General features: G+C 55.7%; 58 protein-coding genes (2 of these 58 only partly in view). 34 read left to right on the top strand and 24 right to left on the bottom strand.

The window, feature by feature from the left end:
* The 3 genes from thrC to D467_RS0114795 form a co-directional block, all read left to right on the top strand.
* Positions 1 to 1,116, top strand: the 3' portion of a protein-coding gene (gene thrC / locus D467_RS0114805) for a threonine synthase (RefSeq protein WP_018918313.1). 273 nt of this gene lie to the left of the window's left edge; only the last 1,116 of its 1,389 coding nucleotides appear in the window; its start codon lies beyond the left edge, outside the window; the stop codon is at positions 1,114 to 1,116.
* Positions 1,117 to 1,179: 63 nt separating this feature from the next.
* Entirely contained in the window at positions 1,180 to 2,934 is a 1,755-nt protein-coding gene (locus D467_RS0114800) for a single-stranded-DNA-specific exonuclease RecJ (RefSeq protein WP_155826514.1), read from the top strand.
* A gap of 53 nt (positions 2,935 to 2,987) precedes the next feature.
* The gene (locus D467_RS0114795) at positions 2,988 to 3,605 is read left to right on the top strand and encodes a YitT family protein (RefSeq protein WP_018918311.1); all 618 of its coding nucleotides are present in this window, start codon (positions 2,988 to 2,990) and stop codon (positions 3,603 to 3,605) included.
* Between the two features lie 72 nt (positions 3,606 to 3,677).
* On the opposite strand, the gene D467_RS0114790 is transcribed toward D467_RS0114795, so the two are convergent.
* Together D467_RS0114790 and D467_RS0114785 are read right to left on the bottom strand one after the other, a co-directional pair.
* Positions 3,678 to 6,206 (bottom strand): heavy metal translocating P-type ATPase, encoded by a 2,529-nt coding sequence (locus D467_RS0114790; RefSeq protein ID WP_018918310.1) that lies wholly within the window; start codon positions 6,204 to 6,206, stop codon positions 3,678 to 3,680.
* Positions 6,203 to 6,631 (bottom strand): MerR family transcriptional regulator, encoded by a 429-nt coding sequence (locus tag D467_RS0114785; RefSeq protein ID WP_018918309.1) that lies wholly within the window; start codon positions 6,629 to 6,631, stop codon positions 6,203 to 6,205. The genes D467_RS0114790 and D467_RS0114785 overlap by 4 nt, the downstream gene beginning before the upstream one ends.
* Before the next feature lie 366 nt (positions 6,632 to 6,997).
* On the opposite strand from D467_RS0114785, the gene D467_RS0114780 reads away from it, so the two are divergent.
* From D467_RS0114780 to D467_RS0114745, 8 genes are all read left to right on the top strand, one after another.
* Positions 6,998 to 8,356 carry an OmpP1/FadL family transporter gene (locus D467_RS0114780; protein WP_018918308.1) on the top strand — a complete coding sequence of 453 codons (1,359 nt, stop codon included), beginning with the start codon at positions 6,998 to 7,000 and terminating at the stop codon, positions 8,354 to 8,356.
* 238 nt (positions 8,357 to 8,594) lie between these two features.
* Positions 8,595 to 9,693 (top strand): peptide chain release factor 2 gene (gene prfB / locus D467_RS0114775; protein WP_155826505.1). Its coding sequence is split into 2 segments (ribosomal slippage): positions 8,595 to 8,669 and positions 8,671 to 9,693, totalling 1,098 coding nucleotides; the frame shifts between segments, so codons are not numbered across the junction.
* Between the two features lie 34 nt (positions 9,694 to 9,727).
* Entirely contained in the window at positions 9,728 to 11,239 is a 1,512-nt protein-coding gene (gene lysS, locus D467_RS0114770) for a lysine--tRNA ligase (protein WP_018918306.1), read from the top strand.
* Positions 11,240 to 11,302: 63 nt separating this feature from the next.
* A complete protein-coding gene (locus D467_RS0114765) occupies positions 11,303 to 11,689 on the top strand; it encodes a hypothetical protein (protein WP_018918305.1) in 387 nt (128 codons plus the stop codon).
* Positions 11,690 to 11,804: 115 nt separating this feature from the next.
* Entirely contained in the window at positions 11,805 to 13,208 is a 1,404-nt protein-coding gene (locus D467_RS0114760; RefSeq protein ID WP_018918304.1) for an MFS transporter, read from the top strand.
* A 40-nt stretch (positions 13,209 to 13,248) separates the two neighbouring features.
* Positions 13,249 to 13,557: a BolA family protein gene (locus D467_RS0114755; protein WP_018918303.1), complete on the top strand. Its 309-nt coding sequence runs from the start codon at positions 13,249 to 13,251 to the stop codon at positions 13,555 to 13,557.
* A complete protein-coding gene (locus tag D467_RS0114750; RefSeq protein ID WP_018918302.1) occupies positions 13,554 to 14,387 on the top strand; it encodes a hypothetical protein in 834 nt (277 codons plus the stop codon). The genes D467_RS0114755 and D467_RS0114750 overlap by 4 nt, the downstream gene beginning before the upstream one ends.
* Entirely contained in the window at positions 14,380 to 14,838 is a 459-nt protein-coding gene (locus tag D467_RS0114745) for a GNAT family N-acetyltransferase (protein ID WP_018918301.1), read from the top strand. Before D467_RS0114750 ends, D467_RS0114745 begins: the two co-directional genes overlap by 8 nt.
* Here D467_RS0114745 and D467_RS0114740 read toward each other — a convergent pair.
* Together D467_RS0114740 and rsmD are read right to left on the bottom strand one after the other, a co-directional pair.
* Positions 14,831 to 15,028 (bottom strand): cell division protein ZapB, encoded by a 198-nt coding sequence (locus tag D467_RS0114740; RefSeq protein ID WP_018918300.1) that lies wholly within the window; start codon positions 15,026 to 15,028, stop codon positions 14,831 to 14,833. The genes D467_RS0114745 and D467_RS0114740 overlap by 8 nt on opposite strands.
* 107 nt (positions 15,029 to 15,135) lie before the next feature.
* Positions 15,136 to 15,780 (bottom strand): 16S rRNA (guanine(966)-N(2))-methyltransferase RsmD, encoded by a 645-nt coding sequence (rsmD, locus tag D467_RS0114735; RefSeq protein ID WP_040460568.1) that lies wholly within the window; start codon positions 15,778 to 15,780, stop codon positions 15,136 to 15,138.
* A gap of 90 nt (positions 15,781 to 15,870) precedes the next feature.
* Here rsmD and ftsY point away from each other — a divergent pair, with 90 nt between their 5' ends.
* The 4 genes from ftsY to rpoH all read left to right on the top strand — a co-directional run bounded on the left by ftsY (position 15,871) and on the right by rpoH (position 20,100).
* Positions 15,871 to 17,331, top strand: a complete 1,461-nt coding sequence (gene ftsY, locus D467_RS0114730) for a signal recognition particle-docking protein FtsY (protein WP_018918298.1) — start codon at positions 15,871 to 15,873, stop codon at positions 17,329 to 17,331.
* Positions 17,328 to 17,996, top strand: coding sequence for a cell division ATP-binding protein FtsE (gene ftsE, locus D467_RS0114725; RefSeq protein WP_018918297.1), 669 nt, complete (start codon positions 17,328 to 17,330; stop codon positions 17,994 to 17,996). Before ftsY ends, ftsE begins: the two co-directional genes overlap by 4 nt.
* Positions 17,993 to 19,033, top strand: a complete 1,041-nt coding sequence (gene ftsX / locus D467_RS0114720; RefSeq protein ID WP_018918296.1) for a permease-like cell division protein FtsX — start codon at positions 17,993 to 17,995, stop codon at positions 19,031 to 19,033. The genes ftsE and ftsX overlap by 4 nt, the downstream gene beginning before the upstream one ends.
* Before the next feature lie 200 nt (positions 19,034 to 19,233).
* Positions 19,234 to 20,100 carry an RNA polymerase sigma factor RpoH gene (gene rpoH / locus D467_RS0114715; RefSeq protein WP_018918295.1) on the top strand — a complete coding sequence of 289 codons (867 nt, stop codon included), beginning with the start codon at positions 19,234 to 19,236 and terminating at the stop codon, positions 20,098 to 20,100.
* Positions 20,101 to 20,204: 104 nt separating this feature from the next.
* Here the strand turns inward: rpoH and D467_RS19310 are convergent, their stop codons facing one another.
* From D467_RS19310 to coaBC, 6 genes are all read right to left on the bottom strand, one after another.
* Positions 20,205 to 20,510, bottom strand: a complete 306-nt coding sequence (locus tag D467_RS19310) for a hypothetical protein (protein ID WP_018918294.1) — start codon at positions 20,508 to 20,510, stop codon at positions 20,205 to 20,207.
* Between the two features lie 127 nt (positions 20,511 to 20,637).
* Positions 20,638 to 21,246 carry a nucleoid occlusion factor SlmA gene (gene slmA / locus D467_RS0114705; protein ID WP_018918293.1) on the bottom strand — a complete coding sequence of 203 codons (609 nt, stop codon included), beginning with the start codon at positions 21,244 to 21,246 and terminating at the stop codon, positions 20,638 to 20,640.
* A gap of 21 nt (positions 21,247 to 21,267) precedes the next feature.
* On the bottom strand, positions 21,268 to 22,167 hold the full coding sequence (argB, locus tag D467_RS0114700; RefSeq protein ID WP_018918292.1) for an acetylglutamate kinase: 900 nt from the start codon (positions 22,165 to 22,167) through the stop codon (positions 21,268 to 21,270).
* Between the two features lie 88 nt (positions 22,168 to 22,255).
* Positions 22,256 to 23,641 carry a phosphomannomutase/phosphoglucomutase gene (locus D467_RS0114695; protein WP_018918291.1) on the bottom strand — a complete coding sequence of 462 codons (1,386 nt, stop codon included), beginning with the start codon at positions 23,639 to 23,641 and terminating at the stop codon, positions 22,256 to 22,258.
* Positions 23,642 to 23,723: 82 nt separating this feature from the next.
* Complete coding sequence (dut, locus tag D467_RS0114690; RefSeq protein ID WP_018918290.1) at positions 23,724 to 24,182, bottom strand: dUTP diphosphatase; 459 nt, start codon at positions 24,180 to 24,182, stop codon at positions 23,724 to 23,726.
* A 64-nt stretch (positions 24,183 to 24,246) separates the two neighbouring features.
* Positions 24,247 to 25,521, bottom strand: a complete 1,275-nt coding sequence (gene coaBC / locus D467_RS0114685; protein ID WP_018918289.1) for a bifunctional phosphopantothenoylcysteine decarboxylase/phosphopantothenate--cysteine ligase CoaBC — start codon at positions 25,519 to 25,521, stop codon at positions 24,247 to 24,249.
* A gap of 149 nt (positions 25,522 to 25,670) precedes the next feature.
* Here coaBC and radC point away from each other — a divergent pair, with 149 nt between their 5' ends.
* The 7 genes from radC (at position 25,671) to ald (ending at position 31,022) form a co-directional block, all read left to right on the top strand.
* A complete protein-coding gene (radC, locus tag D467_RS0114680) occupies positions 25,671 to 26,345 on the top strand; it encodes a RadC family protein (protein WP_018918288.1) in 675 nt (224 codons plus the stop codon).
* A 256-nt stretch (positions 26,346 to 26,601) separates the two neighbouring features.
* Complete coding sequence (rpmB, locus tag D467_RS0114675; protein WP_009724126.1) at positions 26,602 to 26,838, top strand: 50S ribosomal protein L28; 237 nt, start codon at positions 26,602 to 26,604, stop codon at positions 26,836 to 26,838.
* Between the two features lie 26 nt (positions 26,839 to 26,864).
* Positions 26,865 to 27,020 carry a 50S ribosomal protein L33 gene (gene rpmG, locus D467_RS0114670; RefSeq protein ID WP_009098622.1) on the top strand — a complete coding sequence of 52 codons (156 nt, stop codon included), beginning with the start codon at positions 26,865 to 26,867 and terminating at the stop codon, positions 27,018 to 27,020.
* A gap of 152 nt (positions 27,021 to 27,172) precedes the next feature.
* The gene (mutM, locus tag D467_RS0114665; RefSeq protein WP_018918287.1) at positions 27,173 to 28,000 is read left to right on the top strand and encodes a bifunctional DNA-formamidopyrimidine glycosylase/DNA-(apurinic or apyrimidinic site) lyase; all 828 of its coding nucleotides are present in this window, start codon (positions 27,173 to 27,175) and stop codon (positions 27,998 to 28,000) included.
* Between the two features lie 50 nt (positions 28,001 to 28,050).
* On the top strand, positions 28,051 to 29,241 hold the full coding sequence (locus tag D467_RS0114660) for a class I SAM-dependent rRNA methyltransferase (RefSeq protein ID WP_018918286.1): 1,191 nt from the start codon (positions 28,051 to 28,053) through the stop codon (positions 29,239 to 29,241).
* A 65-nt stretch (positions 29,242 to 29,306) separates the two neighbouring features.
* Positions 29,307 to 29,741 carry an acyl-CoA thioesterase gene (locus D467_RS0114655; protein ID WP_018918285.1) on the top strand — a complete coding sequence of 145 codons (435 nt, stop codon included), beginning with the start codon at positions 29,307 to 29,309 and terminating at the stop codon, positions 29,739 to 29,741.
* Between the two features lie 162 nt (positions 29,742 to 29,903).
* Complete coding sequence (ald, locus tag D467_RS0114650; RefSeq protein WP_018918284.1) at positions 29,904 to 31,022, top strand: alanine dehydrogenase; 1,119 nt, start codon at positions 29,904 to 29,906, stop codon at positions 31,020 to 31,022.
* A 95-nt stretch (positions 31,023 to 31,117) separates the two neighbouring features.
* On the opposite strand, the gene D467_RS0114645 is transcribed toward ald, so the two are convergent.
* Entirely contained in the window at positions 31,118 to 31,366 is a 249-nt protein-coding gene (locus D467_RS0114645; RefSeq protein ID WP_018918283.1) for a SlyX family protein, read from the bottom strand.
* Between the two features lie 110 nt (positions 31,367 to 31,476).
* Between D467_RS0114645 and D467_RS20155 the strand changes: the two genes are divergently transcribed.
* Complete coding sequence (locus D467_RS20155) at positions 31,477 to 32,031, top strand: cold-shock protein (RefSeq protein WP_018918282.1); 555 nt, start codon at positions 31,477 to 31,479, stop codon at positions 32,029 to 32,031.
* A gap of 69 nt (positions 32,032 to 32,100) precedes the next feature.
* On the opposite strand, the gene D467_RS0114635 is transcribed toward D467_RS20155, so the two are convergent.
* From D467_RS0114635 to D467_RS20150, 10 genes are all read right to left on the bottom strand, one after another.
* Positions 32,101 to 32,490: a hypothetical protein gene (locus D467_RS0114635; RefSeq protein WP_018918281.1), complete on the bottom strand. Its 390-nt coding sequence runs from the start codon at positions 32,488 to 32,490 to the stop codon at positions 32,101 to 32,103.
* On the bottom strand, positions 32,490 to 33,662 hold the full coding sequence (gene dapE, locus D467_RS0114630) for a succinyl-diaminopimelate desuccinylase (protein WP_018918280.1): 1,173 nt from the start codon (positions 33,660 to 33,662) through the stop codon (positions 32,490 to 32,492). The genes D467_RS0114635 and dapE overlap by 1 nt, the downstream gene beginning before the upstream one ends.
* Positions 33,649 to 34,674 (bottom strand): 2,3,4,5-tetrahydropyridine-2,6-dicarboxylate N-succinyltransferase, encoded by a 1,026-nt coding sequence (dapD, locus tag D467_RS0114625; RefSeq protein ID WP_018918279.1) that lies wholly within the window; start codon positions 34,672 to 34,674, stop codon positions 33,649 to 33,651. The genes dapE and dapD overlap by 14 nt, the downstream gene beginning before the upstream one ends.
* Positions 34,675 to 34,840: 166 nt before the next feature.
* Entirely contained in the window at positions 34,841 to 35,188 is a 348-nt protein-coding gene (locus D467_RS0114620; RefSeq protein ID WP_018918278.1) for a Spx/MgsR family RNA polymerase-binding regulatory protein, read from the bottom strand.
* Between the two features lie 40 nt (positions 35,189 to 35,228).
* On the bottom strand, positions 35,229 to 36,425 hold the full coding sequence (gene dapC / locus D467_RS0114615) for a succinyldiaminopimelate transaminase (protein ID WP_018918277.1): 1,197 nt from the start codon (positions 36,423 to 36,425) through the stop codon (positions 35,229 to 35,231).
* A gap of 135 nt (positions 36,426 to 36,560) precedes the next feature.
* Complete coding sequence (locus tag D467_RS0114610) at positions 36,561 to 37,610, bottom strand: peptidoglycan-binding domain-containing protein (RefSeq protein WP_081621244.1); 1,050 nt, start codon at positions 37,608 to 37,610, stop codon at positions 36,561 to 36,563.
* Between the two features lie 106 nt (positions 37,611 to 37,716).
* On the bottom strand, positions 37,717 to 38,232 hold the full coding sequence (locus tag D467_RS0114605; RefSeq protein WP_018918275.1) for a TadE/TadG family type IV pilus assembly protein: 516 nt from the start codon (positions 38,230 to 38,232) through the stop codon (positions 37,717 to 37,719).
* The gene (locus D467_RS0114600; RefSeq protein ID WP_018918274.1) at positions 38,222 to 40,402 is read right to left on the bottom strand and encodes a pilus assembly protein TadG-related protein; all 2,181 of its coding nucleotides are present in this window, start codon (positions 40,400 to 40,402) and stop codon (positions 38,222 to 38,224) included. The genes D467_RS0114605 and D467_RS0114600 overlap by 11 nt, the downstream gene beginning before the upstream one ends.
* Before the next feature lie 50 nt (positions 40,403 to 40,452).
* Positions 40,453 to 40,896, bottom strand: a complete 444-nt coding sequence (locus D467_RS0114595; protein WP_018918273.1) for a TadE/TadG family type IV pilus assembly protein — start codon at positions 40,894 to 40,896, stop codon at positions 40,453 to 40,455.
* Between the two features lie 138 nt (positions 40,897 to 41,034).
* A complete protein-coding gene (locus D467_RS20150; RefSeq protein ID WP_018918272.1) occupies positions 41,035 to 41,229 on the bottom strand; it encodes a Flp family type IVb pilin in 195 nt (64 codons plus the stop codon).
* Between the two features lie 437 nt (positions 41,230 to 41,666).
* Here D467_RS20150 and cpaB point away from each other — a divergent pair, with 437 nt between their 5' ends.
* Genes cpaB through D467_RS0114550 form a run of 8 tightly spaced genes read left to right on the top strand, consistent with a single transcriptional unit; the run spans position 41,667 to position 49,259 of the window.
* Positions 41,667 to 42,737, top strand: coding sequence for a Flp pilus assembly protein CpaB (gene cpaB, locus D467_RS19300; protein WP_155826504.1), 1,071 nt, complete (start codon positions 41,667 to 41,669; stop codon positions 42,735 to 42,737).
* Between the two features lie 46 nt (positions 42,738 to 42,783).
* Complete coding sequence (locus D467_RS0114580; protein ID WP_040460537.1) at positions 42,784 to 44,028, top strand: type II and III secretion system protein family protein; 1,245 nt, start codon at positions 42,784 to 42,786, stop codon at positions 44,026 to 44,028.
* Positions 44,029 to 44,046: 18 nt separating this feature from the next.
* Positions 44,047 to 45,213, top strand: a complete 1,167-nt coding sequence (locus D467_RS0114575; protein WP_018918269.1) for a CpaE/TadZ family protein — start codon at positions 44,047 to 44,049, stop codon at positions 45,211 to 45,213.
* Between the two features lie 9 nt (positions 45,214 to 45,222).
* Entirely contained in the window at positions 45,223 to 46,470 is a 1,248-nt protein-coding gene (locus D467_RS0114570; protein WP_018918268.1) for a TadA family conjugal transfer-associated ATPase, read from the top strand.
* Complete coding sequence (locus tag D467_RS0114565; RefSeq protein ID WP_018918267.1) at positions 46,467 to 47,351, top strand: type II secretion system F family protein; 885 nt, start codon at positions 46,467 to 46,469, stop codon at positions 47,349 to 47,351. Before D467_RS0114570 ends, D467_RS0114565 begins: the two co-directional genes overlap by 4 nt.
* Before the next feature lies 1 nt (position 47,352).
* On the top strand, positions 47,353 to 48,240 hold the full coding sequence (locus D467_RS0114560; protein ID WP_018918266.1) for a type II secretion system F family protein: 888 nt from the start codon (positions 47,353 to 47,355) through the stop codon (positions 48,238 to 48,240).
* Positions 48,240 to 48,905: a tetratricopeptide repeat protein gene (locus D467_RS0114555; protein WP_018918265.1), complete on the top strand. Its 666-nt coding sequence runs from the start codon at positions 48,240 to 48,242 to the stop codon at positions 48,903 to 48,905. Before D467_RS0114560 ends, D467_RS0114555 begins: the two co-directional genes overlap by 1 nt.
* Before the next feature lie 39 nt (positions 48,906 to 48,944).
* Positions 48,945 to 49,259: a DUF3613 domain-containing protein gene (locus D467_RS0114550; RefSeq protein ID WP_018918264.1), complete on the top strand. Its 315-nt coding sequence runs from the start codon at positions 48,945 to 48,947 to the stop codon at positions 49,257 to 49,259.
* A gap of 29 nt (positions 49,260 to 49,288) precedes the next feature.
* Here D467_RS0114550 and D467_RS19590 read toward each other — a convergent pair whose 3' ends face one another.
* Genes D467_RS19590 through map form a run of 3 tightly spaced genes read right to left on the bottom strand, consistent with a single transcriptional unit; the run spans position 49,289 to position 53,251 of the window.
* A complete protein-coding gene (locus D467_RS19590; RefSeq protein WP_018918263.1) occupies positions 49,289 to 49,762 on the bottom strand; it encodes a prepilin peptidase in 474 nt (157 codons plus the stop codon).
* A gap of 22 nt (positions 49,763 to 49,784) precedes the next feature.
* Positions 49,785 to 52,460, bottom strand: a complete 2,676-nt coding sequence (locus D467_RS0114540) for a [protein-PII] uridylyltransferase (RefSeq protein ID WP_018918262.1) — start codon at positions 52,458 to 52,460, stop codon at positions 49,785 to 49,787.
* Complete coding sequence (gene map / locus D467_RS0114535; RefSeq protein ID WP_018918261.1) at positions 52,460 to 53,251, bottom strand: type I methionyl aminopeptidase; 792 nt, start codon at positions 53,249 to 53,251, stop codon at positions 52,460 to 52,462. The genes D467_RS0114540 and map overlap by 1 nt, the downstream gene beginning before the upstream one ends.
* Positions 53,252 to 53,674: 423 nt before the next feature.
* Here map and rpsB point away from each other — a divergent pair, with 423 nt between their 5' ends.
* The 3 genes from rpsB to pyrH form a co-directional block, all read left to right on the top strand.
* Positions 53,675 to 54,424: a 30S ribosomal protein S2 gene (rpsB, locus tag D467_RS0114530; protein ID WP_018918260.1), complete on the top strand. Its 750-nt coding sequence runs from the start codon at positions 53,675 to 53,677 to the stop codon at positions 54,422 to 54,424.
* Positions 54,425 to 54,643: 219 nt separating this feature from the next.
* Entirely contained in the window at positions 54,644 to 55,513 is an 870-nt protein-coding gene (gene tsf, locus D467_RS0114525) for a translation elongation factor Ts (protein WP_018918259.1), read from the top strand.
* A 120-nt stretch (positions 55,514 to 55,633) separates the two neighbouring features.
* Positions 55,634 to 55,733: the 5' portion of a UMP kinase gene (gene pyrH, locus D467_RS0114520; RefSeq protein ID WP_018918258.1), read on the top strand. It continues 674 nt past the right edge of the window; 100 of the gene's 774 nt are visible here — the first part of the coding sequence; its start codon is at positions 55,634 to 55,636; its stop codon lies beyond the right edge, outside the window.

Here is a 55,733-nt window from a genome sequence, read left to right as displayed (position 1 = left end):
AAGCAGCTCGACGCCAATCACTTCCTGCTTGAGCAGTTCCATGGCCCGACGCTGGCGTTTAAAGACGTCGCGCTACAGCTTTTGGGCCGCCTGCTTGATCACTTTTTGAAAAAGCGTGGCGAGCGCGCGGTAATCATGGGTGCCACCTCGGGCGATACCGGGTCAGCCGCGATTGAAGGCTGTCGCCACTGCGACAATCTGGATATCTTCATTCTGCATCCGCACAAGCGGGTGTCTGAAGTGCAGCGCCGTCAGATGACCTCTGTACTGGCCAACAACGTGTTCAACGTGGCCATTGAAGGCAATTTTGACGATGCTCAGGCCATGGTCAAGGCAAGCTTTGCCAATCAGGACTTTTTGAACGGCACGCGCCTGGTGGCGGTCAACTCGATCAACTGGGCGCGCATCATGGCGCAAATCGTTTACTACGTTGCATCAGGTGTCGCGCTGGGTGCTCCGCATCGCGAAGTCAGCTTCTGCGTGCCGTCGGCCAACTTCGGCAACGTGTTTGCGGGCTACATGGCGTACAAGATGGGGCTGCCGGTCAAGCAGTTCATCATCGCCACCAACTCCAACGATATTCTGCACCGCACGCTTGCCGCCAACGACTTCTCCAAGAAGGAGCTTGAGGCAACGCTCGCGCCTTCCATGGATATCGTGGTGTCGTCGAACTTCGAGCGTCTTCTGTTTGATGCCTATGACCGTGATGGCGCGGCCGTAGCGGCACTGCTGGAGCGCTTTCAGCAAGAGCCTACCGCGCTTGCCGATGCGCCGCTTGCCAAGCTGCGTGAGAAGTTCTCAAGTTTTAGTGTGGACGATGACACCATTCTGGAAGTCATTCGCGAAGCGCATCACCGTACTGGTGAAATGCTCGACCCGCACACCGCCACGGGCTACCGCGCTGCTGAGCGTGTCCGCGCTGATCAATCAACGCCGATGATAACGCTTGCCACCGCGCACCCGGCCAAGTTTGCTGAGGCCGTAGTGAAAGCAGGTTTCCAGGGCGTACCCCTGCCCACACACATGGATGATTTGCTGGAGCGGGAAGAGCGCTACACGGTACTGCCTGCTGAGCTGAGCGCCGTACAGCAGTTTGTGGCGGATAACCGCCGTTAACACATGATGACTGCTTTGCCAGATGCCAATCAGCCCGTTACGCCTCAGCACACTACGCAGCTAATGCTGGAGCCTCGTCCGCTGGACGAGGCTGTCTACGCCCGTGCCCAGGCACAAGGCTTGAGCGAGCTTCAGGCGCGCCTTCTGGCCTCACGGCTGCCCGGCTATCAGGGCGAGCTTGCCCCGCTGGTTACGCCCAGCCTGCGCTATCTGGCCCACCCGGAAAAGCTTGCCGATGGGCGCCGTGCCGCCGAACGTATTGCTCAGGCTGTTGCGGAGGGTGAATCCATCGGGATTCTGACCGATTACGATGTGGATGGGATTACCTCCCACGTCGTCATTCGCCGCACGTTGGTTGAGCTGTTTGGTGTGCCCGAGCACAAACTGCATAGCCTGATCGGCCACCGTATTCACGATGGCTACGGCATCAGCTTGCCGTTAGTTGAGCGCACGCTGGCGCTCAAGCCATTCCCAACACTGGTGATTACCGCTGACTGCGGAAGCAGTGACGAGCCGCGTATTGCGCGACTCAAAGCGGCAGGCATTGACGTAGTGGTCAGTGATCACCACGCGCTGCCGTTGGACGGCCCGCCCGCGTCGGCCTACGCCTGCGTGAACCCGACCCGCCCGGACTGCGCCTACCCGGATAAAACCATCGCCGGGTGCATGGTGGCGTGGCTTTTGATGTCGTTGGCGCGTGGCGTATTGGTGGAGTGGGGGGCATTGCCCAGCGCTACGCCCAAGCTTTCGCCCTGGCTCTCCTATGTGGCACTGGGCACCGTGGCGGACTGCGTATCGCTGGGTGGAAGCCCTGCAAACCGTGCCGTGGTGAGCTACGGGTTAACCCTGATCAACCGCATGGACGCCGCCTGCTGGCGCGCCATGGCTGCACGCCTGGGCGCGGATAGCGTGCCGTTCAATGCCGAAACCCTGGCCTTTCAGATGGGCCCGCGGATCAATGCCCGCTCGCGGCTGGATGACCCTTATGCCGCACTGCATTTCATGCTGGCCGAAAGCGACGCCGTCGCTAACCGCCAGCTCGAAGTGCTGGATCAGGACAACCAGTCACGTAAGGCGATTGAGGCTGATATGGCCGAAGAGGCACGGGCGCTGGCCGCCAGTGCGCTGATCGCCGATGAGCCTGCCGTGGTGGTGTTTCTGGAAGATGGTCATCCTGGTGTTCAGGGCATTGTGGCCTCCCGGCTGGTGCAGTCTTACGGGCGCCCTGCGCTGGTGCTGACACAGGCGGCGGCGCCCAATATGCTCACCGGCTCTGGGCGCTCAATCGATGGTTTGCACTTGCGCGATGCGCTGCAGCGTACCTTTGAACTGGCCCCAGAGGCGCTACCACGCTTTGGTGGGCACAGCGGTGCTGCCGGAGTGGGTGTCCCTCGCGAATACTTGGACGTGTTTAAACAAGCGTTTCTCAAGGCCGTGGCGGAACAGCTGGAGGGGCGTTCGCTCTATCCCAGGCTATGGACGGACGGCGAGCTTTCCACCGCGCAGCTTTCGCTGGCGACACTTGAGGAGATCGACGCGCTGGGCCCCTATGGACGTGAATTTGATGCACCGCTTTTTGAAGGGCGTTTTATCGTCGAAGCGCTGCGCCCGGTGGGTGCTGATGGCGCGCACTTGATGCTCGAGCTCTCCATGGGTGCCATCACCTGCAAAGCGATCTGGTTTCGCGCCTTAACGCCGGGGGAGCTGCCTGCTTTCAATATTGGCGACACGCTGCACTGTGCTTACAAGCTCAACCGCAACCGCTGGCGGGGCCGGGAGTCGCTGCAGTTGATGGTTGAGCATGCCAGCGCAGTTTAAACGCTTTCATCACCCCGGTTCATCAACCCGCCACACTTCATAAGGGCGTTTTAATGCGCGTGGAAGATTTACCCAAGGACCAGCACCGCCTCTATGAGGATATAATGGCGATGCTGCTCGGCACGTTTTTCGTGGCACTCGGCGTTACTTTTTATACCCAAGCGGTGCTGCTAACCGGCAGCACTGCGGGCTTGGCGCTGCTGCTTAATTACGTGACGCAGTGGGGGTTTGGGCTGTGGTTTTTTGCCATCAACCTGCCGTTTTACTACCTGGCGATCAAGCGTATGGGATGGAGCTTTACGCTGCGCACGTTTATCGCTATTGGCCTGGTATCGCTATTTTCTGAATTAACCCAGGGCTGGGTGCAGTTTGAAAGCGTGCCTTCGCTCTACGCGGCACTCATGGGCGGGGCGTTGATGGGCATTGGCATGCTGATGCTGTTTCGCCACCGCACAAGCCTTGGCGGCATCAATATTCTAGCGCTCTACCTGCAGGACCGCCACGGCCTGAGAGCGGGCTATGTGCAGCTAGGCATCGACGGGGTGATTTTGCTGGTGGCACTTACCCAGCTACCGTTAGACCGCGTTGGCTATTCGGTGCTGGGGGCGCTGACGTTGAATTTGATCATCGCCCTGAACCATAAGCCCGGGCGGTATATCGGTGTGAGTTAGCGCTCTAGCTAAGCCAGAACCACCAGACGACCAAGGCAATTAGTCCAAGGCCCGCTGCGTTAACCAGTAAGCTCATGAGGCCTCCTGTTGAGTGGGCTTCCAGAACCGCAGGCGGTTGGCGTTACTCACCACGGTGATGGAGGAGAGTGACATGGCGACACCCGCGATAATCGGTGAAAGCAGCATGCCGGTCATTGGGTAGAGCAGGCCTGCCGCAATCGGGATGCACAGCACGTTATAGCCAAAGGCGCCCACCAGGTTCTGCTTGATATTGGCAAGCGTGGCGCGGCTGGTTTCAATCGCTGAGGCCACGCCGTGAAGCGAGCCACGCATTAACGTAATCCCCGCACTTTCCATGGCGATATCCGTCCCCTGACCAATCGCAAAGCCGACGTTGGCGCGCGCCAGTGCCGGAGCGTCGTTAATACCGTCGCCCACCATGCCCACGATTTCCCCTGCCTGCTGTAAACGCTCAATCTCCGCGTGCTTATCCTCGGGTGTCAGGCCCGCTTTAAACGTCGTAATACCTACTTCGCGGGCAATCGCCGCGGCGCTATGCTGATTATCACCGGTCAGCATGACGACGTTCAGGCCATCCTGCTGCAGGCGCTTAACGGCCGCGACGGCATCATTACGTAACGGGTCGCTAATCCCGAATAGCGCCGCTAGCTGATTATCCACTGCCAGATACACCAGCGTACGCGCCTGGTTTTGTAACGCGGTAACGTCTTTTTGGGCAGATGAAAGGTCGACGCCGCTATCTTCAAGCAGGCGCGCATTGCCCAGCAGAAGCGCGTTACCGTCACGCGTCTCGGCTTTTACACCGCCGCCCGTGACACTTTCAAACCCCTGAGTCTCGACAGGCGCGGCGCCCTGCGCATCCGCGTAGGCGATAAGGGCGGCCGCCAGTGGGTGCTCAGAGCCGCGCTCCAGGGCGTGTACCCAACCCAGCACCGTGGCTTCGTTCATGCCAAATAGCTGCATATCGGTGACGCTGGGTTTGCCTTCGGTGAGCGTACCGGTTTTATCGACCACCAGCGTGGTCAATTTGCTGGCGGTTTGCAGCGCTTCGCCGCTTCTTACCAGTACGCCCTGTTCAGCGGCCTTGCCCACGCCAATCATGGTGGAAATGGGGGTAGCAAGGCCCAGTGCGCAGGGGCAGGCAATAATCAGCACGGTCGTGGCCGCCACCAGCATATGAATTACGCGTGGTTCAGGGCCAACGTTAAACCATACAAGTGCCGCCAGTACGGCAATAATGATGACGGACGGCACGAAGATGCTCGATACTTTATCCGCCAGCTCACCAATCGGCGGGCGCGAATTCTGGGCGCTGGCGACCTGCTCGGTGATTTGCCCAAGGCGGGTATCGCGGCCCACACGGGTCGCGCGGTAAACCAGCCCGCCCTGGCCATTGACCGTGCCTGCACTGACGTCATCACCCGTTTGCTTGCTGACGGCCAACGGCTCACCGGTCAACATGGATTCATCAATATGGCTCTGGCCTTCGGTGACTTCGCCATCTACCGGTAAGCGCTCGCCGGGGCGCACGCGAATATGGTCGCCTTCACGAACATCATCCACATCTACCTCTTGCTCCTGGCCGCCTCGAATGACGCGCGCCGTGCGGCTTTGCAAATCAAGCAGGCGCTTCAACGCATTGCTGGTACGCCCACGAGCGCGAAGCTCCATGGCGTTCCCCAACAAGATAAGTCCAATCACCATCGCTGAGGCTTCAAAATAAATGCCCTGGGCTATTTCAGGCAGCCAGGGAGCAAACAGCACCACTGCCATGGAGTAGAGCCAAGCGGTACCCGTGCCTATCGCGACCAATGTATCCATATTGGCCTGATGGCGTTTGAGATTTTTCCAAGCGTTAATAAAGAAGTGGCGGCCTGGAAACGCGAGCACGCCCAGGGTCAAGACGCCAATCACCAGCCAGTAAACGCGGCCCAGGCCCATGACATGCGGATGATAGATAAACATGCTGAGCATCAGGGGAATGGCCAATGCCAGCGCGATGGCGCTGCCCCGCAGCCGCTGGCGATAGGTAGTGGCATCCTGCTCGGCGCGAACGCGTTCGGCTTCGCGCATATCCACAATCGGCTCAGCCGTGTAACCGGCTGAGGCGACCGCTTTGATAAGGGCTTGCACATCGGCGTTGCCTACCACCTGAGCGGTGTGGGTCGCGAAGTTGACGCTCGCGGCTTCCACACCCTGAGTATTTCCCAAGGCATTCTGAACGCTTTTAACGCAGCTGGCGCAGGTCATGCCGCTAATCGCCAGGCGTAGACTGGGACCTGGCTTGGGGCGCTGTTCAGTCGTGGCCGGTATATCAGCCGCCTCTTGAGATGCTTCAGGCGCTGCCGGCGAGGCGGGGTCGTTGCTGGCCGGGTAGCCAGCTTTCTCAAGCGCCGCGTTCAGTCGGCTATCGTCCAGGCTTGTCGTAACTTCAAGGCGTTTTTCAGCCGGGGTGCCCACCACCTCAGCCGCTGGGTCTTCTGCCTGAATCGCCTCGCGCATCCGCTTGACGCAACCCTGGCAGCTCATGCTGGTAACGGTGCGAAGCGCCACATGGCGCGAATCGGGGGTAACGTTCATAACGCCTCCTGGGTGGATGGCTCGTCGGGGAAGCTTTCAATAAGGCGGCACAGACTATGCCCATCCGGCGTGCCGTCCGGCATGTGCTGCCAGCTCTCCAGCGCCTGCTCCATGCGCTGGGCCAGCGCTTCAAGCTCAGCAATGCGCGCGCGGATCTGCGGCAGGCGGCTGGCAAGCAGATCGCGCACCAGCGGGCAAGGCGAGTCGCCGTGGTCGGCATGCAGGAGAATGTCGCGTATCTCCGCTACGCTAAATCCCAGCTTGCGTGCCCGCTGAATAAAGTGCAGTCGCTCAAGGTCAGTGCTTGAAAAGAGCTGATAGCCGTTTTCTGGATGGCGCTTTGGGGAAAGTAAACCTTCGCGGGTGTAATGACGCACTGTCTCTGCGGTAACACCGCCGTGTTTGGCAAGCTCGCTGACTTTCATGGCGCACTCCTCTTGGCATTGATTGCGTGCCCGGTTAAACGCTTGGAATAGCATAAGTGTAAAACCTGTGGGTTACACATAGGTCAAGCGGAGGTGCTGAAGTAATTACTTAAAAAGACTTAAAACGACTAAAACAACGATTTAAAACGCTCGTGCGACTAATGTATAAGCAGAAAACAAAATAAAACGCTCGTTTGCCCCTTGAACCCAAGGTCACTTTAGGCCAAAACTGAGAGGCAAGACCGAGGTATAAAAATGCTAGCTACAAAACCTAGCTACAAAAAAACCAGTCACCAAAAAATAAGTAGATAAATAAGCGCAGGCGGATGCATCCATCCGCAGGATCATTGGGACAAGAGGCTAACCATGAATAATAAATTTAATAAGCTCACGCTAGCAGCTGCGGTTTCAGCCGCTGTCTTTACAGCCAGCACAGCCAACGCCGGCGGCTATCAGATTAACGAGCAAAGCGTTAGTGGCCAGGGCTATGGTCATGCCGGGCGTAGCTCCAATGTTAACGACGCAACGATTGTGTACGGTAACCCGGCGGGTATGTCGTTTCTCGATCGTGCTCAGGTAACGGTAGGTGGCACCTATCTAAACGTTAATACCGATATTGATAATGTCCAAGCGAGCCGCACCCTGGATTCAGGCGTAGCCACTGGCGGTGCGCCGACGGGAACGCAGATACCTGTTGGCGGTATTCCCGGCAGTAGTGATGGCGATATGGTGCCAGGCACTCTGGTGCCGTTTGCCTTCTATGCTCAGCCGGTGACTGACCGATTAGCTTTCGGGTTTGGTGTATACGCCCCTTTCGGCTCCAAAACCGAATATGAAGACAGCTTTCAGGGGCGCTATTTTGGCGACTATACCGAAGTCACGGTCATGTCTGCTCAGCCGACCGTCTCCTACCGCCTAAACGATCAGTGGGCCGTGGGTGCTGGCGTCACCTATAACAAGGTGGATGGTGAGCTGCGCCGTCAGCTGCCTTCCAGTGCTGGATTCAACGCCGCCGGTGATATCGATTCACGTGTAGAGGGCGAAGACGAAGCCTGGGGTTACAATCTGGGCGTGATTTACCAGCCCGTGCCGGAGACCACCTTCGGTTTAACCTACCGCTCGAAAGTCGATTACACCCTGGAAGGTACCTTCGTTGCCCGCGACCCGGCAGGTAATGTGGTGCGCGCTGATGACAGTGCGAGCCTTGATCTCACCACGCCTGAAACGGTCAACTTCTCGCTGACTCAGCAAATGACCGACCGCTTGAAGTTGATGTTTGGCGCCTCCTGGGTGCGCTGGAGCCACTTTGACCAGATTCTGGTACAGGGCGGCGCAGGCGATACGATTACCCAAGAGCCTCAGAACTACTCCAATGCCTGGGCGTTTGCGACCGGTGGTGAGTATCAGCTGACGCCAACGCTCGCACTGCGGGCCGGGGTCACTCTGGATTACACACCTACCAACGACGAAGATCGCAGCGTGCGTATTCCCTCGGATGACCGGCGGATATTCTCCCTGGGTGCTGGTTGGAGCCCAACGCCTGATATGACGCTAGATTTTGCCTACTCCTACCTGACCGAGCGTAGTACCTCGCTTGAGCAAGAGCGTAGCGACCTGCTGGCAAGCCCTGCAACCGGTGGCGTGCCGGTGGGCGGCGCCACTTACGCGGCGGACTATAAAAACGAAGCCCACGGCTTTGGTGCCCAGCTAACCTATCGTTTCTAAAACATCGTTTTTAAACCTGCGCTTTAAGCGTTAATAAGATGACCTCCTTAAACCCGGCGAACGCCGGGTTTAATCATGGGCGGTATATGGCGATGGATGCGAGAAGCGCTAGGTTTCGTTACAATGCGCTCTCAGAATTTCGCCGCTGTGGTGCTGGCTTGGAATCATCCAGCCGAGACGCCATCGCGGCGCGTCTTTCTTTTGAACCATGTCATATTGACCAAGGCCAGGGCGATCCATGTTGGAAACCAACCCGATACATAACCAGATCAAGGACCTGTCTGAGCGGACAGACGTTCTTAGGGGGTATCTTTGACTATGCCGAGCGTAAAGATCGGCTAGAAGAAGTCTCTCGCGAGCTTGAAGACCCGAATGTCTGGAACGACCCAGCCTATGCGCAAAAGCTGGGTAAAGAGCGCTCTTCACTCGAAGCGATCGTTGCCACTATCGACGAACTGGATCAGGGCCTTGGCGATAGCCGCGACCTTTTAGAACTCGCCGAAATGGAAGACGACGAAGGTACGGTTGAAGAAGTGCGCAAAGAGCTTGATGGCCTTCAGGCGGCGCTTGAAAAGCTTGAGTTTCGGCGCATGTTTTCCGGCGAGATGGATGAAAACAACGCCTACCTGGACATTCAGTCGGGTTCCGGCGGTACGGAAGCTCAGGACTGGGCCAATATTTTGCTGCGTATGTATCTGCGCTGGGCAGAAAGTCACGGGTTCAAGGCTGAAATAACCGAAATTTCCGCCGGTGAAGTAGCAGGTATCAAGTCGGCCTCTATTCACGTTCAGGGTGACCACGCCTTTGGCTGGCTGCGCACTGAAACCGGGGTTCACCGGCTGGTACGTAAAAGCCCGTTCGACTCAGGCGGCCGCCGTCATACGTCGTTTGCGTCTGTTTTCCTGTCACCGGAAGTCGACGACAGCTTCGAGGTTGAGATCAATCCTTCGGACCTGCGCGTTGATACCTACCGCTCAAGCGGCGCGGGCGGCCAGCACGTTAATACCACCGATTCGGCGGTGCGGATCACCCACGAGCCTACCGGTATTGTGGTGGCGTGTCAGAACCAGCGCAGCCAGCATGCTAACCGTGACTTTGCCATGAAACAGTTAAAGGCGAAGCTCTGGGAGCATGAAATGCAAAAGCGTAATGCCGCAAAGCAGGAGGCAGAAGACTCCAAAGCCGATATCGGCTGGGGCAGCCAGATTCGCTCTTACGTGCTTGATGACCAGCGCATCAAGGATTTGCGCACCGGCGTACAGTCCAGCAACTGCGACAAGGTCCTCGACGGTGATTTAGATCAGTTTATCGTCGCCAGCCTCAAGCAAGGTTTGTAATCTTTTTAGCGTTCGAACATGAATAGGGTGCCCCATGGCTAACCAAGACGCGTCTTCTCCTGAAAACGAAAATCATCTTATTGCCGAGCGTCGCGCCAAGCTCACCGCGCGTCGTGAGCTGGCCGCAGAGCAAGGGAGGAGCGCTTTCCCGAATGACTTTCGCCGCGACAGCCTGACTGTCGAGCTGCAAGACCTGTTGGGCGATAAAGACAAAGCCGAACTGGAAACGCTGGACCACCAGGCGTCGGTGGCGGGGCGTGTTATGCGCCAGCGCGGCCCGTTTATTGTTATTCAGGACGTGGCGGGGCAGATCCAGCTTTACGTGGATAAAAAAGGCCTGCCGGCTGAAGTGCTTGAAGACATCAAGGGCTGGGATATCGGTGATATCGTGGCGGCCCGCGGCCCGGTGCATAAGTCCGGCAAGGGCGATCTGTACGTGATGATGGTCGAGGCTCAGCTTCTGACCAAGAGCCTGCGCCCGCTGCCGGATAAATTCCACGGCCTGACGGATCAAGAGGCGCGCTATCGTCAGCGTTACGTGGACCTGATCATGAACCCGCAGTCGCGCAAGGCGTTTGAGACGCGGGCGGCGGTGATCAGCTCCATGCGCCGTTTCTTTGAAACGCGTGGCTTTATGGAAGTGGAAACGCCCATGCTCCAGGCGATTCCTGGTGGTGCCACGGCGCGCCCGTTTGTTACCCACCACAACGCGCTGGGCATGGACATGTACCTGCGCATCGCGCCCGAGCTTTACCTCAAGCGCCTGGTGGTGGGTGGTTTCGAGAAGGTGTTTGAAATCAACCGCAACTTCCGTAACGAAGGTCTTTCCACGCGGCATAACCCTGAATTCACCATGGTCGAATTCTACTGGGCGTATGCCGACTACAACGACCTGATGGACATGACCGAGGCGATGCTGCGTACCGCGGCCGAAGAAGTGCTGGGCACCACAACGCTTGAATACCAGGGCGCAAGCTACGACTTTGGCCAGCCGTTCAAGCGTTTGACGCTCAAGCAGTCGATTCTGGATCACGGCGACGGGATTACCGATGCAGATCTGGATAGCCTGGAGGCGGCGCGCGCAACGGCCCAGAAACTGGGCATCAAGGTCAAGGACAGCTGGGGCCTGGGTAAAGTCCAAACGGAAATTTTTGAAGAAGTGGCCGAGCACAAGCTCGACCAGCCGACCTTCATTACCGAATACCCGGCCGAAGTCAGCCCATTGGCGCGGCGCAACGATGCCAACCCGTTTGTCACCGACCGCTTCGAGTTCTTTGTCGGCGGGCGTGAAATTGCCAACGGTTTCTCGGAGCTGAATGACGCCGAGGACCAGGCCGAGCGCTTCCGTGAGCAGGCTGCCGAGAAAGAGGCGGGCGACCTGGAGGCGATGTACTACGATGCTGACTACGTACGTGCCCTGGAATATGGCATGCCGCCCACCGCCGGTGAAGGTATTGGTATTGACCGTTTGGTGATGCTGTTTACCGACAGTCCCTCCATTCGTGATGTGCTGCTGTTCCCGGCGATGCGCCCCGAAGTAGACTAAAAGTTGGTAAGGGCGCGTTTTAGCGCCCATAATGGTCAACGTTTCGACGGCGAGGAGAATCCCATGAAACTGCTTAACCGCTCCGCTCTGAGCGTCAGGCCGACCCAGCCCTTTGTGGACTGGATCAATGCGCTGGAACCCACCATGGGAGACGACGACCTGACACTGGACGACGTCGAACGTGAAAGTACCGTTTATCTTATCCCTGAGATGGATACCCCGGAAGCGCTTGAAACCTTTGTACGCGACCGCTTTGCCGAAATTCTCGAGACCGAGCTGCGTGCTTGGGAAGAGGACGAACGTCAGTGGCCGGAAACGCTCAACTGGGCGCTATTTCAGGAATTTCTGCGCATTGAGCACAGCTACCTCGCCATCGACCTGGATGATGAGACAGCGCTTGAAATTTCTGATGTTGATGATGCGTTGCTGCTCGACAACGACCAGGATTAACGCACGGCGTTAGCTAATGTCGTAACCGCTTTCAGGCGGCTGCGTTCATGCACGTTAAAACCGGCTTAGGCCGGTTTTAACGTGTTAGTCGTTTCGTTTTAGGAACATCCCACCCATGCGACTGTTTGAAACCCGTCCTGGAGACGACGGCCTGCCCGGGCCTGAACGTGCGTTAGCGGTGCTGGCATTGATTACCGGTACGCTGATGGCGGTGGTGGATACCACCATGATCAACCTTGCTCTGCCTACTATTGCCGCGGATCTAAACGCATCGGCGTCGCGTGCGGTATGGATCACCAATATGTTTCAGGTGGTGTGCGCGGCGTTTTTGCTGGTATTTGCCGGGATCAGTGAACTGGTCACCCGCAGACATATTTACCTATTTGGATTGACCACCTTCATGCTGGGCGCGCTGGGTGCCGCGCTTTCCCGCAATCTGGAAGCGCTGCTGGTGTTTCGCGCTTTGCAGGGCCTGGGCGCTGCCGCCACGCTCTCGATTGGCCCTGCGCTTTATCGGGCTATCTTTCCCTCGCGTCTGCTGGGCAGCGCCTTGGGGTTAAGCGCGCTGGTCGTGGCGGGTGGCTATGCCGCAGGGCCTACGCTCAGCGGGGTAATTCTATCGTTTGCCGATTGGCCGTGGCTGTTTGCGCTCAATCTACCCTTGGGGTTATGTTCGCTATGGTTGGCGAACCGGGCCCTGCCAAAGGACAAGCCTCGCCAGGGCGGCTTCGATTTTTTGGGTGCGCTGCTTTCCATGCTGATGCTGGCAAGCTTCTTTTTGGCCATGGATGCCGTGGGGCACGCGGCGCCTTTCTGGCAAGTGGGTGCCTGGGCGCTGTTGGCGGTAGCAAGCTTTGCAGGTTTTATTGCCCGTCAGCGCCGCGCGCCATATCCGCTGCTGCCGCTTAGCGTGTTTGCTGAAAAGCGCTTCACCCTTGCAGTATCCGCGTCAGGGCTTGCGTTTATTGGTCAGGGGCTGACGTTTGTAGCGCTATCGTTTTTCTATCAGGAGCAAATGGGCTTTACGCCGCTGGAAACCGCCTGGCTGTTTACCCCATGGCCCCTCGCCATTATGGTGGTGGGCCCACTGGCGGGCCGGCTTGCCGATCGCATTAACCCAAGCGTGCTTTCAAGCGCCGGGCTTGGACTGTTGATTGCTGGATTAATCGCGCTGGCGCTGGTGGATGAAACCATGGGCGTGGCGGAAAGCCTTTGGCGCACAGCGCTGTGCGGAATCGGTTTTGGCCTGTTTCAGCCGCCCAATAATCGCGAAATGATGGGCAGTCTGCCCCCTGAGCGTAGCGCTAACGTATCGGGCGTCATGAGTACTATCCGCACGGTGGGTCAGTCGCTGGGAGTCGCCATGGTGGGCGCCGCTCTGGCGCTTGGCTTGGCCGTTCAAGTAACCCTGTGGCTGGGAGCCGCTACGTCGTTTCTGGCGCTGCTGGCAAGCCTTTCAAGAATTTCTGTCGCCCGGCGTGCACTTGTTGAGCGGCGGACGTCGTCTGGCAGCCAGTAAGCGCGTACAATAAAAATGTTGAATACCGAGGAGAGCATGCATGACGGTGCAAGCACAGATCGAGCAGAAGTTAGCGGCGTTAGCGCCTGAAGCAGTGCGTGTGGAAAACGAAAGCCACATGCATAACGTGCCCGCCAACTCCGAAACCCATTTTAAGGTGACGCTGGTAAGCGATATTTTCGACGGCTTAATGCCGGTGAAGCGCCACCAGAAAATCTACGCGCTGCTGGCCGACGAACTGTCCGGACCGGTCCACGCGCTGGCGCTACACCTATATACGCCGCTTGAATGGCAGGCGCGGGGCGGTGAGCGTCCTGATTCACCCAACTGTCGTGGCGGCGGCCAGTGACACCAGAAGTTGTCCGCCGTTACTACCTCGACGCCATGGGCATTACCGCCTGGGCGTCGCGCTATCAGCTGCCGAATGCGCTGCCGACCGAAGCCTGCGAGTGGGACGATACGCCACCAGAAAAAACACCTCCGCGTGATCGCCTGCAAGCGGTGCTTGATGATGCACCGCCGCCGCGCAAAGAAGCCAAACCGGCTGAGGTAAGCACACCATCGCCTGAGGCTTCGCCTTTGTCAGTGCGGGCCCTGCTTGGGCAGGCCCCGCCGGTCGCTGAGCCGCCCGTTAAAGAAGCAGTATCGCCTGCGCCCAAGCCGACACCCGCAGCCTCTGCCAAGCCCCTGCGCTTTGCGCTTTCCTGCATGTGTATTGGCCAGCGCTGGCTGAGTTTGCACCCCGGCAATATCACGCCTAAAGAGCAGCAGCTGCTAAGCAATATCTTGCAGGCTGCCAGCATTCAGCAGGGCGAACTGCCTAGCATCATGCTGTTTGAATGGCCGCCCATGGCCAACGTTTTTGAAGTCGCAGAGCCACTTGAAGAAGCCCGCGAGGGGCTTTCAGCGTTTATCGCGGGTAGCGCAAGCCGGAAGGGCTGGAAGCTTGAGCGTGTGCTGTGGTGGGGCGAGCATGAGACGCCACCGGCCGACGAGATCTTACAGGTGCTTAACGTTCAGCAGATGCACAGCCAAACGCTGGCACTGCCGATATGGCAGGGGCCGTCGCTTGCCGGGTTGATCCAAAGTCCACAGGCCAAGCGGGAACTGTGGCCTGCTTTAAACGTGCTTGGCCAAGAGTGGCAGACGCTTGAGAAAGGTCCAAGCAGTCGTGACTGAGCGCACGATAAATGAGCTTCAGGAGAGCGGGCTTGCCCAGTTGACGGCACTTGAAGCACAGGCCCAAAGCGGGGCCCGTGATGCTCAGCTTCATGAGGCCTTAACCGATGCGACAACCTGCGTGTTCGGGTGTATTCAAGCCGGGGAGCTAGTGGGCTATGCCATCGTCGCGCGCTTACCTTTTGATGCGGAGCTGCAGGCGATTGGCGTACTGCCCGAGCATCGCCACCTTGGGGTGGGCGGTGGGCTGATGAACGCGGTCCTGCAGAAAGCGGCCGAGTGGCAAAGCGAGCGTGTGCTGCTTGAGGTGCGTGCGGGCAATGTGGCCGCTATTAGCCTGTATAAGCGCTGGGGCTTTGGCGTGGATGGGCTGCGTAAAGGCTACTACCCGGCAGTGCAGGGAACCGCCGGGCGGGAAGACGCGGTACTGCTGTCACGTACGCTTAGCTAGTGGTGCTAGGCGTATCGCTGGTTTCAAACTTGCTCAACAGACTGTTCAGACGGCGTTCCCACTCTTCACGCTCTTGCTTGAGCTTGGCATTTTCATCGCGCAGCTCTTCGTTTTCCAGCTTCATCATTTCCAGCGCGTCTACCGTATCGGTGACTTTTTGCTCAAGCTGATTGAACAGTTCCAGACTCATGTAAATCTCCAGGTTATAAACACAGGTTATAAAAACAAACGACAGGCTTGCCAACAGGGGCGAATGTGGCGAGCGTAACGCTCGTGGGCGTTATCGGCAAGCGCTGTTTAGGGAGTTTGTCGCAGGTAGAGCCGAGCGGTGGTTTCCCCCGCCTGAGTTTCGCGATGCAGCTGCCAATTCGCCGGGGCAACCGGCGTGAGGGCGCGCTCGGTTTCCAGATAAATCATGGCGTCTTGAGTAAGCCAGCCGCGGCTTTCCAGAGCGCTGCAGCAGTTGGCGGCAAGCCCCTGATTAAAGGGCGGATCAAGAAATACCAGATCATAAGGTTGTGAAGGCTGGTTAAGGAAAGTCTCAGCGTCACGGGTAGTCACATGGCCATGCGTAGCGCCAAGGGCGTCCAAATTTTGGGTAATATAGGCCGCCACGCTGCTGTCACGTTCGATAAAATCAACATGGGCCGCGCCGCGCGAGAGCGCTTCAATACCCAATGCGCCGGTGCCCGCAAACAGGTCCAGCACGCGCTGGCCGTATAGCTGCTGGCCTAGCCAGTTAAACAGCGTTTCGCGCACCCTGTCCGGGGTAGGACGCAGGCCGGGGCGATCAAGCACGGGTAGCTGGCGACGGCGAAAATCACCACCGATAATACGTAGCTTACCGGGCTGTTTGATGGGCGCACCACGGGAAGCAGTTGAGCGAGTACCTGAATGAGTACTTGAACGAGTGTTTGGGCGAGAGGAGCGTTGTCGTGTCATATAGTGGATTGTAGCGGGCTGCTTATCCAAAGTCTTGGTTGGCGGTGGTAGGATGGTCACAATGTTCACCTTTTAAGTCGGATGACACCCATGTTTGGTTTTTTCAAGCGTAAGAAAAAGCACGACTCCCAACAGGAGCAGCAAAAGCAACTCCCCCAGGAACTCAACAATGATGAGCTGCTTGATGAGTCGCCGCAGAAGCCGCTAGCCGACACTGAAAATGCCGCACCGGTAGCCGAGCCTGCGCCCGAGATCAAGCCAGAGCCGTCTGAGCCCGAGATCAAGCCAGAGCCGCCTGAGCCCGAGATTAAGCCAGAGCCGCCTGAGCCCGAGATTAAGCCAGAGCCGCCCGAGCCCGAGATTAAGCCAGAGCCATCTGAGCCCGAGATTAAGCCAGAGCCGTCTGAACCCGAGATCAAGCCGCAGCCGTCTGAGCCTGAGATTAAGCCAGAGCCGCCTGAACCCGAGATCAAACCGGAGCCTGCGCCAGAAATTAGCCCAGAACCTGCTCCTGAGCCTGAAATCGATCCAGTGCAGCCGGAACCTGAGATCCAGCCTGTGCAGAAGCCCGAGCTTCAAGAGAAGCCGGTGGCTGCCAAGAGCGAAAAACAGGGCTGGTTTGCGCGGATTAAATCAGGCCTGGGTAAAACCCGCGCCAATTTAGCCGACGGTATTTCCGATCTGTTTTTGGGTAAAAAACAGATTGATGACGAGCTGCTAGAGGATTTGGAAACTCAGCTATTAATGGCCGATGTGGGCATCGAGGCGACCAGCGAGATTATTGAGCGCCTGGAGAGGCGGGTATCGCGCAAGGAGCTTAATAACCCTGAAGCGCTTTACCGTGGCTTGCAGGAGGAATTGGCTGCCATGCTTGGGCCAGTGGCAACGCCGCTTGATCTGGATAAGTCACAGGATGGCCCCTTCGTTATTCTGGTCGTTGGGGTGAACGGCGTGGGTAAAACGACCACGATTGGCAAATTGACTCAGCGCTTTCAGCGTGAAGGAAAAAGCGTGATGCTCGCGGCGGGCGATACCTTCCGCGCGGCGGCGGTTGAACAGCTTAAAGTATGGGGTGAGCGCAATAGCGTGCCGGTGATTGCTCAGCATACCGGCGCCGACAGCGCCTCGGTCATATACGATGCGGTAGCCGCCGCCAAAGCGCGCGGCGTAGATGTGCTAATCGCCGATACGGCGGGGCGCCTGCATAACAAGAGCCATCTGATGGAAGAGCTAAAAAAGGTCCATCGCGTCATGCAAAAGCTTGATAGCACCGCTCCCCACGAAGTGATGCTGGTACTGGACGCTGGCACCGGGCAAAACGCTATCGCCCAGGCGAGCACGTTTAATGAGGCCGTTCCCGTGACCGGCATCACGCTGACCAAGCTGGACGGCACCGCGAAGGGCGGGATTATCTTTGCGCTGGCGAAGCAGCTCAAAACCCCTATTCGCTTTATCGGTGTGGGTGAAGGGCTGGATGATCTGCGTCCCTTTGAAGCCAACGACTTTGTTAATGCGCTGTTTGATCGCCAAGGGGATGATGCCAGCGCATGATCGCTTTTGAGCATGTCGGCAAGCGCTACGGAGGACGCTTCGAAGCCCTGGCGCACCTGGATTTTCGTGTGGAGCGCGGTGAAATGGTGTTTTTAACCGGCCATTCCGGCGCGGGTAAAAGCTCCTTGTTACGCCTGATTATGCGCCTTGAAAAGCCCAGCCGTGGTCGAGTTGTCGTGGCAGGGCATGATATCGCGCAGCTTCACTCAAGCCAGGTGCCTTTCTATCGGCGCCAGATAGGCGTGGTCTTCCAGGACCATCAACTGCTGTTTGATAGAAGCGTGTTTCACAACGTTTCACTGCCGCTGGAAATTCAGGGTATTGAGCCACGGGAAACGGCGCGCCGCGTACGCGCTGCGCTGGATAAGGTTGGCCTGCTCCATCGTGAAAAAGCGTTGCCCGTCGAGCTTTCCGGCGGTGAACAGCAGCGCGTGGGCATCGCCCGGGCGGTCGTCAATAAGCCCGCCCTGCTGCTTGCCGACGAGCCGACGGGCAACCTGGACCCGCAGCTTTCCGCAGACATCATGGCGCTGTTCGAGGACTTCAACCGCATCGGGACGACGGTCATGATTGCAAGTCACGATCTTGCCTTGATTGCGCGCTTGCGGCACCGCATTTTACGCCTGCGCGATGGGCGTCTGGTCGGCGATGAGGGAGCCGTATGAAGCGTGCCACGACACCTAGGCGCCCAACCGGCGCAGCACCCCGGGCAAAGCGTGGCGCGGCCGTGCCACGCCAGGAGGCGCCTAAACGGCGCGGGGCAAACTCCCAGCAAACCCGGTTTTCAAGCCGCATGCGCGCCTGGGGGCGCCACCACCGGGCGATGAGCTGGGACAGTTTTTATCGGCTGGTGCGCCATCCGGTCGGCAACCTGCTTACCATGCTCGCGATTGCGATTGCGTTGGTGCTTCCCGCCGCGCTATGGCTAACCTTGGACAGCGCTCGATTGTTGGATGCAGAGCTTGATGAGAGCGCCACTCTCACCGTCTATCTGGCGACGTCCGTCGATGCGGCTCAGGCGGTAAGAATTGAAGAGGCGGTAAGTGCTGAGCAGGCGGTCCTCGATACGCGCATGATCAGTGCCGAGCAGGGCATGGCCGAATTCCAGCAGTCTTTGGGGCTGGATGATGTGCTGGCAGGTCTTGATGACAATCCGCTCCCAGCGAGTATTGTGGTTCGGCCCCAGGATGTTGAGCCAGCGGCCATGCAACAGCTGGCCATGACATTGGAAGCCCTGACCGGAGTCGATGAAGTCAGGGTTGATTTAGCTTGGGTTGAGCGGTTACGCCATTTGGCAGCGCTTGGGCGGCGGGTGGCGTTAGCGCTAGGCATGCTGTTTGGGCTGGGCGTGCTGCTGGTGGTAGGCAATACGATTCGCTTGGCGGTTGAAAGCCGGCGACGGGAAATCGAAGTGGTAATGCTGATTGGTGCGACCCATGCCTTTGTACGTCGACCATTTTTATACAGTGGCGCCTGGTATGGCTTGGGAGGCGGGATTTTATCGTTAGGTTTACTGGGGTTGGGCAACCACTGGCTATCGCTTCCTGTGGCAGCGCTTGCCGCAAGTTACGGCGCAAGCTTTTCATTACCACAGTTGGATATCACAGGCTCTATAATTTTGCTATCCTGCAGTACGCTACTAGGCTGGCTGGGCGCTTGGCTTGCAGTAACTCGTCATCTTTCCAGCATTCGCCCACGCTAAGGTGATTAGCCGGTGTCCGCTAACCGTAACAATGGTTAATTACCCTGGATACAGTTAGCCCAAGGATGTTGGCGTTAAATGCCAGACGAAACAAGTGAACCTTGCTTTTTCAGTAAGGTCTTAGTTGTTAATTGAGGCGTACGGTTTGATTTCAACCACGTACGTCAACCACGATAGGTTTGAAGGGAGACCACCTGCACATGAGCACTAGTCTTCTACCGGTGGGACAGCTTTCTCCAGGTCATGACCTGGGCGGCTATATTCGAGCGGTTAACGGCATTTCGGTGCTAACTGTTGAAGAAGAGCGCGAGCTTGCCTTCCGCCTGTATGATGATGGCGATTTAGAGGCAGCACGTCGCTTGGTACTGTCGCATCTACGTTTTGTTGTGCATATCGCGCGCAGTTATTCGGGTTATGGGTTGCCCCAGGCTGACCTAATTCAGGAAGGTAACGTCGGCTTGATGAAAGCCGTCAAGCGCTTTGATCCCAATCAAGGGGTGCGCCTGGTTTCGTTTGCGGTTCACTGGATCAAAGCGGAAATTCACGAGTTTGTGCTGCGTAACTGGCGGATCGTTAAAATCGCCACTACCAAAGCCCAGCGTAAACTGTTCTTTAACCTGCGCAGCGCCAAGAAGCGTCTTGCCTGGTTGAATAACGATGAAGTCGATGCCATTGCTAAAGACCTCGATGTTAAGCCCGAGGTAGTGCGCGATATGGAAGGGCGTCTGTCTGCTTATGATGCAGGCTTTGATGCCGCGCCAAACGATGATGAAGAGAGCGCTTACCAGGCGCCGGCTTATTTTCTGGATGATGCCTCAGCGGACCCGGCGACTAAGCTTGAAGACAGCGACTTTGAGGAAGACTCAACGCGCCGTTTACAGCTTGCCTTGAAAGGCCTTGATGAACGCTCGCGGGATATTCTGCAGCGCCGCTGGCTCACCGATAATAAGGCGACATTACATGACTTGGCCGATGTGTACGGCGTAAGCGCCGAGCGTATCCGCCAGCTTGAAAAGAACGCGATGAAAAAGCTGCGCCAAAAAATGGGCGATGCTATCGCGGCGTAAGCCTACATAGTCAGCTTTGCCTCGCCAGAACGTTGCATCGTTTGAAAAAACCGGCCTCTATCGATTAGAGAGCCGGTTTTTTATGGCCGCCTAGGTGTGCATGGCTATTTTTGGCGCCGCGCCTTGATGTATTTCCACAGCCAGCTGCCCGGCATGATTGACGCCACACAGGCACAGGCGAGAGCCGGGGCCGTGAAATCCAAAAATGAATCCAGCGACCAGTGGTTGAACAGCCCATAGAGATACCACACCTCATTGGCGCCTCCACCAGCATATTCATGCTGAGCAATCTCACGCCCTAAAAATACCGCCACAATCAACGAGCCCGCCACCCAGCGGCCCACAAACGGCCAAAGCAAGGCTTGAAAGATCAGCGCGATAACCGCGTGTTCAAGGTGGGTAATATTCAAAAGAAGCCTTCCTTTGGCAGCCGCGAGTTAATGCGTCAGTAGAAAAAAGTGGCCAACTGTCCTGTTGGCCACATGCGTAGTTATATACGTAGTTATATACGTAATGATATACGTAGTCATTGCGCAGTTAAGCCGGTTGGGGCACTTCACGCAGTAGTTGGCTGGCTAAAAATGCCCACTGGTCTTCCCAGTGCTCTGTGGGCAGCCGCTTAAAGTCGCTGCGCACATATTGCGAGATGCGGCCTTCCGCCTGGGTGATTAACAGATTGGCGGCCGCCGATGCTGGAATGCTCGGGCGGCGGCCTTCGCGCAGTTCCGCTTCACGAATGATCTGTTTTAGCTGCATTTCCAAGCGCTCGAACAGCTGATGAACGCGCTGGCGCAGGCGCGCCGTTTCGCCGGTCAGAACGTCGCCGCCCATCACCCGGGCAAGCCCGGGGTTTTTCTCAGCAAAGCCCAGCAACAGCGCCAGAATCGTGCCGCAGCGTGCGGTGGCCTCAGGTACGTCTTCCAGAATCCGCGTAATACGCGCAAAAATACTCTCTTCAATAAAGTCGATTAAGCCTTCAAACATCCGCGCTTTACTGGGAAAGTGGCGATAAAGTGCTGCCTCAGAAACGCCTACCTGACGCGCCAGGGCGGCCGTAGTAATCCGTTTTCCGCTGTCTTCTTCAAGCATTAACGCAAGCGCCTGAAGAATCTGCTCGCGGCGGCGAGGTTTTTGATCGTCGCTCATGACGTTAGCCCTCCGTCGCGGTTAGCTCGCGTCAGTGATGAGAGTGCCGACCCCGGCGTTGGTGAAAATTTCCAGCAACACCGCGTGTGGCACACGCCCATCAATAATGTGCGCGCTGTTAACACCATTTTTCACTGCATCAAGCGCGCAGCGTATTTTGGGCAGCATGCCGCCATAAATGGTGCCGTCGGCAATCAGGGCGTCCACCTGAAGAGTGCTTAGCCCGGTCAATACCTCGCCTTCGCCATTCATCAGTCCCGCTACGTTGGTCAGCAGCATCAGCTTTTCGGCGTTTAACGCCTCGGCTAATTTGCCAGCCACTAGGTCGGCGTTAATGTTGTAGCTATGGCCTTTGTCATCTACGCCGATCGGGGCGATCACAGGGATAAAATCGCGGGCAGCGAGCATCTCGATCAGATCAGTCGAGATCGACTCAACTTCACCCACGTGACCGATATCGATAATTTCCGGCACGGTCATTTCAGGGCTCTGGTGCTCGACTTTCAGCTGGCGGGCGCGAATCTGGGCGCCATCTTTGCCCGTTAAGCCAATCGCTTTGCCGCCGCTTTGATTGATCAGGTTGACGATGCTTTTATTGACCAAACCGCCCAGCACCATTTCGACGACATCCATGGTTTGCGAGTCAGTCACGCGCATGCCGTTAACAAAGCGCGATTCGATATTGAGCTTTTCCAGCAGGCTACCGATTTGCGGACCGCCGCCGTGGACGACCACGGGATTGATACCTACCTCTTTCATCAGCACGATATCGCGTGCAAACGAGTTGATCAGGGTATCTTCCGTCATCGCATTGCCGCCGTACTTGACCACGACGGTTTTGCCGGAAAACTGCTGAATATAGGGAAGCGCCTCGGAAAGCACCTCCACAACGACCTGGGGGTCGCGACTGGCTGAATTCATAGTGTTGTCCCTTGCTTACTGTTTTCTTTTGTCCAGATAGTACGTGGTTAACGGCTATTATTATCGTGTTGCGCTTACCAAAGTGCGCTTAAACCGGCGTTTCGGGAATCTTGAGCGTGGGCGCAACGCGTGCTAAGGCGTTGGCAAAGCGTTCCCTTATACGCGCCAGTGCTTCAGCATTTTTCCCCTCAAAGCGCATCACTAACGCAGGCGTGGTATTGGAGGCGCGGCATAACCCCCAGCCATCGGCGTAGTCGATACGAATGCCATCCAGCGTGGTTTTGATACCTTCGCCGAAGTCGCCTGTGCGGGCAAGCGCTTCAATCAGGCCAAATTTCTCTTCATCACTAACGATTATATTGATTTCTGGCGTGCTTAGATCCTGAGGAAAGCGGTCAAAAAAGGCGTCTGCATCTTCGTTATAAAGCGCCAGAATTTCCAGCAGACGTGCGGCGGCGTAAAGACCGTCATCAAAACCATACCAGCGTTCTTTGAAGAAAATATGGCCGCTCATTTCGCCACCCAGCTGAGCGTTGGTTTCCTTCATACGCGCTTTGATCAGCGAGTGACCGGTGCGCCACATCTCAGGCTCGCCGCCAGCCTCGCTAATCACACGGGCAAGATTGCCGGTGCACTTGATATCAAAAATCACCTTGGCGCCCGGGTTGCGCGAAAGCATGTCGGTGGCAAAGGCCATTAACAGATGGTCGGCGTAAATGATTCTGCCGCGCGGGGTGACCACGCCAACCCGGTCGCCATCGCCATCAAAGGCAAGCCCGATATCGGCGCCGGTTGCCTGAACGCTCTTGATCAGATCCTGCAGGTTTTCAGGCTTGCCGGGGTCAGGGTGGTGGTTGGGAAAGTGGCCATCAATATCGGCAAACAAGGCCGTGGTCTTAACGCCTAGCCGCTCGATCAGCTGCGGGCCAAGCTCGCCAGCCACACCGTTGCCGCAATCCACGACTGCTTTTAAGGGCCGCTTAACGTGCACGTCTTCCAGAATGCGCGTGAGATAGGTGCTGCGAATATCGTGCTGACGAACACTGCCCTGGCCAGTGGTTAGCTCGCCGGCTTGAATGCGTCCAAAAAGCGCGGCAATGGCTTCTCCTGACAGGGTTTCCCCGGCCAGAACAATTTTGAAACCGTTATAGTCTGGCGGGTTGTGGCTACCGGTGACCATTACGCCAGAGCGGCTCTCAGGCAGCGTGTGAGTGGCAAAGTAGAGTGCCGGCGTGGGTACCATGCCGATATCGATAACGTCGCGTCCAGCGGCTGTTAGGCCGCGGATCAGCGCCGCTTGCAGGCGCTCACCGGATAGGCGCCCATCCCGGGCAACGATAACGGTTTGCTCGCCGCGCGCGGCCGCCTCGGCACCCACGGCACGCCCAATCCATTCTGTGGTGGATTCGCTCAGTGTTTGATCGACGATGCCGCGAATATCATAAGCACGAAAAATCGAAGCAGGTACGTCCATTCGCTCTTCCTGTTACTACGTAATGTTAGTGCTACGTAACGTTAGCCGGGCTTACGCTTGTCGGTGTTGATGGCCAGTACGGTTATTGGCGGCCAGTGCTGCCAAAGCCACCGCTGCCCCGAGTGGAGTCAGTAAAAGCATCCACAATGGAAAGTTCGGCTTGCACTACGGGCACGAGCACATATTGCGCCAGCCGCTCAAATGGCGACAGCGTAAAGGCGCTCTGGCCTCGGTTCCATACCGATACCATCAGCTCGCCCTGGTAGTCGGAATCGATTAGACCCACCAGATTGCCCAATACAATGCCATGTTTATGGCCAAGGCCCGAGCGGGGAAGAATCATCCCAGCAAGGCTCGGGTCTTCAATATAGATGGCAAGACCCGTTCGTACGAGCTGGCATTCACCAGGCTGTAGCGTCAGCGGCTCGTCAAGCAATGCCCGCAGGTCCATGCCGGCGGAGCCTTCGGTCGCATAGTGCGGCATATAGTCATGCAGGCGCTCATCAAGCACTTTGCACTGCAGGCGGGGGCGGGTAATCATGAACGGCTCCAACATAAAAGAGATATTAAAAACTGGTCTTCAAAACTGGTCTTCAAAACAGGTACTAAACAGACAACAACGCCAGCGCCTGACGAATGATGCCCTGCGCAAGCTGGGTTTTGGGCTGAGGGGCTTCCAGGCGGTGCTCGGTGCCTTGCGCCGTGCGCCAGAGTAGCAGCGCCGCATTGTCGTTGCTGCCAAAGCCCAGGCCTGCCTGAGAGACGTCGTTGGCGACAATCATATCAAGCCCTTTGTGATTAAGCTTATCGTGGGCGTACTGCTCCAACTGCTGCGTCTCTGCGGCAAATCCTACGACCATGGGGCGCTTGCCCGCAGGCAGGGCGGCCACATCGGCAATAATGTCCGAGTTTTTGATCAGCGTGAGCGTCAGCGTGTCGCTATCGGCCTGCTTTTTAAGCTTATGCTCGGCAGGGGAGGCCGAGCGGTAGTCGGCAACTGCGGCGCAGCCAATAAATAGCGTGGCCTCAGGGGCCAGGCGCATGGCTTCTTGATGCATCTGCTCGGCGGATTCAACATCAATACGGGTAACGCCAGCAGGCGTGGGCAGCGCTACTGGCCCGCTAATCAACGTCACGCGGGCGCCTTGAGCCACTGCCGCTGCGGCCAGGGCATAGCCCATTTTACCCGAGCTGTGGTTGGAGAGATAACGCACCGGGTCAAGTGCCTCGCGGGTAGGGCCCGCGGTAATCACCACATGGGGGCTGTTGCTTGGCTGTGGGGTGGCAGAAAAGTGACGCGTAACCGCCTCAAAAATGGCCTCAGGCTCGCTCATGCGCCCTGGGCCGACATCGCCACACGCCTGGTCGCCAGCGGCAGGGCCGATGAGCTGCCAGCCATCAGTGCCCAGCTGCGCTACATTGCGCTGGGTTGCCGGGTGGCGCCACATGGCCTGGTTCATGGCGGGGGCGATCAGCTTGGGCGCTTCACTGGCCAAGCACAGCGTGGTGAGCAAATCATCCGCCATGCCGTGAACCAGCCGGGCAATCAAATCAGCCGTTGCGGGGGCGATCAGCACGATATCCGCCCAGCGGGCGAGTTCAATATGCCCCATCCCGGCTTCTGCTTCCGGGTCAAGGAGCGACGTGCGTACCGGCTCGCCGGATAACGCCTGTAGTGTCAGCGGGGTAATAAATGCCTGGGCGCCGCTGGTCATTACCACACGCACTTCACAGCCAGCCTGCTTGAGCAGCCGCACGATCAGCGCACTTTTATACGCTGCAATGCCCGCGCTAATGCCCAGGAGAATGCGTTTACCAGCAAGCGTCGATACTGTCGTCGGGGTAACAGAACCAGTAACAGAGGCAGAAACAGAAACCATGGCAAAAAGTCCACATGAGCGTTCTTGGGGAGGCTTACCATATCATCCGTCTTACTAATTTGGCATGTTAGCGCTGATAACGTGTAGGCTAGGTTTACTGAGCTTTTTTGGGCGCGTGTATTTGGGCGGACAGGGAAATGGGGGGGTGAATGGGGATCAATCACTGGCCGGAGGGCGAGCGGCCGCGGGAAAAGCTGTTAACCATGGGCGCGCAGACGCTTTCAGACGCGGAACTGCTGGCGATTTTCTTGAGGGTAGGGGTGCAGGGCCGCTCGGCGGTCGATTTAGCGCGTGATCTGCTTACAACGTTTGGTGGTCTGCGCCCGCTATTGGAAGCCGACCAGGCAAGCTTTTGCGCCGCCCACGGTTTGGGCAGCGCGAAATTCGCCCAGCTACAGGCCACCCTTGAGATTTCAAAGCGCCATTTAGCCAGCCAGCTGGCGCGCGGCAACGCGCTGACGTCGCCTGAACTGGTGCGCCATTATCTGAGTTCTCAGCTGCGCCATTTGGGTCATGAGGAGTTCGCGGTAATTTTTTTGGACACACAGCACCGAATTATTCGCTATGAATCCCTGTTTCGCGGTACCCTAGACAGCGCATCCGTTTACCCCCGCGAAGTTGCCAAGCGCGCATTAGAACTTAGCGCTGGCGCCGTCATCCTGGCCCACAATCACCCCTCCGGTGTGGCTGAGCCAAGCGATGCTGATCGTCGTATCACCGAACGCTTGAAAGAGGCCCTTGGCCTCTTTGACGTGCGCGTACTGGATCATTTCGTGGTGGGAGATGGAGACGTGGTCTCTTTTGCCGAGCGTGGCTGGCTATAAGCAGTAGATGAAGAGCAGGCGTATCGCGCTGGCTTTACAGATAAATTACGCCAAAAACGGCTTTTTTTAGCCTTTTTGGGCGGTTTTGCTTGTCGTTGGTCGGGTGCTCTGGTATAAAGTGCCACCTTTAAACTTGGGTTGAATAACGGATTTGGGCACAGCTAGGCGGTTAACGGCGTCGACTCCCTCTCTTCCGGTTTGCCCGACAGTTTTGAACACTCAGGCTTATACCCTGGCCAAGCGGTTGGAGGCTCTCATGTCCAAAGTATGTCAGGTTACCGGCAAGCGTCCGGTAACTGGTAATAACGTTTCACACTCCCAGCGTAAGACACGTCGTCGTTTCTTGCCGAACCTGCACACCCATCGTTTTTGGGTTGAAGCCGAAAACCGCTTCGTCAAGCTGCGCGTTTCCTCTAAGGGCATGCGCATCATCGACAAGAAAGGTATCGAGACGGTTCTGGCTGATATCCGTAAGCGCGGCGACGCCATCTAAGACAGCATTTTTGGGAGAGTAAAACCATGCGCGATAAGATCAAGCTGGTGTCCAGTGCCGGTACAGGCCACTTCTACACCACTGATAAGAACAAGCGGAACACGCCGGATAAGTTCGAATTCAAGAAATACGACCCGGTTGTCCGTAAGCACGTTATCTACAAGGAAGCCAAGATCAAGTAATCGCGCAAGCGATGATGATCGGCTTCCACTGCAGGCGAACGCCTGTTGAAAAACCCGGCCCAATGCCGGGTTTTTGCATGCATGGCGTTTATCGGTGCTTATTGCGACAATACCTCTCGCGTGTGAACCGATATCGTAACTAGGTCCTCTTCATGCCCGAACTGCCCGAAGTTGAAACCACCAAACGCGGCATTGCACCCTATCTTGAAGATCAGGAAATTACTGAGGTGCTTGTTCGTCAGCCGCGCTTGCGTGTTCCTGTGCCTGACGACCTGCCTGAGCGGTTGATCGGTGCGCGCATTGGTACCCTGACCCGGCGCGCCAAGTACCTGCAAATCCCCATACAGCAGTCGCCAAATGCGGCAACGCTGCTATGGCACCTGGGGATGTCGGGCAGTTTGCGTATTGCCCAGGTGGGCGACATCCCTAAAAAGCATGACCATGTCGATGTCGTCACCGCCAGTGGACATGTGCTGCGTTATCATGACCCGCGCCGCTTCGGTTTTGTCGATTGGCAGCTGGGCGACGGCACGGCGGATAGGCGCTTGGTTCACCTGGGCCCCGAACCGTTTGATGAGATGTTTAACGGCGAATGGCTGTATAAACTGTCACGCAATAAACGCGTGGCGGTGAAGCCCTTTTTAATGGATAACCGTATCGTGGTTGGCGCGGGTAATATTTACGCCACTGAAGCGCTGTTTATGGCCGGCATCGACCCCCGCCGTGCGGCCGGACGTATTTCCCTTGAGCGCTACAAGCTGCTGGCCGCCGCCGTCAAAGAGGTATTGGCAGCCGCGATTACCCAGGGCGGGACGACGCTACGCGATTTTGTCAGCGGTCAGGGTGAGCCTGGCTATTTTGCTCAGCGGCTAAATGTATACGGGCGCCAGGGCCAGCCCTGTTTACGCTGCGGCGCTGAACTTCAGCGTATTACGCTTGGCCAGCGTGCCAGCGTTTTTTGCCCTGGCTGTCAGCGTTAAACGCTGGCCCACCCTTTGCTACTTTGTTATCTATGCTTTTGGAGACTGTTGTGACCCAACGCCTGCGCTTGAATAAAAACGCCGATCGCCGCTTGAAAGCAGGCCATCTGTGGATCTACTCCAACGAAGTGGATATTAAAGAAACGCCGCTTAAAAATTTCACTGCTGGCGAAACCGCACTGGTCGAGGCCTCCAATGGTAAAGTCCTGGGCGTAGCGTATATCAACCCGCACTCGCTGATTGCGGGCCGCGTGATGTCCCGTGACCCGGATATGCGCCTGGATCGCTCGCTGTTTGTACACCGCTTTAATCAGGCGCTGTCACTGCGTCAGCGTGTCTATGACAAGCCGTTTTACCGCCTGATTCATGGCGAAGGCGATTTGCTGCCTGGGCTGGTCATCGACCGGTTTGGCGATGTGCTGGTGGTGCAGCTGAATACCGCAGGCATGCAGGCACTGGCTGATGAAATTGTCGATGCGCTTGAAAAAGTGGTTAAGCCTGAAGTGATCGTGTTCCGTAACGATACCGGCGGACGTCGCCAGGAAGGCCTGGAAGCCCACGTTGATGTGGTAAAAGGCACGCTGCCCGACGAAGTGTTGATCGAAGAGAACGGCACGCGCTTTGTCGTACCTGTGCTTAATGGCCAGAAAACCGGCTGGTTCTTTGATCACCGCGAAAACCGCGCTTGGCTCAATAGCCAGGTGGCCGGTAAGCGCGTACTCGACGTGTTCAGCTATATAGGTGGCTGGGGCGTTCAGGCGGCGGCAAATGGCGCCTCTGAAGTGCTGTGTATTGATGCTTCTGGCCCGGCACTTGAGCAAGTGGCGCGTAATGCCGAGCTCAATGGCGTTCAGGAACAGGTAGCAATCGGTGAAGGCGACGCCTTTGAAGCCCTGGCGGCGCTTAAAGCCGACGGCGAGCAGTTTGACGTGATCATTCTGGATCCACCCGCGTTCATCAAAAAGCGTAAAGACATCCCTAACGGCGAGCGGGCGTACGCGCGCTTGAATCGTGAAGCGATGCGTTTGCTGGGCCGTGATGGCCTGCTGCTGTCGGCGTCGTGTTCCATGCACCTGGCGACAGATCGCCTGGTAGATGTGGTTCGAGGCGCGGTACGCCATCAGGACCGTCATGGCCAAGTGATCTTCCAGGGCCATCAGGGTCCCGATCACCCGGTGCACCCGGCGATCCCGGAAACGTCTTATCTTAAAGCGTTAGGCGTGCGGGTATTTCGCGATTAATAGTGAACGTTGAGTTTTGGGGCGAGTAAGGCGCTAAGCGCACAGGAAGCATAAGGGGCAACGTGATGGAGTGGGCGCTACCTGATCCTTTTGTGATCGATATTCACGTGAGCGAAGAGGCGATAGACGCCTATCAGCACGTGAATAACAGCGAATACCTGCGCTGGGTCGAGCAGATTAGCTGGGCCCACTCCGAGGCGCTTGGCCTGTCTCTTGAGCGCTACCGCGAATTAGACCGCGCCATGGCGGTACATCGCCATGAGCTGGACTACCTTGCCCCCGCGTTTGCAGGCGATGAGCTGGCGTTGGCTACCTGGATTGTAGAGTGCGATGGCCGCTTTAGCCTGACCCGGCGTTTTCAGCTTAAACGCCAGCGGGATGCAAAAACGCTATTAAACGCGCGTACCCGGTTTGCGTGCATTGCGCTTTCCAGCGGGCGCCCCAAGCGGCTGCCCGATGAATATCAGGAAATCTATGGCGCGGCGCTGGTCGACGAGTGACGTTAAATTTCTGGTATAAAACCGGATAACGCTAGAATTTTCTCCTATAAAACGCCTTGGCCGGCGTTTTTTTTGTTTTTAAATCGGGCGATGGTGGCAGGCTTAAGCTGTGCTGTAATTGAGGAGAGGCAGTATCGGTACGCTTACACTAGGAGAGGCCCAATGAACGTTGCCGTCCCGAAGGAAATTAAAAATCATGAGTACCGCGTAGCCCTGACGCCCACGGGCGCGCGTGAACTTACCAGCCGCGGCCACACGGTTTACGTGCAGGCTGGCGCGGGTGAGGGTGCAGGGTTTAACGACAGCGACTACGCAGCCGCGGGTGCGCAGATTGAGCCCGATGTGGCCACGCTGTGGCAAAGCGCTGAACTGATTTTGAAAGTTAAAGAGCCTCAAAAAGACGAAGTCGCACGGCTTACGTCCCAGCACACGCTTTTTACCTACCTGCATTTGGCGGCCGAAGAGACATTAACGCGTGGCCTGATGGAGAGTGGCGCGACCTGCATTGCCTACGAAACGATTACCGATGCTCGCGGCGGGCTGCCGCTACTCGCCCCGATGAGCACCGTGGCCGGGCGTATGGCCGTTCAGGCGGGCGCGCATAGCCTGGAAAAAGCCCAGGGTGGTGCTGGCGTGCTGCTGCCCGGCGTGCCGGGAGTGGCACCGGGTAAGGTCACTGTGATTGGTGGTGGCGTGGTGGGTGAAAACGCTGCACGCATGGCGCTGGGGCTGGGTGCCGATGTGACAATTCTGGATAAATCGCTGGCTCGTCTGGAGGTGTTGGATAGCCGCTATCAAGGGCGTATAAAAACGGTTTACTCCACGGCGGATGCGCTGGATCATGCGGTGCGCGAGTCCGACATGATTATCGGTGCCGTGCTAATACCGGGGGCGGCGGCGCCCAAGCTGATTACCCGTGCCATGCTTGGCGATATGAAGCCCGGCAGTGTGCTGGTGGATGTGGCGATTGATCAGGGCGGCTGCTTTGAAACCAGCAAGCCCACCACCCACGCCGAACCTACCTATATCGTGGATGGCATCGTGCATTATTGCGTGGCCAACATGCCGGGCGGCGTGGCGCGCACCTCAACGCTTGGGTTAACCAACGCGACGTTGCCGTTTGTACTGGCGCTTGCCGATAAGGGCTGGCAGCAGGCGCTGGCCGACGACGCTAACTTCCTGCCAGGACTTAATGTACACGCCGGGCAGATCACTTACGCGGCCGTCGCCAACGTCTTTGGCCTGGAGAGTGTGGATCCGGCAAGCCTTATCCGACGTTAAGCGGATGACGTCATAAGCTTTTTGGCGGAAGCTAGGTAATATTAATAAACGTTAGTAAAGCGCCAGCGCTTTACTAACCAGGCTAAGATGCTTTATTAATAATGCGGCGGTATTTCGTCTTCAGGGCGAGCCGTGCCTTGAGTATTATCGGCTTGAAACGCCTGGTGCTGCTCGCGTAAGCGCTCACGCATTAGAGCGCTTATTTGTTCGAGTTTGGCGAGTCGTTGCTCTTGTTGCGCAACGGCCTGGTCGAGGGTGTCCAGCCAGTGTTCCTGGTAGGCCAGGCGACTTTCTAGCGTTTCAAGACGTTGCGTTAGCTCAGCAGGAGAAAAGTCTTGTGTCATGGTAACATGGCAACCTTGTGTAATATGTCCGGTACTGTTAGGAATGGGCCTGATAGTTCGGGTATTGTCCTTCGTCTGTTACCCATACAACAAGAGAGCTTTTATCATCTATGAATCCAAAAGTTGTGTTTCGCTGTTTCTTAATCAGTGTATTACTAGCCGCCCCCACGCCACTTCTGTTGGCCGGGATTGTTCATTTAACCAACGCACCCTTGGCCGATTTATGGCAGGCTGAGTTAGCCATCAGCGGCGTCAGCAGCATCTATATTGCCGTTGCCCTGGGTAGTTTTATCGTTTTATGTATTGGTACGCTGGCAACGGCTGCCCTGGCGCCGCCAGTGGTCGTCAAACCCGTTGCAGAGCGTTCAGAAGCAGGTCGCGTTCAGGCCGCACCGCGTCAGCCTCAAGCGATCGATGAAGTAGATGATGAAGAGGAAGATATCATCGACTTTAACGATGGGCGTGAAGAGGGTGAAGTGAAGTGGTTCAATACCAATAAAGGCTACGGTTTTATTACCCGCGATAACGGCGAAGATGTGTTTGTTCACTTTCGTGCTATCCGGGGCCGCGGTCCGCGTATGCTAGCAGAAGGCCAAATTGTGCGTTACCACGTGATTAAAAATGACCGTGGTTTGCAGGCCGACGATGTGAGTATTATTGAGTAACGATTGCACGATTAAGCAAGATGACAATCGACCCCGCCTAGGCGGGGTCGATTGCGTTTAAGGCGGTGGTTAACGGCCCGAATCCGGCCACTCTATGGCGCCTTCTTTACCACCGGGCAGAACCTGCCAGAACCGGTCAGGGTCATCATTGCCTGGATGCCAGCCCCCAAGCGAGCAGCGAATTTCCGTTTGCAGCGCTTCGGCGGCGTGTTGCGCGCACTCCTGGTCGGTCATCCACGGCGTGTGGCTGCTATCAAACCACAGGCTGGCAAAGCCATCCGCCACGTTATCGACCAGGAGGATTGGCACCTCTTCACCCTGGTGCATGCCGCGGGTCTTCCACTTGCCTTTGCCCGCCGGTGTTAGTGGCGGGGCGGAAAGCGCACTGGCAAGCCAGGCGTTGAGCGTGTCATGAGAAACGCGGGCAACGTACACTTCAATATCCGGATACTGCTCCATTATGCGTTTACCTCATCCGACGTTAGCAGTGCCTGAAGCGTCGCCTCATAGATCCGGCTCAAGTCATCCAGGTCGCTGGCGCGTACGCGCTCGTTTACCTTGTGAATGGTGTCGTTAAGCGGGCCTAGCTCGACCACCTGAGCGCCCAGCGTGGCGATAAAGCGGCCATCGGACGTGCCGCCGCTGGTCGATAGCGCAGGGCGCTTACCCGTGACAGCTTCCACGCCGCGAATGGCAGCGTCAACCAGCTCACCTTCTGCGGTCAGAAACGGCTCACCATTCAGCGTCCAATCCAGCTGATACTCTAAGCCATAGCGCGCCAGAATCGCGTGGGTACGCTCTTTAAGCTGCTCGTGGGTCACCTCGGTCGAGAAGCGGAAATTAAACACCACTTCCACATCGCCAGGGATCACGTTAGTCGCCCCGGTGCCTGCGCGCAGGTTGGATATTTGAAAGCTGGTGGCGGGGAAGAAATCGTTGCCCGCATCCCAGTGCTCATTGACCAGAGCGTCCAGCGCAGGCATCGCCTGGTGGATCGGGTTGCGTGCCAGATGCGGGTAAGCCACGTGGCCCTGAATTCCTTGAATATGCAAAACGCCACCCAGCGAGCCGCGTCGACCGTTTTTAATCACATCGCCCAGGCGATCGGTAGATGAAGGCTCGCCCACAATGCAGTAATCAAGGCGCTCATTGCGCTCACGCAGCTGTTCGACCACAGCGCGAGTACCGTCGACGGCCGGGCCTTCCTCATCCGACGTGATTAAAAACGCGATGCGGCCATCATGGTCAGGGTAGCGGGTTACAAAGCGTTCCACGGCGGTAAGCATGGCCGCCAGGCTGCCTTTCATATCCGCAGCGCCCCGCCCACACAGCATGCCGTGCTCATCAATGCAGGGTGAAAACGGCGGAAATTCCCAACCGGTGGGCGGCCCGCTGGGTACCACATCGGTATGGCCGGCAAACGCGATCACCGGGCCATGATGGCCGCGTACGGCCCAGAAGTTCTGCACATCGCCAAACGGCATTGGCTCAATATGAAAACCGAGCGCCGTTAAGCGCTCGATCATGATGTCCTGGCAGCCTTCATCGTCCGGCGTCACTGACGGGCGGCTTAACAGCTCAAAGGCAAGCTGTAGCGTTGGCGACAGCGTGTCAGGCTCAGTTATGGGCATGCAGCGCCTCGTTCAGCGCGATGGCGCTTTTATTGGTCAGGCACTCAACACGGCCATTTTTAGAGTTACGGCGCAGTAACAGGTCGTTTTGGCCTGCCAGTTCGCGTGCGGCCAGGGTTTTAACCTCGTTGCCTTCGTCATCCAGCAGGGCTACTTTGGTGCCTGCGGTGATGTACAGGCCGGATTCGACCGTGCAGCGATCGCCCAGCGGAATGCCAATACCAGCATTGGCACCGATCAGGCAGCCTTCGCCTACTTTAATGACGATATTGCCGCCGCCGGATAGCGTACCCATGGTGGAGCAGCCGCCGCCCAGGTCAGAGCCCTTGCCGACCATGACGCCTGCTGAGATGCGCCCTTCGATCATGCCGGGGCCTTCAGTGCCAGCATTGAAGTTTACAAAGCCTTCATGCATAACCGTGGTGCCTTCACCCAGGTGTGCGCCCAGGCGTACCCGTGCGGTATCGCCAATGCGGATGCCGGTCGGTACCACGTAGTCGGTCATTTTGGGGAATTTATCCACACAGTCGACGGATAGCGCACGACCGGCCAAGCGCGCTTTCAGGCGACGCGCAGGCAGCTCTTCGATATCGATCGCGCCTTCGTTGGTCCAGGCGATATTGCGCAGCAGGCCGAACATGCCGGTAAGATCCAAACCATGCGGCTTGACCAGGCGATGCGATAACAGGTGGAGCTTAAGGTACACCTCAGGAGCCGTTTGCGGCGCCTGATCCGTTTCAATGAACATCGCTACCAGCGGGCGTTGGCTTGCCTCAAGCGACTCAGCAAGCTCGGCTTGTTCCGTGTGACCAGCTGCTTCAAGCGCTTTGGCCAAACGGGTGCAGTCTTCCGGTAAAAAGCTAACGGCTGCATTGCCCTGAGGGGCATTGAGCGCTTCTTTGGCAGCGTTAACCAGGCTTTCCTGTGGCTTGAACAGCGGTGCCGGGTAGTAAATTTCCAGCCAGTCGCCTTGAGTATTCTGCGTGCCAATTCCAAGCGCAAAGCTCAACATAAACGTTCATCCTGTCGTTAATAAGGTAGTTAACCGAACAGTTAACAGAAGCCAAATGTCGGTACGATAATCTGTCGGTATAACAATGTGTGGGTTTAACAAGGTGTTGATATAAAAGTATTTGTACAAAAGCGTTGATACAAACAAGCACATTAGCGGCGTTGAATCAGCCGCTAATCTTAGCGTAATCGCCGTCGCGGTAACCCACTTGTATGGCGTCACCGCCGGTATCCAGAAGCGGACGTTTAAGCAGCGTCGGGTGTTTCAGCAGCAACTGGCGCGCAGAGTTGGCGTCCAGGCTGTCTTTGTCTTCCTGAGGAAGGTCGCGCCATGTCTTGCTGCGCTTATTGACGACTTCAAGAAGCGGAGCCCGCTCCAGAATATGCTCAAGTAGTCCTGCCGATAAACCATCTTTGCGCAAATCGTGGGTTTTGAACGGTATGCCGCTTTCTTCCAACGCTTTGCGCGCCTTACGGCACGTATCGCAGGTATCAATGACATAGAGTGTAAACATGGTATCTCCTTTCGTGCTGTTCGTGCCGTAAAGATGTGAGTTAACCACGCTCAATCAGCTGACGGATACGCTGCGCGGCTTCAAGGGTCGGGGCAAGCTCGGCCACCAGGGCTAGGCGTAGGCGGCCCGCGCCTGGATTAATGCCCTGCGCGTCAGGGCGGCCCATTAAACTTCCAGGCAATACGCTTACGTTCTGCTCGGTAAAAAGCCGCTGGGTAAAGCCAATATCATCGCCACCCGGTACGGCAGGCCACAGGTAAAAGCTTGCCTCCGGCGTGGGGAAGTCCATTACCGGGGCTAGCGCATCGACCACAGCGCTAAATTTTTCACGGTAGGCATCGCGGTTGGCACGTACGTGCGCTTCATCCTGCCATGCCGCAATGGAGGCGTGCTGTACCGGTAACGACATGGCACAGCCGTGATAGGTGCGATAGCGCTTAAACGGCGCCAAAATAGCGGCGTCGCCCGCCACAAAGCCCGAACGCAGGCCCGGTAAGTTAGAGCGTTTCGACAGCGAATGAAATACCACGCAGCGGCGATAGTCATCGCGGCCAAGCTCTGCGCAGGCCTGTAAAAGCCCTGGCGGCGGCGTCTGTTCATCCAGATAAAGCTCGGAGTAACACTCATCCGAGGCGATGATAAAATCATGCTCATCGGCCAGCGCAATCAGCTGTTTGAACTCATCAATGGAAGTAACCGCGCCGGTGGGGTTACCGGGCGAGCAGATAAACACGATTTGCACATCACGCCAGTTGGCCGCGCTAAGCGTGGTGAAGTCCGGCCGAAAGCCGTTTTCAGCGGTGCAGTTTAAATAAACCGGCTCGCCACCGGCCAGAAGTGTTGCGCCTTCGTAAATCTGATAAAACGGATTGGGCACGACCACGTTGGCAGGGCGTGTACGGTCAAGCGCGGCCTGCACAAAGGCAAAAATGGCTTCGCGGGTGCCGTTCACGGGCAGTACTTGACGCTCAGCATCCAGCCCCGGCAGCTTAAACCGTTGAGTCGCCCACTGGGCCAGCGTTTCGCGCAGCGTCAGCAGGCCATTGGTGGCCGGGTAGCGGGCCATCTCCAGCTGATGGGCGACTAACGCCTCAAGCGCTTTCGGGTAAGGCGCATGCTGCGGTTCACCAATGGTCAGTGGGATGTGCGCCAACGTGGTAGGCGGCGTTAATTCGGCTTTGAGCGCGGCCAGCTTTTCAAACGGATAGGGGTGAAGAGCAGCGAGATCAGGGTTCATGGCGAGTCCGTTGATAGCGTGTCTGGCGTTGCTAGACGTTGTCGAGAAAAATAGAAGGCGCCAATTATAGGCAAGCCCCGGTGCAGGCTCAAATCCACCGGGGCTAATGCTTGGCTATTGGCGGGTAAGACCGCCTTAAGGCGCCTGAGTAGATAGGTTCTGGATAGACGAGTTCTGGATAGATAGATTCTTTAGGCTTTCAAGCGTTAGGCCCGCCTGGACTAACCCGCGGTGATTCTGAAAGGCGCTCAGCGCTTCCAGCGTCCGGGGTCCCATACGACCATCGACAGAGCCTGGATTAAAGCCATATTGACGCAGAGCCGTTTGAATCTGCTCGACTAGAATGGGCGTGATATCCGGATCGCATACTGCCTGGCGCATCTGCAGCTGAGGGGGGCCCTGGTAATCAATGCGCTCCAGCATGCGCACCTGCGCAGGTATGATCGATTGTGACGTGCGAGCGGGTGACACGATATCTTCCGTGGGTACCATCGCTTCATCGGCCTCGTTCCATACTTCAATGACGCGTGCCGGTTTGTCGATGACCTGTCGGGTTACCGTGGTGTACTCGGCGGGCTCAACCACCACACGTGTGGTTTCCGGTTGTACCATAACCTGGATGGAGACACGCTCTTCACGGGCCGGGTGTTCCTGCATGCAGAAACTCATACTGGTTGAGTTACCGCCTGCGCTACAGGATTCCAGCGAGCGTCGTCCTTCTTCCACGACCACCGTACGCTGCTGTTCTTCAAACACGGCGGGGACGACTTCAAAACGCTCAACCGGCGGGCGGGTCATCACGCGCTCTTCAACGGTACGGTACGTGGGCGGCTCTATTCGGTAAGTAAGCGTACCTTCGCGGGTTTCAACACGCTTGAACCCCTGGGCTATTTCCGCTGGCGTTACATCGATAGTCGCCTGCTGGTCTTTGATCTGGATCTCGACGGTATCGATTTTCGGGCGCGGATTGATGGCTCCGACCGCCCAGCACTGGCCCGGCTGTATTTGTGATAATGCTTCATCAATCGACGATGCATCGGCCGATGCGCTAACGCTTGCGATGCCCATGCCGAATGCCAGCCATGGGAATGGAGTCCGCAGCAAACGCTTCGCCGCACAACGTAAGATCAGCCGTTTGAGAGGGAAATGATGTTGTTCAGCCAGTGCAGCAGGAGTTGCGGTCATAGCGGTCGTTACCCGTTGCTTTCAATAGTATGCCCGTAGGTGCGCAAATGGTTGCCACCATATCATGTTCTTAGCCTAGGCGAAGGCGAATGAGCCACTTGTCGTGTTAAAAAGTCGTCATTGTATAGCCGCGAATCACCGACCTGCCATTTTCTTTAGGCAGGGGGGGAAGCTCAATATCGCCGAGTACAATTTGCGGCACGATAGAGTCATGGGTTTGAAGACAAACATATAGCCGGTAACGGGGTGTTCGGCCGGGCCGCGCATTGGCCTCCGTTTGCCAATAACCGTAGGAAGGCTGGCCGTTGTGTGAAGGAAGCGCAGCCCATGTGGTGCCGTCGCTGGGCGCAGGGCAGCTGTCTCGCCACTTTGCTGGCAGCCATCCGGCCGTTACTTGGTTGGTGACCTGCTGGCTAACCAGCTGGGCAAATTGAGTGGTGTTAACACTGGTGTCGACCCGCACCGCGGCGCGAGCGGCTTCGGCGGAGTAGTGCTGAAAACCCATGCGCACAACCACAGGAATACTAAACGCGATGATGCCGTACACCAGAGTAAAGAACAGCATAAAGATGGCAGCGAACTCAATGGCCACTGCCCCACGCTGCCTCTGCTTACTGAACAAGGGTGGGCACTCCACAGCTGATGGATTCGACGCGGACGTCGGTACGCCCTAATTCAAGGCCAAGCCCACCGTTAATCAGGTCGCTAAGTACTTTGCCAATGCTGTTTAATGGGATTCTAAGGAGATTACATATAACCCCGTTACAGCTAGCCGGGTTGCCTGTATCGGTACCACTGCCCGGGATAGTTATATCCAATCCACCTGGTTTACGTTGTAAAATTAAATTTAGGTTATCTCTTACACAATCGTTGTAACTACGAAAATTCGTTAAAGAACTTAGTAGACCGCCACAAGCCAGATATCCATTGCGGGTCGAGGGCAATAGGCCCGTTGCCAAAAGCCCACCTGTATTCGACATATCTTCAAAAGCAACAGAAAAATTAGCACTTACAGTGCTTGAGAGGCATATGCCAAGAAGATTGAAGCTACATTTATAGTTCTCTACAGTCCAATTGGTATTGGCTAGTTTAGGGAAGATCTGCCCACTTGAGCTCGTTCCGCCATTAAGTATAAAAGTAGCCGCTCTTGCGGGGTTATATCGGCCGTTACTATTTTTTGTCCCTTCAAGATAGTCAATGGCAACTTGGCGGATTATCTGAGCATTGTCCGAAGGTGCTGCGTTATTCAATAAATTAAGTAAGTTGCTATTTATATTGCTTAATAAACTGCCAATAGCTAGAGAATTAGCTGGCTGATAGGACCGCTCCTCACCAACGGTCATCTGAGTAAAGGTATGTGGCCCGCTTTTTAATCCATCGATAGCTACTTTGTTTGGGCCTACCAACGTAGCTCCTAACAAGGTAACAAAAGGAGTATTAAGGGTCAGAGCCGCGCAGCTCTCAGAACTTGTCCAAAGCGATGAACCTGGAATTTCACCAATGCAGGCGTTCAGAAGTGATGAAGTGATATCAATATCTACTGTGGGTATTTCCGTATCGCAATTGATCTTAGCCAGTTCGCCCACTGCGCTAGCTAAATCAATCGTCAATGGCAAATGTATTCGAGTGCTTATAAGGCGTGTAAGCGCACTAACTCCTGCTATCTTGTCCGAATCAATATCGATATAAAGTCTCGCTTGCCCTGTATGGGCTTTCACACCTGGATGATTAGTGGTTCTTGCAGAACCAATTGCCAGCTGCGCAGGTTCAGTAATACCGGTAGAAAGACTGAGACCGAGTAAATTAAGCCCGGGTACGGTAAGTGCTTTTTCCCCTGAGCCCGCGATGACTGCCAAACCCAGCAGCTCGCCTAGATCCAACTCAGTCTGTAATGCTGCACGTGTACCCTCACGACTACCGCTATTTAAACGAAGTAGGCCGTTATCACCTAACAAATCAACGTTGGCTAGGGTAGAGGAAGCAAGATTAGTTGAAAGGGCATTAAGTTGGGCTGCAAGCGTGCTATTACCCACAAGTTCTGCGCTTGCGCTAATAATCTCACTTACCTTTAAACCGCTAGCAGAAGCAATTGATGCTGGCGTGAGTACGCCCAAGTTATCGACGCTAACCTCAATTCCTAAGGCTTCTAAAAGCCCTGCGGGTGTAATGGACGTATTTAATGTCCCCCTCGGGCCAAGTAGTTCAAGCCCGGTTACGTTTGCGCCTACATTTTTCAGCAGTGACCCAAGTAATTTCTCGTTATCAAGGCTTAATAGGCGGTTACTTACAGAAAATGATGCTATAGGCTCATTGCGCTGAGCGGCGGCATCAGCACGCAGTATCACATTGCCGCTAAAAGCATCGCTAAGTAGCGATCCACCTTGAGCGATCAAACTAGCAGGCACTTCATGCGAGACATCTACGCGGAGCCCTGAACCGGCTGGGTTAAGTGCGACATTACGCAGGCCATCCTGGCTAGTGATATTGGCGCATCTAGTAACTAACGTTTTTTGCGCGTTGGGCGTAAACCCATGCAGCGAAGCGGATTCAGCAGCGAACTGTTCTGCTAAGCCTAACCGGCCTGCACAATAACCTCTGGGCAGGCGGGCAATCGCATCCAGCGCTGCCATATCGGCAATTTTTTGCAGGTTACGCTGTTCAAGATAAAGGCGGCCTGTATCAATCACCAAAGCTAATACAGTAATAAGTAGTACCAGCAAAAACGCGGTAAGGACGCTGACCACCCCCTGTTGCCGAGTAGAATCAAACGAGCCGTAACGTGAGTGGTGCATATTGGCCTACCTTTTAAAAACTAAGCATTAGCGGAAAAAGGTATTCAACGTTACGGCGCTACCTCACGGGTATGCAGGATAGCGAACCCCACAATCTGATCGGGAAGTGGTGGGAACTCCCAGCCCAATAGCCGGATGGGCGGCAGTATGCTGCTTGGGGAAGGATGACGTAAGCACACCTGCCATATGCCGCTTGCCTGCTCAATGTTCAGAAACTGGCTGTTGCCCTCACAAGGCTGTGCCCATTGCGAGGGCATCCAAGCCTCCTCAATTAGGGAAGCGACATACGTCTGAACTTCCGTGTCTGACGTATGCCGGTAGTGTTGCCACGCCAGTCCCTCTCTAAGCGTATCCGAAGCAAGCTGTTGATAGCTGGCACTCATTAATAGCGGCATGCTAAAGCCCGCAATGCCATAAAACAGCATTAATAGAATTATGAAGCTAAGCGCAAACTCTATGCTTGCGGCACCTTTCTGCAGCGATAAAGGTGACATGTGGATTGCCAATATCCGTAGTTTCTTAATAATTAGCCAGCTATCTGAAGGCTAGCTGGCTCGTCTCAATTTAAGACAGGTGTAGATTTTATTGAGCTTTAAGTAATAACTATTTTGAATTTAAATTAATAGTTAGATTCATTCAGGACCGCTAGGTAATGTGTTTGCTATAAAAGCAAAAAACTCATCAAGTCCACCGGCCAGAACTGCAACTCCGGCAATAAGTGCAACAGCAATTAAGCCAGCAATAATAGCGTACTCAATAGCAGAAGCACCTTTGGCATCATGATGAAGGGTTGCCATGTAGCTGTATAAAAAAGTAAAGATTTTCATATGGATAGCCCCCGGTATTGAAAGTAAGGTATGGATATAATGCTTTAGCCATGTCGGTGTTGAGCATCTTGCTATAATGATCATAGAACTATAAAAACCAATCCAGCTAGCTTAATTTAGTGAATTTTATTAATGAATAATGGCTAGATTTGTAAGCATATGAAAAGTAAGTAATCTTAGGTTTGTGTTGTTTTGTAATAGAAAGTTTCTAGTCGGATTTATTGTCTTAGTATGGCGAGGTTAAGATAAAGTCTCTAGTGGAAGTAACCAATTCAACGTTGTAGTGAGTATTAGATTTTTCAGATTAAGTGTTGTTAAGTTATTGCTTTTAAGTTAAATAGTTAGATATGGCGCTGGGAAGGGCAGGGTATTAGAAAAGACGCAGTAGTGCGCATCGTCTGTAGCATGCTTGAACACCACAATAAGGGGACGTGGTCTTGAACAGTCGAATGATGATGATTTTAGCAGGCGTATTAGTGGTGGTGGCGCTAGTGATTGGCTATTTGGGAATTTCAATTGGCATGAGAAATTCTGAGCCAGTGGCTGTCGAGCCCGAACCTGTGGATATCGATACGTCAACACCGACTGACGATGCTCTGGTGCCTGAAGAACAAGTTGAGCCTGCCAATGACGTTGAAGGCGTTGATGTTGACGATATCGCGCTGCGCCAGCCTGTCGTAGTCGTTGCCCAGAACCTACCTGCCTATCACTTTATACGCCAAGAAGACCTGCAAATTGAGCAGCTACGCCTTATGCCGCCTGGTAGTTTTAGCGACCCTAGCATATTGATAGGCCGTAGGGTGTGGCGTGAGTTGCCTGCCGGTAGTGTACTAACCGAGAACAGTTTTACCGCAGGCGGGCCTATTGCGCGCATGATTCGACCTGATGAAAGGGCGCTGGCTATTCAGTTCGACCAGCTAATGGGCGCAGGGGGGCACCTTGCGCCTGGAGATTATGTCGATGTACTGCTGTTCTTGCCCGAAGATGAAATTAATACGGATCGCACCGTGCAAGTGGCCGTACCGGCGCTTCGTGTGCTCAGTATCGGCAGTCAGTTAGGCCTGGATATAAGTGGTAGTCCTGTCAATCCGCCTGCAGCACCAGAAGACACATCGAACACGCCTAACCAAACCAATGCCGCTACCGCCGTGTTGGCCGTGCCTGAAGTGTTGCTAACGCGTTTTGCTTTGGCGGCAGAAGCCGGGAGGTTACGCCTGGCCGTACGTGCCGCCGAAGAGCACCGCCTTGAAAATTACTATGGCAATGCGGGATCCATTACCGACGAGCTGAATCAGCAGCTCTTTCAGTTTGAGAAGTTTGCGCTAAGCCAGGCCCCGCGTCCTCAGTCTGGCTTGGTAGAAAGTAGTTCGCGCAGGCAGGCCCAACCCCAAACCCAAACCCAAACCCAAACCTTCTATCCTGAACAGCCCTCAATGCAGCAGTCGGGACCACCTGCAGGTTCAGTGCCGGTAATCCGCGGCGCGGTGATTAGTTTGGAAGCACCCTAATATTTACTTTTATTACGCAATTTACAATTAGTAGAGGCGCCAGGGAATGATGCGATTAACTCGAATGCTAACCGGTATTATGCTGGGTGGCAGCGTGATAGTAGCGAGTAGTGTACTGGCCCCTGAGGCAAGCGCTCAGTCGATGTGTGAAGAGCTTGGACGCCTACCCCCGGCTTTGGAGCTAGCCCCTGGTATTCACCGTGAAGTGCAATTGCCTGTGGATATCGAACGTCTGGCGGTAGGCAATCCAGGGGTTGCCGACGTGCAATTAACCTCTAGCCGCGCCTTTTTGATATCAACGGCTGATCAGGGAGCAACCAATATTACGGTGTGGACTCGCTGCGCCGAGCAGCCAACCGAAATCATGCTCATGGTCATGGGCCAGGCCAGCCGTTCGCTTAATAGCTTTTCCTCCCACACTTCCAACGTGCCGGCTCAGGTACAGACCGATATTCGTTTTGTTGAGGTAAACCGTACGCGTCTGCAGGATATCGGTGTGTCGCTGTTCGGCAGCTCTAACAACAATCTATTTGCTTCCCCTGGCGTGGGGCCTGGCTCAGTGGGGGTGGGCAACATTGGTAGCCTTACGCCGGGCGCAAATGTGCCGCTTTCAAGCAGTGGTTTTAACTTGGTGGTAGGCGGCGGGAGTAGTCGGGTAATGGCCGCAATAAGTGCGCTGGAAACCAGCGGTTTCGCCTATACCTTAGCGCGGCCCAGCCTGGTGGCACTGAGCGGGCAAAGCGCGAGCTTTCTGGCCGGGGGGGAGTTTCCCATTCCTGTGCCCAGTTCAGGAAGCGATAGCGTATCGATTGAATATAAAGAGTTTGGGGTGCGTTTAACGCTTACCCCCACGGTGATTGATGAGCGACGGATTACGCTTAAAGTGGCGCCTGAAGTGAGTGAACTTGATTTTGTTAACGGTATTACCATCGAGGGCACAACAGTGCCTGCGTTGTCCGTGCGCCGTTCAGATACCAGCGTTTCACTGGCAAGTGGCGAGAGCTTTATTATCAGCGGTTTAATCAGTAATAGCCGCAGCGCCCAGGTCAATCAGCTGCCGGGGCTGGGCAGCCTGCCGATTATTGGCGCGTTTTTCCGTAATAGCCAAACCCGCATTGAAGAGCGCGAGCTGCTGATGATCGTGACGCCTCACTTGGTTCAACCTATTGCAGCTGACGCCGTGTTGCCCTCGCTTCCCGGCGAGGAGCTACGCAACTACGACCCCAGCGTGCATGAGCTATTGTTGTTTGAGGATGGATCTTTTGACCGGGCGGCCGGGCTGTCACGTTAAGGCGCAAGGAGAGGTGTGATGCAAACGTTTCTGGTCACCGGTTGTTCTGATACTGATATTAGCTGGCTTGAATCGACCCTATCGGATCAGGGGCGTCTTGTCCCTGTGGGCAGCAAATTGGAAGCCATTCTCGGTTTAATCGATCAGATGCTGGTCAACATCATTTTTATTTGTGTGGATAGCCGAGGTTTCAACGAAGCGTTCTCGCTAATTGAAGGCTTGCATGAGTCGCGTCCTTATGTAGCGGTAGTGGCGATTGGCGATGGAACGGATAGCGAGCTTGTGCTGGGCGCCATGCGTTCAGGCGCCAAGGATTTTTTGACCGTTGGTCAACGTGGCAGCGAAGTACAAAGCCTTATTCGTCGTTTGGGGCGTAAACAGCCCCTAGCCAGCGCCATCGTCAATAGCCAGCGGGCACGGTTAGTCGCGTTTTATGGCACGGATGTCATACAAGACACTACGCTGATTGCAAGTCATGTCGCGCTCCAGCTGGCTCAAACGCAATCCCAGGTGTTGTTGATTGATATCGCCCCGGGGCAAGGCGAAGTCGAAGCCATACTAAGTTTAAAGTGTACGTTTGGGTTGGAAGACGCCATGCGGTCTGCTCAACGGCTTGATTCCGCCGTGATTGAAAACGCGTTCAGCAAGCATGAAAGTGGCTTATATGTGCTGCCGCTTTTGCAGGATGACCGCTATCCCGAAGCGTATAGCTATGCAGAAACTATTCTGTTACTCGGCGTACTGCGTCAGCACTTTTCCTGGGTGATTATCAATGCCTGTGGTCAGCCCGATAGTGGTTTTGTGCGTGCGATGATCGGCACGGCCGATCAGCTCCTTTGGTACCTGCATCAAAGCGTGCCCAGCAGTCGGCGTAACCTGCACTGCCTGCAGCGGTGGCGCTCGGAAGGCGTGGCCTTAAATAACGTAGGGCTGCTAGTGGATCGCTATACGGCACGGCTCGCACCTGAGTCATCGGTGCTCTCCGATATGTTTAGCGTGCCGCTGATCGCCACCCTACCTGGTCAGCCGCAGCAGCGTCTTAACAGCCTTAATCAAGGCGTTCCGCTTTATGAGCTGGCGCCTAAAGATGAGTTAACGCGTGGCTTACAGCAGCTCACCAACGAAATATTTCCTAAGCCTGCGATTGAAAAGCGTGTCGGGGTTTTAAAACGTCTATTCCGTTAAGGGGGATGTATGGAGCGTGGTGGCCTAATGCAGCTCAGCCATCTCAAGGAGCGTTTACACCGCTACTTGATAGATCAGCTGGGTGATGAAACTTCGAATTTAATCGAGGGGAGTCGCCCTGAGCTTAAGCGCTTTATTGCTTCCCATATTCAAGCGTTTACCCGGCAGCAGCAGCTGGCGATTTCCGGTTATGAGATAGATCGTTTAACCGAAGAAATGATCGATGAATTAACTGGGTTCGGGCCGCTGGAAGTGCTGTTAAGCGACCCAACCATTACCGAAATATTGGTCAACGGCAGTGCGCGAATTTTTATTGAGCGGCGCGGCGTGCTGTCGTTAAGCGATCTGCACTTTATCGATGACCACCATTTACAGCGCGTTATCCAGCGCATTATTGCCCCGTTAGGGCGGCGTCTGGATGAATCTTCGCCCATGGTGGATGCCCGCCTGCCGGATGGTAGTCGTATCAACGCGGTTATCCCGCCTATTGCCCTGGATGGCGCCTGCCTGTCGGTACGTAAATTTCGCAAGGATATGCTGCAAAGCCAGGAACTTATCGCCTCCGGCTCGCTTGATGCGGCGATTCTTTCGTTTCTGCAACATGCGGTACAGCGGCGCTGCAATATTGTTATTAGTGGTGGTACGGGTACCGGCAAAACCACCATGCTGAATCTTTTAAGCAGCATGATTGACCACCGTGAGCGACTGGTCACCATTGAGGACACTGCCGAGCTACAGCTTAAGCACGGCCATGTGGTGCGCTTGGAAACCCGCCCCCCGAATGCCGATGGGCATGGTGAAGTGGCCGCAAGAAGCCTGGTGCGTAACGCGCTGAGGATGCGCCCCGACCGCATTATTTTGGGTGAAACCCGCGGCGTTGAGGTGCTGGATGTGCTTTCTGCCATGAATACAGGGCATGAAGGATCCATGACGTCTATTCACGCCAATAGCGCAGCAGACTCGCTGCTGAGGATGGAAACCCTGGTGGGGTTATCGGGCGTTCCGGTACCTGAGAAAACCATGCGTCAGTCAATCTCGTCAGCGCTTGAAGTAATCATTCAACTGGTGCGTCTGCCCACAGGGCTTCGTTGTATCAGCGAGATTATTGAAATAGGTGAAATGAGCCAGGGTGAATACACGACCAACGTACTGTTTCGCTATGATCGCCTGCATAAAACGTTTATCCAGGAAAGCCATCAGGTGCTCAATGAAAAGCTAGTGGGAGCGCTGGAGACAGCTCAGGAAGCTCCCCCATGAGCGTTATATCGTACATATTGCTAGGGATGAGCGTTGCGTTTCTGTTGGCCGCGTTGTTAATGGCGTTGGCCAGCAAGCGACGCGCGGTTGATGAGCGCATTAATGAAAAGCTTAATCAGGACAGCGTACTGATCAATCCGCGGCAGCGAAAGAAAAGTGGCTTGTCGCTATGGCTGATGCAGGCGGGCATCCAACTGCCCACATGGCTGACGGTGCTATTAACCGGGTTGGCTTTACTCTTGTCGTTAATGCTGTTGCAAATAAGCTGGTTTATGCCGTTAGTGGCATTAGGCGGTATTGCATTGCTGGTTTATCTGGTGGGGCAATGGCGTGCCCAAAAGCGTCTGGATCGGATGATTGAGCAGATGCCCGGCTTTCTTGATCATATGGTTCGCAGTATTAAATCGGGCCGTACGATGGGCGATGCCATGCTGCTGGCGATGAAACGCAGTGCCGATCCCTTGCACTTGGCCATGACGCCGGTGCGTCGCGATGTCGAGCTGGGCGTGCCCATGGCTGAGGCGATCAATGAATTCGCTATGCTCTATAAGCGCGAGGAGTTTCATATTCTGGCCCTCGGGGTGCGAATCAATCAGCGCTATGGCGGTAACTCAGCGGATATGCTGAAAAACCTGATGCTGATGATTCGTGACCGCGAGCGCGCCAGCCGACAGCTAAGCGCGATGACCGGTGAAACCCGTATCAGTGCGTTTGTACTGGCGGGGCTGCCGCTAGGGTTAGGGGCTTATATTCTTATCAGTAACCCCGATTTTTTACTCAACATGTGGGAGTCATCGGCAGGAAAAATCATGCTGCTCTTATCGTTAGCGCTGCAGTTTACGGGATGCTTTGTCCTGTGGCGCATGCTGAAGAGTATTTGATATGTGGCTATTGATCTTAAGCGCCGTACTGCTTCTGGCCGCTGCTGTCCTTATTGTCTGGATACTTTTGAACCGCCAGCGTAATGCCGCAATCGTAACTCAGCGTATTGCGTCTCTGGGTGGTGTTGGGCTGGCGGCCAGTAACCGCCGCTCTCTGCTTGAGGGATTTGAACAGCTAGACGGCAAAATAGACGCAGAGCTTCCCAAGCTTTTAGAGCAGCTGGGTTGGCGCACTATCGAGCAGCGCGCGCGCTATTACGCCATACAAATTTGCGTTCCCTTGGCGGCTGCGGTCGTCGCTCTGGTGGGAAGTTCTCTTCTACGAGATGGCGGGCCATCCTATCTAACCGCCCTGGTATTCTTGGGCGTAGGATTTTTATTGCCCAAGCGCTGGCTACGACGTGCGGTGGCCAAGCGGCGCGCAAAAATAGCCGACGAAGTCTCCACGATGCTGCCCCTGCTGCGCATGTTGTTCGAAGTCGGCATGTCGGTCGAGCAGTCGCTGCGTGCACTCACTCAGGAAGGCCAGCATATTCTGCCGGAGCTTTCGATTGAGTTTAAGCGTGTGCTGACACGTGTGGATGTGGGGTTGGATCTTGCCAGTGAGCTGACCAACATGGCCGAGCGCTTGGAGATTGATCAGGTGACCGACTGCGTGGTAATTCTTGAGCAGCTGATTCGCCAAGGGGGCGGAGCAGTAGCATCGCTCATCTCGCTGAAAGAACTTTTCGATGATCGACGAACGACCAACCTGCAGGAAAAAGTCTCCAAACTGTCAGCCAAAATGTCGGGGGCCATGGTAGCCTTTCTGTTTCCTGCGCTGCTGATTATTTTGGCGGGGCCAGGTTTTATTGCCATTTTCGGTGCATTGTCAGGAATGAACCAATAATGAAGTACGCCAAAATTATGTTGTTAGGCGCAAGCCTTGTGCTAGCCGGGTGCGCGTCCACAGGGAATAACGCTTCTCGCCAAGCCAATCAGTGTGGCCCTCTCGAGCAAGAGCAGCAGTTAGCGATTCAGCTAGCCAGCGATATGGCCGACCAAGGGCGTTTACATGCCGCATTGGCCCACCTGGAGCAATTGCCGGAAACGCTTCCCGAAGTGCGCTTACGCAAAGCGATGATCTTGCGCAAACTGAACGATCCGCAGGCCACACCGCTTTATGAGTCACTGCTTAATAGCTGCGTATCGGCAGAGGCGTATCATGGGCTTGGCCAAATTGCTGCGATTAAAGGCGATTATGCACAGGCGCTGACCCAGATGCAGACAGCGGCCAATCTTTATCCTTCAAGCTTTACCATTCGTAACGACCTGGGGTTTGTTTATCTTCAGCGTAGAGAGCTTGATAAGGCGCAGTTTGAATTTATGACCGCGCTTGAATTAAGCCAAGATAATGCGCTGCCCCTGGAAAATCTGTTAACCCTGCTGATGTATCAAGGCAAGTGGCAGGAATCCAGCGCATTGCTGCGTGAAGGTCGGGCGACTTCTCAGCAGTATCAGCGGGCGGAAGCGCGTGCTCGCCAGCTGCAGTTGGAAGATGGCCAAGGCTTATAACAAGCCGTTTATAGGCGATAACTGAAAGGGAGTAACCCGATGGCTGGATATCGCTGGATTTGCCAGATAGCGCTAGGCGCTTTAATGACGGGCGCTTTGGCTGGGTGCGCACAGCACAGTGAACGGGATAGCGTGAACAGTGCGGCAGCGCAGCCGCGTATGCTGGCAAAAGGTGACACCGTGGCGGATTCATGGCTGCAGATCCAGCGAGAAGGCAGCCAGGCATCCACAAATCCTCAACGGCTCTCGGCACAAGAGCAGGAGTTGGCCAGCCAGCGGTGGCTGGATAGCTTTACTCACCCCATTCCCGATTTCTTTGAGCGCGATGAGGCCGGTGGGTTTGGCGAAGAGTAAGAGTGCTATGTAACGCTTTAGGCGGGTCTTTACCTGTTCAGCAGCAGCGCTAGCAAGTAAAGCGTGCCAAGCGCCAAAAAGATAAACGGCGCGTAGGCAAAATGTCCCTTTTGATTGCCTAACCCTGGGGCGTAGCGCTGAACCATGGCTACGCCTCTGCTAGGAAGAAGCGCCACGGTAATCGTCCAGAGCACCAGCAGTAGCGCAGCAATCGCAATCACTATTAGGGTGATCATGCCGCCTGTACTGAGACCAATAGCGACCATCAGTTTGACATCCCCCCCGCCGAGAATGCCCTTGATATGCCCCGGTATCGTTAGGGCTATCGCTATACCGGCGCCCGCCAGAGCGCTGGCAAGGGAGGCGCCTACCAAGCTTTGGGATGTCACCAGCAGCCAGATAACCGCTAATAGCAAAAAGGGATAAAGCAGGCGGTTATCAATATGTCGTTGGCGTAGGTCCTGGTAGGCGCATGCCAGCGCCCAGAGCAGCAGTAGCCACATCACGCGCGGGGGGGCGCCATGATCAAACTCCCAAGACCTCAATCAACCGCTCGCGCAGCTGCTGCTGACGCAAGGGGTCGGTTAGCGGCTCGCCCGATTTGGTGGTGATAAAGAAGACGTCCTCGACGCGCTCGCCCAAGGTGGCAATTTTAGCCGTCGATAGCGCGATGTCCTGCTCCATGAAAATACGCCCAACCCGGGCCAATAATCCCGGCCGGTCAGGGGCCGTGAGTTCCAGTAGCGTGCGCTCATTGGCCGGGTCCTGCTCGATCAACACTTCGGTGGGCACTTTAAAATGCTTTAGCTGGCGCGGCGTATGGCGGGTGACGATCTCTGGATAGTCGTCCGGGTCATCCAGCTCTTCGACCAGATGCTGGCGCATTTCTTCAATGCTGTCTGGGTCGCGGATGGGTTGGCCGTGGCTATCCAGCACAATAAACGTATTCAGCGTCCAGTTGTTATGCGAGGTGACGATACGCGCATCATGAATAGAAAGCCCCAACTGCTCCATCGCAGCGGCGGTGGCGGCAAACAGGTCGTCGACCGAGCGGGTATGGATAAATACTTTGGTTCCACCTTCCGCCATATCGATCGTCGGCGCGCTGATTAATACCAGCGGTAAGGGGGAGGCGTTGTGAGCCAAAATCCCCTGGGTCTGCCAGACGATTTCGCTGGGGGCGTACTGCAAGAAATAATCCTCGCCCAGTGATTCCCAAAGCGTATCAATTTGCGCGCGTCCAATTCCGATGGTTTTGAGCAATGAGCGGGCTTCGGAGCGCGTTTCCCGCACCCAGTCATCACGATCCGGCGGATTTTTAAGCCCACGCCGCAGGGCGCGTTTGGTTTCAGCATAAAGCTGGCGCAGAAGTGATGCCCGCCAGCCGTTCCACAGCGTCGGGTTGGTGGCGTTAATATCGGCAACCGTCAGTACGTAAAGGTACTCCAGACGCGCTTCATTACGGACAACCAGGGCAAAATCGCGAATAACGTCAGGGTCGCTGATATCGCGTTTCTGGGCGGTCATCGACATGAGCAAATGATGCTCGACCAGCCAACTGGCAAGCTTTGTATCGTGTGCCGAAAGGTGATGGTGCTGGCAGAAGTGTTCAACATCCCGGGCGCCAATCTCTGAATGATCGCCCCCCCGGCCCTTGCCGATATCGTGAAACAGACCCGCTATCCATAAGATATCCAGTCTGGGCAACTGGTTAATAAGGACCGCGGCCACGGGGAACTCATCCTTGGCGCTGGGTTTACGAAACCCGTGCAGGAATTTCAGTAGACGTAGGGTATGGGCATCCACCGTGTAGATATGAAACAGGTCGTGCTGCATCAGACCTACCGCGCGTCCGAATTCAGGCAGGTACTTACCCAGGATGCCGTAGCGGTTCATGCGTCGCAGTTGGCGCGGCACGTTACCAGGGGCGCGCAGGATTTCCATAAACAGCCGCTGATGAAGCGGGTCATCGCGGTAGTGGTCATCAATCTGATGGCGGTGGTCGCGGATAAGGCGGATGGTGTCCGCGCGCACGCCTTCAATTTCAGGGTGTCTAGCCATGAGCAGGAACAGCTCCAGCATGGCCTCCGGCTGCTCGCGAAACAGGCTGCGCGAGCGTGCTTGAATATAGCCGCCCTTGGTTTCAAAGCGCTCATTGAGCTGAATGGTTTCCAGCGCCTCTTTGCCGCGCAAGATCACTTCGTCGAAATGCTGAAGCAGCATATCGTTCAAACCGGCAAGCGCTGTCACGTGACGATAATAGCGCTTCATGAACTGCTCGACGGCTAAACGCTCGGGCGTGTCTTTAAAGCCAAACAGCTCGGCAATCGTGCGCTGATGGTCAAACAGCAGCCGATCTTCCGCGCGGTCGGTCAGCATATGCAGGGCATAGCGTACCTGCCATAAGAACGCCTGGCCCTGGCTTAAAATACGCAGCTCGGCATCGTTCATGAAGCCGTTAGCGACAATATCGGCGTACTGTTCTGTGCCGAAGTGGCGCTTGGCAATCCAGCCGATCATCTGAATATCACGCAGCCCGCCGGGCGAGCTTTTCAGGTTCGGCTCAAGATGGTACTCCGAGTTGTTATAGCGGTAGTGGCGGGTAATCTGCTCTTGCCACTTAGCTTCAAAGAAACGATCGGCAGGCCAGAGTTGCTCGGTGCTTAAGCGCTCGTGCATTGCTGCCCGCAACGACTCAGGCCCGGCGATCAGACGTGATTCGAGCAGGTTGGTAATGACGGTGACATCCGCCTTGGCTTCACGTTCGCAGTCATTTAACGAGCGTACGCTGTGGCCAATCTCCAAGCCGATATCCCATAAAAAGGTGATAAAAGCGCTTAGGGGTTCGCGGTAGGGGCTATCGTCATCCTGCTCAAGCAGCAGGAGCAGGTCGATATCCGAGTGAGGGTGAAGCTCGCCTCGGCCGTAACCCCCTACGGCGACCAGCGCTACGCCGTCATCTGGCCAGGCGTGCAAGCCCCAGGCGATGGCCAGCAGTTGGTCCAGGTACCAGGCTCGTCCGCGCACCAGATCGCGTATATCAGCCCCTGAACGAAACCGGTCGTCCAGCCGGGCCTGCAGTTCGCGGAGCGCCGTTTTAAACGGCGCAATAGGCGAGCGTGAGCCGGAAAGCTCCGTGCGAAAAGCCTCAAGGTCATACAGCGACGTGTCCGGTTCGAACCGGTAGTGGTGAAGGAGCATTAGCGATCTAAAAAGCTAAAGTCTTCATCGCTACGCGCGGTCAGAACTTCAACCCCTGTCTCGGTAACCAGCAAAGTGTGTTCCCATTGAGCCGACAGGCTCTTGTCTTTAGTGACGGCTGTCCAACCATCGCGCAGCACTTTGGTTTTGTAGCCGCCAACGTTAATCATGGGTTCGATGGTAAAGCACATGCCAGCTTCCAGAGTGATGTCAGCTTCAGGCGCGTAGCCATCGTAGTGCAGCACCTGAGGCTCTTCATGGAAACCCGCGCCAATACCGTGACCACAGAAGTCGCGAACCACAGAGTAGCCGTGCCCTTCGGCGTGCTTTTGAATCGCTTGGGCAAGCTCTGAAAGGCGCACGCCGGGTTTTACCAGGGCAATGCTTTTATACAGGCACTCCTGGGTGATCCGGCACAGGCGCTCGCCCTGAATGGTTTCGCCGATGATAAACATCATGCTGGAGTCGCCGTGATAACCATCCGGCGTCTTGACCGTGACATCCAGATTCATGATGTCGCCATTCTTGAGCTTTTTATTGAAATCTGGGAAGCCGTGGCAAACCACGTGATTCAAGGAAATACAGGTGGCGTGGGTATAACCGTGATAGTTGAGCGGGGCAGGCGTGGAGCCCAGTTCATTGACAATATATTCATGACACAGTCGGTCGATCTCGCCGGTGCTGACGCCCGCCTGTATGTGAGGCGTGATCATTTCAAACACGCTGACGGCTTGGCGCCCGGCTTCGCGCATTTTCTCGATTTCTGAAGGTGTCTTGATGGGAACGTTCATGAATTCTCGATATGGGTTCAGGCGGTAGTTAAGAATACAGTATTAAGAAACAACGGGATTAAGAAAAGTAGCCAGGAAACAGCGTTAAGCGACAATATTAAGTAAGCGTACTAAGTAACAGTCTTAAGTAACAAATAAAGATCGTAACACGAGCTGTGACTTCATCTTGGCAATGATCTATGGTATAAAGCCGCGCGCTTTCCTGCAATCGTCATTCCTAGCTTCTTTATCGCTAGTAGGCGATCATGGTCAGTCGAACGACCCGTTGCGCGTTCATTTTGGATGTGCGGCTAATATAGCAAGCCTTGAAAACACACATGCACCGACACATGGTCCCGGGTGCCGCTGGCAACGTTTTAACGTGGTCAATGGTCGGATCCATGGGGTGCGTGGAGGCCTAACCCGAGTTTCAGGAGTTTTACCATGTCTCACGTTAATATGCGTGACCTGCTGAAAGCAGGTGCTCACTTCGGTCACCAGACCAAATACTGGAATCCGAAGATGGGCAAGTTCATCTTCGGCGCGCGCAACAAGATTCACATCATCAACCTTGAGCACACTCTGCCGGCACTGAACGAAGCCGTTGATGTGGTCGAGAAGATGTCGGCATCCAACAACAAAATTTTGTTTGTTGGCACCAAGCGCAGCGCTAGCAAGATCATCAAAGAAGAAGCGAATCGCGTTAATCAGCCGTTCGTCAACCATCGCTGGTTGGGCGGCATGCTGACTAACTTCAAGACCATTCGTCAGTCCATCAAGCGTCTGCGCGAACTTGAAACCATGCGCGAAGACGGCACGTTCGACAAGCTGACCAAGAAAGAAGTCCTGATGGCAACTCGCGAGCAAGAGAAGCTCGAGCGTTCTATCGGTGGTATCAAGAACATGGGCGGCCTGCCGGACGCACTGTTCGTCATCGACGTTGACCACGAGCGCATCGCGATCAACGAAGCCAACAAGCTGGGTATCCCGGTTATTGGCGTGGTTGATACCAACTCTAACCCTGATGGCGTTGATTACGTTATCCCGGGTAACGATGACTCCATCCGCGCTATTCAGATCTACGTGAAAGCCATTGCTGACGCGTGTGGTCGTGCGAAAGAGGGTCGTCCGGATGAGTTCGTTGAAGTGACCGAAGAGGCTGCTTCTGCCGACACCGACGCTGCTGCCGAGTAAGGTGGCAGTAGATGCGGCGGGCAATTGAGCCGCATCGTGTTGAAGAGGGGGCCTATGCCCCCTTTTTCCCGCTTTGGATGAACATCCGGGTGGGCCGATTATGCCGGGCACCCGTTGCCGGCAAGCGACCTTCAAAGTGATACATGATGGTCATCTATCGTGTTTATACTCTGTAGGGCGTTTAACTCTCAGCTAGAACCATTTCCGAGGTGAATTCTCATGGCAGCTATCAGCGCCTCTCAGGTCAAGGAACTGCGCGAACGTACTGGTCTCGGCATGATGGAGTGTAAAAAAGCACTCACCGAAACCGACGGTGATATTGAAGTCGCGATCGAAAACCTGCGTAAAAATTCAGGCTTAAAAGCCGCGAAGAAAGCCGATCGTATTGCTGCAGAGGGTGTTGTTGTTACCCGTGTAGCAGAAGACGGTAGCTACGGCGTAATGGTTGAAATCAACTCCGAGACTGACTTTGTTGCGCGCGATGACAACTTCATTGCGTTCGCTGACAAAATCGCCGCCGCTTTCTTTGCCGCGAAAAGCGAAGATGTTGCTGCCGTTATGGCTGGCGACCTTGAAACTGCTCGCGAGCAGCTGGTTCAGAAAATCGGTGAGAACATCGGCGTACGTCGCGCGGTAGTTGTCAACGCCGTTGACGGTGGCCTGGTGGGCGAATACGTTCACGGTGGCCGCATTGGCGTTCTGACCGTGCTTACTGGCGGTACTGCAGAAGCGGCGAAAGATGTTGCTATGCACGTGGCAGCCATTAACCCCGCCGTTGCTCATCCGGCCGATATGCCGCAAGAGCAGTTGGATCAAGAGAAAGCCATCATCCTGGGTCAGCCGGACATGGCAGGCAAGCCCGAGCAGATTGCTGAGAAAATGGTTCAAGGCCGTCTGAAGAAGTATCTGGCGGAAAACAGCCTGACCGAGCAGCCGTTCGTTAAAGACCCGAACCAGACCGTTGCAGAGTTTGTTAAAGCAGCCGGTGGCGAAGTGGTTAGCTTCACGCGCTTTGAAGTGGGTGAAGGCATCGAGAAAGAAGAAGTCGACTTCGCTAAAGAAGTTATGGAACAGGCTGGCCGTCGTTAAGGTCAGATGTTTCAGTCAAAAGATGGCGTGCGCGAAAGCGCACGCCTTCGTGTATCCGGCCCCTGCTAAATAGGGGTTGCTTCGCCCACCTGTGTCTAGGTCTGCTTCAGGAGAGATGCCATGTCACGTGATGTTCAAGAGCCTACTGCGCTTGTTGTCCCCAACAAACTTGAGAAATCGAAATCGAAATACAAGCGTATTTTGCTGAAGCTTTCCGGCG

Source organism: Vreelandella zhanjiangensis DSM 21076 (assembly GCF_000377665.1).
Classification (GTDB): Bacteria; Pseudomonadota; Gammaproteobacteria; order Pseudomonadales; family Halomonadaceae; genus Vreelandella; species Vreelandella zhanjiangensis.
The sequence above is the reverse complement of the archived record's forward strand: the minus strand, read 5'-3'. Positions and strand labels throughout refer to the sequence as shown.

Excerpts from the sequence above, each read along its gene's own strand:
- D467_RS0114800 (WP_155826514.1), top strand. The coding sequence starts at position 1,180 with ATGCTGGAGCCTCGTCCGCTGGACGAGGCTGTCTACGCCCGTGCCCAG.
- D467_RS0114795 (WP_018918311.1), top strand. The coding sequence starts at position 2,988 with ATGCGCGTGGAAGATTTACCCAAGGACCAGCACCGCCTCTATGAGGAT.
- D467_RS0114790 (WP_018918310.1), bottom strand. The coding sequence starts at position 6,206 with ATGAACGTTACCCCCGATTCGCGCCATGTGGCGCTTCGCACCGTTACC.
- D467_RS0114785 (WP_018918309.1), bottom strand. The coding sequence starts at position 6,631 with ATGAAAGTCAGCGAGCTTGCCAAACACGGCGGTGTTACCGCAGAGACA.
- D467_RS0114780 (WP_018918308.1), top strand. The coding sequence starts at position 6,998 with ATGAATAATAAATTTAATAAGCTCACGCTAGCAGCTGCGGTTTCAGCC.
- lysS (WP_018918306.1), top strand. The coding sequence starts at position 9,728 with ATGGCTAACCAAGACGCGTCTTCTCCTGAAAACGAAAATCATCTTATT.
- D467_RS0114765 (WP_018918305.1), top strand. The coding sequence starts at position 11,303 with ATGAAACTGCTTAACCGCTCCGCTCTGAGCGTCAGGCCGACCCAGCCC.
- D467_RS0114760 (WP_018918304.1), top strand. The coding sequence starts at position 11,805 with ATGCGACTGTTTGAAACCCGTCCTGGAGACGACGGCCTGCCCGGGCCT.
- D467_RS0114755 (WP_018918303.1), top strand. The coding sequence starts at position 13,249 with ATGACGGTGCAAGCACAGATCGAGCAGAAGTTAGCGGCGTTAGCGCCT.
- D467_RS0114740 (WP_018918300.1), bottom strand. The coding sequence starts at position 15,028 with ATGAGTCTGGAACTGTTCAATCAGCTTGAGCAAAAAGTCACCGATACG.
- rsmD (WP_040460568.1), bottom strand. The coding sequence starts at position 15,780 with ATGACACGACAACGCTCCTCTCGCCCAAACACTCGTTCAAGTACTCAT.
- ftsY (WP_018918298.1), top strand. The coding sequence starts at position 15,871 with ATGTTTGGTTTTTTCAAGCGTAAGAAAAAGCACGACTCCCAACAGGAG.
- ftsE (WP_018918297.1), top strand. The coding sequence starts at position 17,328 with ATGATCGCTTTTGAGCATGTCGGCAAGCGCTACGGAGGACGCTTCGAA.
- ftsX (WP_018918296.1), top strand. The coding sequence starts at position 17,993 with ATGAAGCGTGCCACGACACCTAGGCGCCCAACCGGCGCAGCACCCCGG.
- rpoH (WP_018918295.1), top strand. The coding sequence starts at position 19,234 with ATGAGCACTAGTCTTCTACCGGTGGGACAGCTTTCTCCAGGTCATGAC.
- slmA (WP_018918293.1), bottom strand. The coding sequence starts at position 21,246 with ATGAGCGACGATCAAAAACCTCGCCGCCGCGAGCAGATTCTTCAGGCG.
- argB (WP_018918292.1), bottom strand. The coding sequence starts at position 22,167 with ATGAATTCAGCCAGTCGCGACCCCCAGGTCGTTGTGGAGGTGCTTTCC.
- D467_RS0114695 (WP_018918291.1), bottom strand. The coding sequence starts at position 23,641 with ATGGACGTACCTGCTTCGATTTTTCGTGCTTATGATATTCGCGGCATC.
- dut (WP_018918290.1), bottom strand. The coding sequence starts at position 24,182 with ATGATTACCCGCCCCCGCCTGCAGTGCAAAGTGCTTGATGAGCGCCTG.
- coaBC (WP_018918289.1), bottom strand. The coding sequence starts at position 25,521 with ATGGTTTCTGTTTCTGCCTCTGTTACTGGTTCTGTTACCCCGACGACA.
- radC (WP_018918288.1), top strand. The coding sequence starts at position 25,671 with ATGGGGATCAATCACTGGCCGGAGGGCGAGCGGCCGCGGGAAAAGCTG.
- rpmB (WP_009724126.1), top strand. The coding sequence starts at position 26,602 with ATGTCCAAAGTATGTCAGGTTACCGGCAAGCGTCCGGTAACTGGTAAT.
- rpmG (WP_009098622.1), top strand. The coding sequence starts at position 26,865 with ATGCGCGATAAGATCAAGCTGGTGTCCAGTGCCGGTACAGGCCACTTC.
- mutM (WP_018918287.1), top strand. The coding sequence starts at position 27,173 with ATGCCCGAACTGCCCGAAGTTGAAACCACCAAACGCGGCATTGCACCC.
- D467_RS0114655 (WP_018918285.1), top strand. The coding sequence starts at position 29,307 with ATGGAGTGGGCGCTACCTGATCCTTTTGTGATCGATATTCACGTGAGC.
- ald (WP_018918284.1), top strand. The coding sequence starts at position 29,904 with ATGAACGTTGCCGTCCCGAAGGAAATTAAAAATCATGAGTACCGCGTA.
- D467_RS0114645 (WP_018918283.1), bottom strand. The coding sequence starts at position 31,366 with ATGACACAAGACTTTTCTCCTGCTGAGCTAACGCAACGTCTTGAAACG.
- D467_RS20155 (WP_018918282.1), top strand. The coding sequence starts at position 31,477 with ATGAATCCAAAAGTTGTGTTTCGCTGTTTCTTAATCAGTGTATTACTA.
- D467_RS0114635 (WP_018918281.1), bottom strand. The coding sequence starts at position 32,490 with ATGGAGCAGTATCCGGATATTGAAGTGTACGTTGCCCGCGTTTCTCAT.
- dapE (WP_018918280.1), bottom strand. The coding sequence starts at position 33,662 with ATGCCCATAACTGAGCCTGACACGCTGTCGCCAACGCTACAGCTTGCC.
- dapD (WP_018918279.1), bottom strand. The coding sequence starts at position 34,674 with ATGTTGAGCTTTGCGCTTGGAATTGGCACGCAGAATACTCAAGGCGAC.
- D467_RS0114620 (WP_018918278.1), bottom strand. The coding sequence starts at position 35,188 with ATGTTTACACTCTATGTCATTGATACCTGCGATACGTGCCGTAAGGCG.
- dapC (WP_018918277.1), bottom strand. The coding sequence starts at position 36,425 with ATGAACCCTGATCTCGCTGCTCTTCACCCCTATCCGTTTGAAAAGCTG.
- D467_RS0114610 (WP_081621244.1), bottom strand. The coding sequence starts at position 37,610 with ATGACCGCAACTCCTGCTGCACTGGCTGAACAACATCATTTCCCTCTC.
- D467_RS0114600 (WP_018918274.1), bottom strand. The coding sequence starts at position 40,402 with ATGCACCACTCACGTTACGGCTCGTTTGATTCTACTCGGCAACAGGGG.
- D467_RS0114595 (WP_018918273.1), bottom strand. The coding sequence starts at position 40,896 with ATGTCACCTTTATCGCTGCAGAAAGGTGCCGCAAGCATAGAGTTTGCG.
- D467_RS20150 (WP_018918272.1), bottom strand. The coding sequence starts at position 41,229 with ATGAAAATCTTTACTTTTTTATACAGCTACATGGCAACCCTTCATCAT.
- D467_RS0114580 (WP_040460537.1), top strand. The coding sequence starts at position 42,784 with ATGATGCGATTAACTCGAATGCTAACCGGTATTATGCTGGGTGGCAGC.
- D467_RS0114575 (WP_018918269.1), top strand. The coding sequence starts at position 44,047 with ATGCAAACGTTTCTGGTCACCGGTTGTTCTGATACTGATATTAGCTGG.
- D467_RS0114570 (WP_018918268.1), top strand. The coding sequence starts at position 45,223 with ATGGAGCGTGGTGGCCTAATGCAGCTCAGCCATCTCAAGGAGCGTTTA.
- D467_RS0114565 (WP_018918267.1), top strand. The coding sequence starts at position 46,467 with ATGAGCGTTATATCGTACATATTGCTAGGGATGAGCGTTGCGTTTCTG.
- D467_RS0114560 (WP_018918266.1), top strand. The coding sequence starts at position 47,353 with ATGTGGCTATTGATCTTAAGCGCCGTACTGCTTCTGGCCGCTGCTGTC.
- D467_RS0114555 (WP_018918265.1), top strand. The coding sequence starts at position 48,240 with ATGAAGTACGCCAAAATTATGTTGTTAGGCGCAAGCCTTGTGCTAGCC.
- D467_RS0114550 (WP_018918264.1), top strand. The coding sequence starts at position 48,945 with ATGGCTGGATATCGCTGGATTTGCCAGATAGCGCTAGGCGCTTTAATG.
- D467_RS19590 (WP_018918263.1), bottom strand. The coding sequence starts at position 49,762 with ATGTGGCTACTGCTGCTCTGGGCGCTGGCATGCGCCTACCAGGACCTA.
- D467_RS0114540 (WP_018918262.1), bottom strand. The coding sequence starts at position 52,460 with ATGCTCCTTCACCACTACCGGTTCGAACCGGACACGTCGCTGTATGAC.
- map (WP_018918261.1), bottom strand. The coding sequence starts at position 53,251 with ATGAACGTTCCCATCAAGACACCTTCAGAAATCGAGAAAATGCGCGAA.
- rpsB (WP_018918260.1), top strand. The coding sequence starts at position 53,675 with ATGTCTCACGTTAATATGCGTGACCTGCTGAAAGCAGGTGCTCACTTC.
- tsf (WP_018918259.1), top strand. The coding sequence starts at position 54,644 with ATGGCAGCTATCAGCGCCTCTCAGGTCAAGGAACTGCGCGAACGTACT.